Origin of the sequence: Paenibacillus psychroresistens (genome assembly GCF_009728935.1) — a bacterium.
GTDB lineage: Bacteria > Bacillota > Bacilli > Paenibacillales > NBRC-103111 > Paenibacillus_AC > Paenibacillus_AC psychroresistens.
In genome coordinates this window covers 7,137,643-7,195,313 of record NZ_CP034235.1, presented here as the reverse complement: position 1 = coordinate 7,195,313, position 57,671 = coordinate 7,137,643, and the positions used below count along the sequence as shown (strand labels likewise).

General features: G+C 40.9%; 45 protein-coding genes and 1 pseudogene (2 of these 46 only partly in view). 42 read left to right on the top strand and 4 right to left on the bottom strand.

Features of this window, described 5'->3' with window-relative positions; translation table 11 throughout:
* The 9 genes from ppc to EHS13_RS32315 form a co-directional block, all read left to right on the top strand.
* Positions 1 to 2,604, top strand: partial view of a phosphoenolpyruvate carboxylase gene (gene ppc, locus EHS13_RS32355; protein ID WP_155704322.1) — the 3' portion only. It extends 189 nt beyond the left edge of the window; only the last 2,604 of its 2,793 coding nucleotides appear in the window; its start codon lies beyond the left edge, outside the window; its stop codon occupies positions 2,602 to 2,604.
* A 96-nt stretch (positions 2,605 to 2,700) separates the two neighbouring features.
* Positions 2,701 to 3,582, top strand: a complete 882-nt coding sequence (locus EHS13_RS32350; protein ID WP_155704321.1) for a DMT family transporter — start codon at positions 2,701 to 2,703, stop codon at positions 3,580 to 3,582.
* Positions 3,583 to 3,652: 70 nt separating this feature from the next.
* Complete coding sequence (gene sigW / locus EHS13_RS32345; RefSeq protein WP_155704320.1) at positions 3,653 to 4,231, top strand: RNA polymerase sigma factor SigW; 579 nt, start codon at positions 3,653 to 3,655, stop codon at positions 4,229 to 4,231.
* 93 nt (positions 4,232 to 4,324) lie between these two features.
* On the top strand, positions 4,325 to 4,933 hold the full coding sequence (locus tag EHS13_RS32340) for a zf-HC2 domain-containing protein (RefSeq protein ID WP_155704319.1): 609 nt from the start codon (positions 4,325 to 4,327) through the stop codon (positions 4,931 to 4,933).
* Positions 4,934 to 5,059: 126 nt separating this feature from the next.
* Positions 5,060 to 5,902: a diadenylate cyclase CdaA gene (cdaA, locus tag EHS13_RS32335; protein ID WP_155704318.1), complete on the top strand. Its 843-nt coding sequence runs from the start codon at positions 5,060 to 5,062 to the stop codon at positions 5,900 to 5,902.
* Positions 5,895 to 7,277: a CdaR family protein gene (locus tag EHS13_RS32330; protein WP_155704317.1), complete on the top strand. Its 1,383-nt coding sequence runs from the start codon at positions 5,895 to 5,897 to the stop codon at positions 7,275 to 7,277. The genes cdaA and EHS13_RS32330 overlap by 8 nt, the downstream gene beginning before the upstream one ends.
* A 39-nt stretch (positions 7,278 to 7,316) precedes the next feature.
* Positions 7,317 to 8,657: a phosphoglucosamine mutase gene (gene glmM / locus EHS13_RS32325; RefSeq protein WP_155704316.1), complete on the top strand. Its 1,341-nt coding sequence runs from the start codon at positions 7,317 to 7,319 to the stop codon at positions 8,655 to 8,657.
* Positions 8,658 to 9,091: 434 nt separating this feature from the next.
* On the top strand, positions 9,092 to 10,921 hold the full coding sequence (gene glmS / locus EHS13_RS32320) for a glutamine--fructose-6-phosphate transaminase (isomerizing) (RefSeq protein WP_155704315.1): 1,830 nt from the start codon (positions 9,092 to 9,094) through the stop codon (positions 10,919 to 10,921).
* A gap of 139 nt (positions 10,922 to 11,060) precedes the next feature.
* Positions 11,061 to 12,386, top strand: a complete 1,326-nt coding sequence (locus EHS13_RS32315) for an extracellular solute-binding protein (RefSeq protein ID WP_155704314.1) — start codon at positions 11,061 to 11,063, stop codon at positions 12,384 to 12,386.
* 160 nt (positions 12,387 to 12,546) lie between these two features.
* Here EHS13_RS32315 and EHS13_RS32310 read toward each other — a convergent pair whose 3' ends face one another.
* Positions 12,547 to 13,311, bottom strand: coding sequence for an SDR family oxidoreductase (locus EHS13_RS32310; protein ID WP_155704313.1), 765 nt, complete (start codon positions 13,309 to 13,311; stop codon positions 12,547 to 12,549).
* Between the two features lie 215 nt (positions 13,312 to 13,526).
* Positions 13,527 to 14,519, bottom strand: a complete 993-nt coding sequence (locus EHS13_RS32305; protein WP_155704312.1) for an AraC family transcriptional regulator — start codon at positions 14,517 to 14,519, stop codon at positions 13,527 to 13,529.
* Between the two features lie 157 nt (positions 14,520 to 14,676).
* Between EHS13_RS32305 and EHS13_RS32300 the strand changes: the two genes are divergently transcribed.
* From EHS13_RS32300 to EHS13_RS32265, 8 genes are all read left to right on the top strand, one after another.
* Positions 14,677 to 17,964 (top strand): alpha-L-rhamnosidase, encoded by a 3,288-nt coding sequence (locus EHS13_RS32300; protein ID WP_155704311.1) that lies wholly within the window; start codon positions 14,677 to 14,679, stop codon positions 17,962 to 17,964.
* 202 nt (positions 17,965 to 18,166) lie between these two features.
* Positions 18,167 to 19,969: a sensor histidine kinase gene (locus tag EHS13_RS32295; RefSeq protein WP_155704310.1), complete on the top strand. Its 1,803-nt coding sequence runs from the start codon at positions 18,167 to 18,169 to the stop codon at positions 19,967 to 19,969.
* Positions 19,950 to 21,524 (top strand): response regulator, encoded by a 1,575-nt coding sequence (locus EHS13_RS32290; RefSeq protein WP_155704309.1) that lies wholly within the window; start codon positions 19,950 to 19,952, stop codon positions 21,522 to 21,524. The genes EHS13_RS32295 and EHS13_RS32290 overlap by 20 nt, the downstream gene beginning before the upstream one ends.
* A gap of 222 nt (positions 21,525 to 21,746) precedes the next feature.
* On the top strand, positions 21,747 to 22,601 hold the full coding sequence (locus tag EHS13_RS32285) for an ABC transporter permease (protein WP_227014078.1): 855 nt from the start codon (positions 21,747 to 21,749) through the stop codon (positions 22,599 to 22,601).
* Between the two features lie 114 nt (positions 22,602 to 22,715).
* The gene (locus EHS13_RS32280; RefSeq protein ID WP_319633402.1) at positions 22,716 to 23,486 is read left to right on the top strand and encodes a carbohydrate ABC transporter permease; all 771 of its coding nucleotides are present in this window, start codon (positions 22,716 to 22,718) and stop codon (positions 23,484 to 23,486) included.
* Between the two features lie 35 nt (positions 23,487 to 23,521).
* Positions 23,522 to 25,177 (top strand): extracellular solute-binding protein, encoded by a 1,656-nt coding sequence (locus EHS13_RS32275; RefSeq protein WP_155704306.1) that lies wholly within the window; start codon positions 23,522 to 23,524, stop codon positions 25,175 to 25,177.
* A 223-nt stretch (positions 25,178 to 25,400) separates the two neighbouring features.
* Positions 25,401 to 28,394 (top strand): carbohydrate binding domain-containing protein, encoded by a 2,994-nt coding sequence (locus EHS13_RS32270; RefSeq protein ID WP_155704305.1) that lies wholly within the window; start codon positions 25,401 to 25,403, stop codon positions 28,392 to 28,394.
* 237 nt (positions 28,395 to 28,631) lie between these two features.
* On the top strand, positions 28,632 to 29,492 hold the full coding sequence (locus EHS13_RS32265; RefSeq protein WP_155704304.1) for an Rpn family recombination-promoting nuclease/putative transposase: 861 nt from the start codon (positions 28,632 to 28,634) through the stop codon (positions 29,490 to 29,492).
* 225 nt (positions 29,493 to 29,717) lie between these two features.
* Here EHS13_RS32265 and EHS13_RS32260 read toward each other — a convergent pair whose 3' ends face one another.
* Complete coding sequence (locus EHS13_RS32260) at positions 29,718 to 32,420, bottom strand: MGH1-like glycoside hydrolase domain-containing protein (RefSeq protein ID WP_155704303.1); 2,703 nt, start codon at positions 32,418 to 32,420, stop codon at positions 29,718 to 29,720.
* Positions 32,421 to 32,565: 145 nt separating this feature from the next.
* On the opposite strand from EHS13_RS32260, the gene EHS13_RS32255 reads away from it, so the two are divergent.
* The 17 genes from EHS13_RS32255 to EHS13_RS32175 all read left to right on the top strand — a co-directional run bounded on the left by EHS13_RS32255 (position 32,566) and on the right by EHS13_RS32175 (position 48,278).
* A complete protein-coding gene (locus tag EHS13_RS32255; RefSeq protein WP_162463358.1) occupies positions 32,566 to 33,459 on the top strand; it encodes a helix-turn-helix domain-containing protein in 894 nt (297 codons plus the stop codon).
* A 194-nt stretch (positions 33,460 to 33,653) separates the two neighbouring features.
* Positions 33,654 to 34,163, top strand: coding sequence for a hypothetical protein (locus EHS13_RS32250; RefSeq protein ID WP_155704301.1), 510 nt, complete (start codon positions 33,654 to 33,656; stop codon positions 34,161 to 34,163).
* A gap of 392 nt (positions 34,164 to 34,555) precedes the next feature.
* A complete protein-coding gene (locus tag EHS13_RS32245; protein WP_155704300.1) occupies positions 34,556 to 35,461 on the top strand; it encodes an LCP family protein in 906 nt (301 codons plus the stop codon).
* A gap of 149 nt (positions 35,462 to 35,610) precedes the next feature.
* The gene (locus tag EHS13_RS32240; protein ID WP_155704299.1) at positions 35,611 to 36,012 is read left to right on the top strand and encodes a DUF4830 domain-containing protein; all 402 of its coding nucleotides are present in this window, start codon (positions 35,611 to 35,613) and stop codon (positions 36,010 to 36,012) included.
* An 81-nt stretch (positions 36,013 to 36,093) separates the two neighbouring features.
* Positions 36,094 to 36,969 carry a 23S rRNA (adenine(2030)-N(6))-methyltransferase RlmJ gene (locus tag EHS13_RS32235; RefSeq protein WP_155704298.1) on the top strand — a complete coding sequence of 292 codons (876 nt, stop codon included), beginning with the start codon at positions 36,094 to 36,096 and terminating at the stop codon, positions 36,967 to 36,969.
* 198 nt (positions 36,970 to 37,167) lie between these two features.
* Positions 37,168 to 38,064 (top strand): phosphotransferase enzyme family protein, encoded by an 897-nt coding sequence (locus EHS13_RS32230; RefSeq protein WP_155704297.1) that lies wholly within the window; start codon positions 37,168 to 37,170, stop codon positions 38,062 to 38,064.
* A gap of 75 nt (positions 38,065 to 38,139) precedes the next feature.
* Positions 38,140 to 39,120, top strand: coding sequence for a phosphotransferase (locus EHS13_RS32225; RefSeq protein ID WP_155704296.1), 981 nt, complete (start codon positions 38,140 to 38,142; stop codon positions 39,118 to 39,120).
* A 25-nt stretch (positions 39,121 to 39,145) separates the two neighbouring features.
* Positions 39,146 to 39,520: a hypothetical protein gene (locus EHS13_RS32220; RefSeq protein ID WP_155704295.1), complete on the top strand. Its 375-nt coding sequence runs from the start codon at positions 39,146 to 39,148 to the stop codon at positions 39,518 to 39,520.
* A gap of 412 nt (positions 39,521 to 39,932) precedes the next feature.
* Positions 39,933 to 41,405 carry an amidase family protein gene (locus EHS13_RS32215; RefSeq protein WP_155704294.1) on the top strand — a complete coding sequence of 491 codons (1,473 nt, stop codon included), beginning with the start codon at positions 39,933 to 39,935 and terminating at the stop codon, positions 41,403 to 41,405.
* A gap of 212 nt (positions 41,406 to 41,617) precedes the next feature.
* Positions 41,618 to 42,256, top strand: coding sequence for a GNAT family N-acetyltransferase (locus EHS13_RS32210; protein WP_155704293.1), 639 nt, complete (start codon positions 41,618 to 41,620; stop codon positions 42,254 to 42,256).
* 180 nt (positions 42,257 to 42,436) lie between these two features.
* Entirely contained in the window at positions 42,437 to 43,363 is a 927-nt protein-coding gene (locus EHS13_RS32205) for a GNAT family N-acetyltransferase (protein WP_155704292.1), read from the top strand.
* A 442-nt stretch (positions 43,364 to 43,805) separates the two neighbouring features.
* Positions 43,806 to 44,255 (top strand): hypothetical protein, encoded by a 450-nt coding sequence (locus EHS13_RS32200; RefSeq protein ID WP_155704291.1) that lies wholly within the window; start codon positions 43,806 to 43,808, stop codon positions 44,253 to 44,255.
* A gap of 88 nt (positions 44,256 to 44,343) precedes the next feature.
* Entirely contained in the window at positions 44,344 to 44,589 is a 246-nt protein-coding gene (locus EHS13_RS32195) for a hypothetical protein (RefSeq protein WP_155704290.1), read from the top strand.
* A 275-nt stretch (positions 44,590 to 44,864) separates the two neighbouring features.
* Positions 44,865 to 45,632 carry a phosphotransferase family protein gene (locus tag EHS13_RS32190; protein ID WP_227013645.1) on the top strand — a complete coding sequence of 256 codons (768 nt, stop codon included), beginning with the start codon at positions 44,865 to 44,867 and terminating at the stop codon, positions 45,630 to 45,632.
* A 282-nt stretch (positions 45,633 to 45,914) separates the two neighbouring features.
* Entirely contained in the window at positions 45,915 to 46,637 is a 723-nt protein-coding gene (locus EHS13_RS32185) for a PEP-utilizing enzyme (RefSeq protein ID WP_162463357.1), read from the top strand.
* The gene (locus EHS13_RS32180; RefSeq protein WP_162463356.1) at positions 46,634 to 47,458 is read left to right on the top strand and encodes a PEP/pyruvate-binding domain-containing protein; all 825 of its coding nucleotides are present in this window, start codon (positions 46,634 to 46,636) and stop codon (positions 47,456 to 47,458) included. Before EHS13_RS32185 ends, EHS13_RS32180 begins: the two co-directional genes overlap by 4 nt.
* 310 nt (positions 47,459 to 47,768) lie before the next feature.
* Positions 47,769 to 48,278, top strand: a complete 510-nt coding sequence (locus EHS13_RS32175; RefSeq protein WP_155704287.1) for a DinB family protein — start codon at positions 47,769 to 47,771, stop codon at positions 48,276 to 48,278.
* 345 nt (positions 48,279 to 48,623) lie between these two features.
* Here the strand turns inward: EHS13_RS32175 and EHS13_RS32170 are convergent, their stop codons facing one another.
* A complete protein-coding gene (locus EHS13_RS32170; protein ID WP_155704286.1) occupies positions 48,624 to 49,172 on the bottom strand; it encodes a hypothetical protein in 549 nt (182 codons plus the stop codon).
* 139 nt (positions 49,173 to 49,311) lie between these two features.
* On the opposite strand from EHS13_RS32170, the pseudogene EHS13_RS32165 reads away from it, so the two are divergent.
* The 8 genes and pseudogenes from EHS13_RS32165 to EHS13_RS32135 form a co-directional block, all read left to right on the top strand.
* Positions 49,312 to 49,500 (top strand): annotated as a pseudogene (locus EHS13_RS32165) (chromosome condensation regulator); the annotation flags it as partial.
* Positions 49,501 to 49,621: 121 nt separating this feature from the next.
* Entirely contained in the window at positions 49,622 to 49,747 is a 126-nt protein-coding gene (locus tag EHS13_RS37310) for a hypothetical protein (RefSeq protein ID WP_264373562.1), read from the top strand.
* Between the two features lie 316 nt (positions 49,748 to 50,063).
* On the top strand, positions 50,064 to 51,131 hold the full coding sequence (locus EHS13_RS32160; protein ID WP_162463355.1) for an alpha/beta hydrolase family protein: 1,068 nt from the start codon (positions 50,064 to 50,066) through the stop codon (positions 51,129 to 51,131).
* Between the two features lie 129 nt (positions 51,132 to 51,260).
* Complete coding sequence (locus tag EHS13_RS32155; protein WP_162463354.1) at positions 51,261 to 52,883, top strand: response regulator transcription factor; 1,623 nt, start codon at positions 51,261 to 51,263, stop codon at positions 52,881 to 52,883.
* Complete coding sequence (locus EHS13_RS32150; protein WP_155704282.1) at positions 52,864 to 54,678, top strand: cache domain-containing sensor histidine kinase; 1,815 nt, start codon at positions 52,864 to 52,866, stop codon at positions 54,676 to 54,678. The genes EHS13_RS32155 and EHS13_RS32150 overlap by 20 nt, the downstream gene beginning before the upstream one ends.
* Positions 54,679 to 54,837: 159 nt before the next feature.
* Positions 54,838 to 55,731 (top strand): ABC transporter permease, encoded by an 894-nt coding sequence (locus tag EHS13_RS32145; protein ID WP_227013643.1) that lies wholly within the window; start codon positions 54,838 to 54,840, stop codon positions 55,729 to 55,731.
* A gap of 22 nt (positions 55,732 to 55,753) precedes the next feature.
* Positions 55,754 to 56,629, top strand: coding sequence for a carbohydrate ABC transporter permease (locus EHS13_RS32140; protein WP_155704280.1), 876 nt, complete (start codon positions 55,754 to 55,756; stop codon positions 56,627 to 56,629).
* Between the two features lie 71 nt (positions 56,630 to 56,700).
* On the top strand, positions 56,701 to 57,671 hold the 5' portion of the coding sequence (locus tag EHS13_RS32135) for an extracellular solute-binding protein (RefSeq protein ID WP_155704279.1). It continues 826 nt past the right edge of the window; 971 of the gene's 1,797 nt are visible here — the first part of the coding sequence; its start codon is at positions 56,701 to 56,703; the stop codon falls past the right edge of the window.

Below are 57,671 nucleotides of genomic sequence, written 5' to 3'. Positions count from 1 at the left end.
TATAACGAGTTTAAAGAAACGATTAATACCTTAGACCCGGAAATTCGCCATCAGGTGATTCGGGCTTTTGCTATTTTCTTCCATTTGGTAAACATTGCGGAGCAGAATCATCGAATTCGCCGTAAACGTGATTATGAACGCACGGCAGGCGAATCCATTCAACCAGGCTCGATTGAAAGTGTAGTTAAGGATCTCAAGCTTAGAGGAACTAACTTAGCTGAAGTCCAAGAAATTCTCCAAGGCATTTCTTTGGAGCTTGTAATGACGGCACATCCGACAGAAGCTACGCGAAAGGCAGTGCTGGATATTCATCATCGCATTGCTGATGGTGTGATGGAGCTTGATAATCCGATGCTAACTTTTCGGGAGCGAGAGCAGCTGAATGAACGGCTGTCTGGCGAGGTTTTAACGCTATGGCAAACCGACGAACTGCGCGATCGCAAGCCAACGGTGCTGGATGAAGTGCGTAATGGGATGTACTATTTTGACGAGACGTTATTCGATGTGCTTCCAGATTTATATAGTGAGGTTGAGCGCTGCTTGACTAAATATTATCCAGATGAAGCTTGGCATGTACCGACTTTCCTGCGTTTTGGCTCATGGATTGGCGGCGATCGCGATGGCAACCCATCTGTTACAGCAAGTGTAACTTGGAAAACGCTCGAAATGCAGCGTTATATGGCGCTTAGTAAATATGTAGTGAGTTTGCGTGAGCTAACTGAGCATTTGAGCTTTAGTTCCAGTATCGTGGAGGTCACGCAAGAGCTATTGATTTCCATAGCTACGGATAAGGAACGTTTGCAAATTGTACAGGAAGAAATTTGGCGCAACGAGCAGGAGCCTTACCGGATCAAGCTTTCTTATATGCTGGAGAAAATGCACAATACGGGCAATGCGCAAATTGAAGCCAAGGCTAAGTATAATGTAGCTGAGGACTTTATGGCGGATTTACGAGTGCTTGATCGCAGCTTGCGCCATCACTATGCCAATTATGTGGCAGATACTTTTATCAAGAAACTAATACGTCAGGTGGAGCTGTTCGGTTTCCATACCGCTGCACTTGATGTGAGACAGCATAGTAAAGAGCACGAGAATGCGATGAGTGAGGTTCTGCTGAAGATGGGGATTTCTCCAAATTATGCAGAGCTTACCGAAGACGCCAAAATTAAATTGCTAACGGATGTCTTGAATGATCCTCGTCCGATCACGTCGCCATACTTGACCTATACGGAGATGACCAAGGAAGTTGTCGATGTCTATCACACGATAAAAGCGGCTCAGAAAGAATTTGGGCTTAAATGTATCACGACTTACTTAATTAGTATGACCCAAGGAACGAGTGATTTGCTTGAGGTTATGGTATTCAGTAAGGAAGCGGGTCTTTATAGACGGGAAAGCGATGGAACGATAACCTGTACCTTGCAGCCGGCGCCTTTGTTTGAAACGATTGATGATCTGCACGCAGCACCAGGCATCATCCATACGCTTTTTAAAATTCCTGCGTACAAAGACAGCTTAATCAGCTTGCAGAACATGCAAGAGATAATGCTGGGCTACTCGGACAGCAATAAAGATGGCGGAGTGGTAACAGCCAATTGGGAATTGCGCGTCGCCTTGAAAAGCATAACGGAGGCTGCTAACACCTATGGTGTGAAGCTGAAGTTTTTTCATGGCCGTGGGGGTGCGCTTGGTCGCGGCGGAATGCCGCTCAACCGGAGTATTCTGGCACAGCCCGCAGACACCTTGGGTGGCGGGATTAAGATTACGGAGCAAGGTGAAGTGCTGTCTCAGCGCTATGCGATCAAGGGTATTGCTTATCGCAGCCTGGAGCAGGCGATATGGGCTTTGATTACCGCGGCGATGAATGCTAAGCATCCGCAAAGCGATATCTCAGAGAAGAATTGGGAAGATATCATGATTGATATCTCGGAGAAGGCTCAGACTAAATACCAGGATTTGATTTTCCGCGATCCTGATTTCCTTACTTTCTTCCGCGAATCCACGCCATTACCGGAAATTGGCGAGCTGAATATCGGATCACGTCCATCGAAACGTAAGAACAGCGATCGTTTTGAGGATCTAAGAGCAATTCCATGGGTGTTTGCTTGGACGCAAAGTCGTTATTTACTACCTGCCTGGTATGCCGCTGGCAGTGGATTACAAAGCTTTTACCAAGGCAAAAAAGAAAATATGCGCGAGCTGCAAAAAATGTATGCGAAATGGTCGTTTTTCCGCTCGATGATCGATAATCTCCAAATGGCGCTTGCAAAAGCTGATCTATTAATCGCCAAAGAATATGGCAACTTGATTAAAGATGCTGCAATGGGCGAGCGTATCTATAACATCATTAAAGAGGAATATGAATTAACATCAAACTTAATTCTCCAAATCACAGGGCAAAAAGAAATTCTCGACAACGTTTCTGTCCTGCAGGAATCCATTCGTTTACGTAATCCTTATGTGGATCCATTAAGCTACATGCAGGTGTCCTTGCTGACAGAGCTTCGCGCTTTGCAAGAAAATGATGAAGATGATGCTATCTTGATGAGAGAAGTGTTGTTGACGATTAATGGGATTGCAGCTGGATTAAGGAATACAGGTTGATAACAAACACATTAGGTTAAAATATAGAATATCGAAAAACCAGGTCGCCTGTTTTAACAGGTGGCTTTGTTTTTATAGAATTGAGGCAAGCTAGATATGAAAAACACACGCTGGATAGCCATGCTGCTTATCCTCGCAGGAGCGGCCTGCTATGGGTTATTATCTCCGATAATTAAGCTGGCATACGAAGCTGGCTGGAACGAAGGCGAAATTAGCGTCAGTCAAATGACTATGGGAATGGTTATTACATGGCTTCTTGTTCTGATGAGGCGGAAGTCGTGGAGCAATCCATTTAGTGGACCTTGGATTAGGCTATCCATAGTAGGTATATTTGGACTAGCTTTAACCACCATTCTTTATAACACAACTTTAACGGAGCTGGATGCTTCACTTTCGATCGTATTACTGTTTCAGTTTACATGGATGACAATTGTTCTGGATTCGATAGTTAATAAAAAGTGGCCGACACGCCTACAGATGGTGGCTGTACTAATTGTTGTGATTGGGACTTTGTTTGCTGTGAATATTTTTGCGGCGGACTGGAGTCAGATTAGCGTTAAGGGCATAATCTTAGGACTCGCCTCAGGCTTTAGCTATAGCTTATTTCTGTTCCTGACTGGACGGATACAGCATCCGATGGATTCCTTAATGAAGTCTGCCATTATGCTTACAGCTGCTATTATTCCGATCTATTTAATTTATCCACCTGATGGAATGCTTGGAGATGGTGTAGGCTCTTTGATCTTATGGGGATTACTGCTTGGAACATTAGGTCAAGTGGTGCCTACTGTATTTTTTAATATTGGAATTCCGCGTGTCGGCAGCTCTGTTGCTGCTTTATTGGGCTCACTAGAGCTGCCGGTTGGTTTATTAGGCGCCTTATTCATTGTGGGTGAATCGGTTTTATCCGTGCAGTGGCTGGGAATGGTGCTGATTCTTGGCGGAATTGGCGTGTCAGAGCTGAAATTTAAAAGCTAATCTAGACATTACATTATGATGGGGAATCGGTTACAATAGAAATGATTAAGCTGACGTTGGAGGCAATGCATTGAACTATGTAGAAACACGGCTGGCCAAGCTGTCGCGAGGCGGAGATCGTCGCGCATTTGCAGAATTGGTCGAGCTGTATAAAGATAAAATTTACCATCTAGGCTATCGCATGCTGAATCAGAAGCAGGAAGCCGAGGATGTGGTGCAGGAAACCTTTCTTAGGGTATATACGAATTTACATCGCTATGATGAGAATCAGAAGTTCTCAACCTGGATCTATCGGATAGCGACTAATTTGTGCATAGACCGTTTAAGAAAAAGAAAACCAAGCTACTCCATTGATGCCGAAATGACAGATGGCGAGGGAACAGATTGGCATTCCATGCTGGCCAGTGATGCTGCAGGTCCGGATGAAGAGCTTATTCTTTCCGAAACCCAGCAGAATATACGAGAAGCTATTCAAACCTTGCCTGATAAATATAAATCGGTTGTTATTCTGCGTTATTTGCACGATATGTCGCTGCAGGAAATTGGCGATGTGCTAGACATGCCTGTAACCACGGTGAAAACGCGTGTGCATCGAGGCCGAGAATTCTTACGCAAGAGGCTGGATTCGGAGTATGGAGATAAAAAATAGGCATTTTTTAAAAATGATTATGAAACGTTATCCGATTTCAATCGTATGGTATAGAACAGAAACGCAAAAGGAAGCGGAAAGAAGTGGCAGCCCATGAATTGTAATGAAGCCCTCCCTTGGATGCATGAATATTTAGACGGTGATTTAACGGGGACTCCCTTAACAGAATTGAAAAAACATCTGCTTTCCTGTCAGGCATGCAGTTTGCGTTATAGGAAGATGCAGAATACGGAAGCGATGGTGCGGTCTCTACCTCATCTAGCGGCGCCGGCAGATTTAACAGATCGGATTATGGCATCCTTACCTAAGCAACCTAAGCGCAGTAACGCTTGGCTCCAATGGATTAAACGACATCCAGCCATTTCAGTGGCTTCGATGTTTATCTTCGTGATGTTGAGCGCTTCGTTGTCCATGTGGAATTCAGATACGGAGCTCGTGGTTAAAGGTGCAAGCTTGGAGCAGGTCGTGATTAAAGGCGATACGGTTTATGTACCTGCTGGACATACGGTTAATGGAAACCTGATGGTGAAGAATGGCAAGATCCAGATCGATGGTCAAGTAAATGGTAATTTAGTAGTCATTGACGGGACCTATAATCTTGCATCAACCGCACATATTTCGGGTAAAATTAAACAAGTGGATCAAGCTCTGGATTGGTTATGGTTTGAAGTTAATGAATACGTTGGTTTATTCGCAAAATAAGTATAAACGGACACAAAACCTTTCCCAATTATATAAAGATGGGGGAGGTTTTTTTGTGGAAATATGGTATAGTTTAAAAAAAGAGAAAAGAGCGCCGCGTACAGGTACTTTGGGGGATCTAAAGATATGCAATACCTAAAAGACTTGCCATTTAGAGGTTACATAAAAGAAGTCATAGATATTCTAATTGTAAGTTATGTGATTTATAAGCTTATTATTTTGCTGCGGGGTACGAGGGCTATTCAATTACTGCAAGGTATTGTGGTAGTGGTAGTCACTTGGGCGCTCAGTCTTTGGTTTGAATTGAATACATTAAAATGGATGATGAACCAGATTTTTACCTTTGGGGTACTGGCTTTGGTCATCATTTTTCAGCCCGAGCTTAGACGAGCCCTGGAACAACTGGGACGCGGAAAGCTATTCAGTCGCTCTACAGCAGAAGAGGATCAGGCACTGCATAAAAGGATCGGCGAGCTTATGCGGACCGTTCAATATTTATCGCCGCGGCGAATTGGAGCTTTGATCGTGTTCGAGCGCGAAACGGGATTGACCGATTATGTGGAATCCGGAATTGCCATTGGCGGTCAGATCAGCTCTGAGCTGTTGATTAATATTTTTATCCCCAATACACCTTTGCATGATGGTGCTGTTATTCTGCGAGGCAATATGATTATGGCAGCGGGCTGTTACTTGCCTTTATCTGAGAATCCCTTCATCAGTAAAGAGCTGGGAACTCGGCATCGTGCAGCTATTGGAATGAGTGAAGTATCCGATGCGATTTCGGTAACGGTATCTGAGGAAACCGGTCAAATTTCACTAGCGATTAACGGCTTAATTGTCCGTGACATTAAAGAAGAATCGATGATTTCCAAGCTATATGAAGAATTAAAATCCTCTTCCAAGCCTAAAGTTAAACAAGCGGTTGAGAAGAGCTCCTTCTGGAAACGAAAGGGGGATTCCAATGGATAAGTGGCTGCGCAGCAATAATGTAGTTAAAGCAATAGCTCTGATGATTGGGATCTTACTCTGGTTCGTTGTCCATCTGGATGTCGATAAAACGACAGCTACAACTACACCTTTACCTATAGAACAAACGATTAATGCTGTTAAAATTATTCCCTTCAAGTTAGATGAAGCTCATTTCAGTATGCAGAAAATGGATCCGGAATACGCCAATATTACCTTGAAAGGCAAGCAATCCGTGCTTTCTAAATTGAATACGAATGCCATTCAGGTTCAGGTTGATTTAAGTAATGCCGCAGTGGGTACACATGCTTATCCACTTAAAGTGATTAATGTGCAGAATTCTTATGTCTCAACCTTAGTCCCGAATATGGTTATGATTACCTTAGAAGAATTGCAGAAGAAAGAATTCCCAGTGACCATTAATGTGGTAGGGATACCGTCTGCAGGTTATATTGTCGGTCAGCCTATTGTGAATCCAAATCGTGTACACGTCACACTGAAAACAAGTGATTTGAATATAGTGGATTCTGTGCGTGCTGAGGTTAGTGTGGATAAGGCGGCAGCAGTTATTACTAAACAGGTTAAACTTACGGCTTATGGCAAAGACGGCAAGCCTGTAGATGCTGTCATTACTCCGGCGGTTGTTGATGTAGAGATACCTATTACAGTTCCTTTTAAAGAGATGCCTTTGCAGGTCAAGGTGGTTGGGACTCCAGCCCAAGGCTATAGCATAGCTTCTATGACGCAATCTGTGAAAAGAGTGACCGTATTCAGCACGCAGGCAGCACTGGATCAAATGGAATTCTATGAAGGTCCTCAGGTGGATGTGACTGATCTCAAAGAAAATAAAAAAATTACATTGGACATTCCTCTGATGAATAAAGATATACGGGTAGATCCTGTGAAAGTAGAGATCACTCTGGAAATTGTTCCTTCCTCGACGGTGACAATTAGCAATATTCCATTGCGGATTAGTGGGGAGAACGACAGCTTTGTGACTAAGGTTATTTTACCGGAAACTCCAGTTATTCAAGCCGTCTTGGAAGGCGCGCCTGATCTGCTTGCGAAGCTTAATTTACAGGATATTCAAGCCATTGTAGATGTAAGTAATTTATCGCCTGGTAAACATGAGCTGGTGATTAATTTAAGCTTGCCGATGTTTATTAAATCAGCAGCAATCCAGCCACAAGAACTAAAGGCAACTGTTGAGATTATGGCCAAAGTCGATGCATTAGGCAGTGCTTCACCGACACCAACGCCATCGACATCACCATCATCCTCACAAACGCCAACACCATCTCCATCGGCAACGCCGGTAATCGCTATTGTTGAACCCACACCTTCAGTAACACCCGTAGTCTCAAGTATTCCAGAATAATAATCATTTAATGTAGGCATAAGAGGAGCGAAATAGATAATGGGCAAATATTTTGGAACGGATGGGGTTCGCGGCATTGCGAATCAGGAATTAACCCCAGAGCTAGCTTATCGAATAGGCCGCTGCGGCGGCTTCGTATTAACTGGGCAAGCTAAGCACCCCAAGGTTGTAATTGGGATGGATACACGGATATCGGGACCCATGTTGGAATCAGCGCTAGTAGCAGGTTTGCTTTCTATAGGTGCGAACGTAATTCGTTTGGGTGTAGTTTCGACACCGGCTGTGGCTTATCTTACACGTAAACTGGGAGCAGATGCAGGAGTAATGATCTCGGCTTCGCATAATCCAGTGGAGGATAACGGGATTAAATTTTTTGGAGCCGATGGTTTCAAGCTTACAGATGATACGGAATTTGAGATTGAGAAATTGATTGATGCGGTAGTTGATGCATTGCCACGCCCTATTGGCGGAGAGCTTGGGACCTTGTCGGAATATCTGCCTGGGAAATCCGATTATGTGAATTTTTTGAAAACGACCGTGAAAACGGATTTTGCTGGCATACGTATCGTACTGGATTGTGCGCATGGCGCGGCGTATGAGCTTGCCCCTCGTGTGTTTCGTGAGCTAGGTGCTGAAGTAATTACGATATTTGCCGAGCCTAACGGGCGCAATATCAATGATCACTGCGGATCAACTCATCCAGAATTCTTACGTGAAAAGGTGTTGGAGATGAAAGCGGATTTGGGGCTTTCTTTTGACGGAGATGCGGATCGCTTGATTGCTGTGGATGATACGGGTGCAGAGATTGATGGTGATTTCTTGCTGATGATTTGTGGAGATGCGATGAATCAAGCGGGGCAGTTGAATCATGGAACTGTAGTCACTACCGTTATGGCTAATCTGGGTTTTTTCCAAGGGGCTAAAAACTTAGGGCTTAAAACAGCAAAAACCGGTGTAGGCGATCGTTATGTGATGGAAGAGATGCGCAGAGGCGGCTTTAATTTAGGTGGCGAGCAGTCGGGGCATGTGATTTTTCTCGATCATAACACAACAGGTGATGGAATCCTCTCAGGCTTGCAGCTTGTCGATACGATAATCCAATCCGGTAAAAAGCTTAGTGAGTTAAAGCTCAAGATGCGCAAATTCCCTCAGGTGCTCGTTAATGTACGAGTTGGCGATAAGAGCAAGCTAAACGGCAATGAAATCGTGGAAGCAGCTATTCGTGAAGTTGAGGAAAAGCTAGCAGAGAACGGCCGTGTGCTGGTTCGTCCATCAGGTACGGAATCGCTGATACGCGTAATGGCAGAAGGTCCAGAGATTAAAGAATTAGAATTATATGTGAAGCAAATTGCAGATGTAATTGTCGAACAATTGGTATAATAATGGAAAATTATGCAGGTCGAGGATAAACAGCTATTGCATCCTCTTCCAATAATGCATAAGATAGGAATAGGATTTTTACTCTAGAAGGATAAGGTGGATAGGGGTTACTACTACACTGCTAGCATTTTGCAATAAAAGCAATTGCTACTAGTATCATAAGCGCCAGGGCTTGAGCGAGGAACAGTTGGTTTCGCTGGTAAGGAAATCGCTGACGTCAAGCTGACGAGGTGAAGGTGTTCGAAACATTCGGCGGGGACCTTCCGGCTAATTCATAGCCGTTAAGTTGGAGAGTAAATGGATGAAGTAATTCATCTTACAAGAATCCAACAAGAAAACACTGTATAGGTCATGACGGGTTTTGCATACCGTTTATTAAGGCTTGTATTGTTCATTGAAAATTGAGGGTTTATATATAATGGAGGTTATTTGGTATGTGCGGAATCGTTGGTTATATTGGCAGTCAGAATTCACAGGAAATTTTATTAGAAGGCTTAAAGAAGCTAGAGTATCGCGGTTACGATTCAGCAGGTATTGCCGTATTCACCAGTCAGGGCTTGGAAATCAGCAAAGCCAAGGGGCGGATTGCCAATCTCGAAGCGCAGCTTAATGACGCACCTTTGCGTGGTTCTGCTGGAATCGGACATACGCGTTGGGCGACTCATGGCAGACCTTCTGATGTTAATTCTCATCCACACACAGATGATACGCAGAAATTCTCAGTCGTGCATAATGGAATCATTGAAAATTATATCGCACTTAAAGAAGAATTAATCGCGGCTGGTCACGTATTCGTTTCAGAAACAGATACGGAAGTCATCTCTCATCTGATCGCAGATTTATATGACGGTGATATTGTAGTCGCGGTGCAAAAAGCAGTGAAGCGTTTGACAGGTGCATTTGCATTGGGCGTTCTAACAGAATTTGAACCGGATAAACTAGTAGCTGTAAGGTTGGCAAGTCCGCTAATTATCGGCGTAGGCGAAGGTGAGAACTTCATTGGCTCCGACATTCCAGCGATTCTTGAGTATACCCGTGATGTGTATATTCTGCAGGATGGAGAAATGGCGATTCTGACACGTGAGGGTGTCGAATTAAGAACTTTAGAGGGGAATTATATTTCCCGGGAATTATTTCATGTCGATTGGGATATCGTAACGGCAGAAAAAGCTGGATATGCTCATTTCATGCTTAAAGAAATTCATGAACAACCAAAAGCTTACCGCGATACAATGGGCAGTCGAATTGATGCTGCCGGCGGGAAAATTATATTTAATGAGCTTAAGTTAACTCCAGAGCAGATTCACAAAATAGATCGTGTGCATATTGTTGCTTGTGGTACCGCGTATCATGCTGGCTTAATTGGTAAGAATGCCATTGAACGTTTAGCACGTATTCCCGTAGAGATCGATGTTGCCTCCGAATATCGCTATCGTTCGCCGATCATAACGCCGCAGACCTTAGTGATTGTCGTTAGTCAATCTGGTGAAACCGCAGATACTTTAGCTGCTTTACGAGAAGCTAAACGATGTGGCGCCACAGTTTTGGCAATTACTAATGTAGTTGGCAGTACAGTCGCTCGTGAAGCGGACGATTGCATCATTACTTGGGCTGGACCAGAAATTGCAGTTGCCTCAACGAAAGCTTATTCATCGCAGTTAATTGCATTTTACTTGTTTAGTTTATACTTGGCACAGGTTAAAAAGACGCAAAGCTCGGAATATATCACAGAAGTGATTACTGCTTTGCGTGCGTTGCCAGAGCAAGTGGAAACAATCTTGGGTCAATTCGAGCAGATTAAAAACTTTGCTGAAGAAATCTCGACACACAGTGACTTGTTCTTCATTGGCCGTGGAATGGATTATGCTGTTGCCCAAGAAGGTTCATTAAAGCTTAAAGAAATCTCCTATATCCACTCCGAGGCTTATGCAGCGGGTGAATTAAAGCATGGAACTCTAGCTTTGATCGAAGAGGGCGTTCCCGTAATTGCTTTGGCAACTCAGGAAGACCTGTTCGAGAAAACAGTTAGCAATATTAAAGAAGTGAAAGCTCGTGGGGCTAATGTTCTCGGGATTTCGGCTGAAGATGAGCATGAAATGATCAAGTCGGTGGATCAGCATTTTGCTATTCCTAAGACGCTGGGCTTACTAACGCCGGCTTTATCAGTTATCCCTCTGCAGCTGTTGGCTTACTATGCTTCGCTAGCTCTTGGGAATGATGTTGATAAGCCAAGGAACTTGGCTAAAAGTGTTACAGTTGAGTAAGACCCTTCGGGGTCTTTTTTTGTTTTGACTGATTACAATAAAGTGTTGTTCTGAACAATAAAGTTAAGTTTTATTGGAATCTGTTACAATTTAGTTATGTTTAAAAGTTGTATTGGGACTAAAAAGAAAGGATGATGTAATGAAAAAACCTCTAATAATTTTATTGTTTTTAATATTATCTGGTTGTTTTAATAATGGAAATAATTTAAAAGCTGTTGAAGTGAATAATGGAAATGAAATTAAAGACCATGTATGGCAGTTGAACTCAACTGTAAATAATGGTCAGAATATTACATTAAAGGTTGCTTTAATTAGTTCTAATTCATCGGATAGGTTCATGCAATTTTATGGAACTCCTTTTATGGAGAAGTATAAAAATATTTCTATTGAATTTGTTAACATCCCAGCTATTTTTAATGAAGACATGAAAAAAACGGCTGAATTCTTAGCAGAAAATGATGCGGATTTAATGGTATCTAGTTTAATGGAATATCAGAATTTAGCAAATAGCGAATTGCTTTTAGACATAACATCACTATCAAAAATCGGGTTTGACATGGATCAATTTGTGCCTATAGCAATAGATCAATTAATGGATAATAACACAAATTCATTGTTTGGATTAGCGCCAGGGTTCTCTAGTGTAGCACTGTATTATAATAAAGATCTATTTGATAAAAATCAGATTACTTATCCTCATGGAAACATGAGCTGGAACGAACTATTTCAATTAGCGGATCAATTTCCAAAGTCTGATAATACTTATGGCTTATTTCTCCCATCCTACGGAACTATAAGATCACTAGCAATGTTTATGGCTATTTCGAAAAACTTAGCATTTTTAGACAAAGAATTAAAAAAAGTTACTGTGGATAACTCAGAATGGGAGGATACTTATTCGTTAATAGTGGATGGAATTAAAGGTGGAATTCTTCCCGATTCTCGAAAACAAGGGGATAATTTATTTGTTGCAGGTAAAGCAGCGATGACAATTGATTATGTACAATTACTAAAGAATTTAACTAACTCCACATTTAAATGGGGAGTGTCTAAACAACCAGAAGGTTCCACCCAAATCTTCAGTGTAGGGTCCATATATTCTGTTCTTATTCATTCCAAGAAACAAGAAGCTGCATTAGAGTTGTTGAAGTACATCAATAGTGATGAAATAATGAAAGCTAATAATAGTAATGTTACAGGACTATCAATGTTACCTTCACGATTGTCTCTAATCTCCGAAAATGGAGTTGATCTAAGTGCATTCTATGATCCAAGCATTTTATCACATCTAAATTTTAATGGTTTTTCTCAGCTTCCTATGGATTTCTCAGTAAAATACGACAATATATTTGAAGAAGAGATGAATGATGCGATATTAGGAAAGAAACCCCTAAATGATGCATTAAGAATTATACAAAAAAAAGCACAAAAAGAGTTAGACAATTCATGGCAAAATCAAAGATAAACTAGTATCGCTAGTAGAGGATAGTTAGTTCATCATATGAGCTAATTTCCTCATTTTTTGTTTTAATAGAAATGGCAGATCAGAACTTGGAAAAAAGGTTCTAGACAGCCATTGTTTTTTGAACTACCATCATCCTCTCAAATCAGTTTTCTTGAGGCAATTACAAATGGGAGCCTCCACTGGCATCGATCAATTGACCTGTTATCCAACGGCTGTCAGGAGAGGCTAGAAATGCAGCTACATCTGCGACATCTTCTGGTTGCCCCCATCTTCCAAAGATAGAAAAATCAGCACCAAATTTATTTGAAGCAGGGTCTTGCAGCATTGCGGCATTCATATCCGTGGCGACGAACCCAGGTTGGATTGCATTGATCGTAATTCCACGTGGACCGAGTTGGTTGGACAAGGAGAGTGTTAGTGTATTGATTGCCCCCTTTGTCATGCTGTATGCAGGAATTGCAGGTAGGGAAATTCTTGTTATTGCGGACGACAAGTTAATAATTCGACCTTCGTCTCGTAATCGTGGCAATGCTTGTTGAGTCAGAAAAAATGGTATTTTCACATTTATTTCCATGATTTCATCGTACGCCTTTTCTGTAGTATCCTCAATGGGAGATCCTAGCGCGATCCCTGCGTTGTTCACTAGTATATCGAAGTGAGTATCACCCGTACGTTTCTTCAATGCTTCATCCAGTTCCGTGTAAAGAATCTGTATACTTTCCAGAGAACCAAGTTTTGTACCAATTGTGAATGCGTTCCCCCCGTTCCGCTCAATATCACGAACTACTGCGTCTGCTGCTTCCCGATTTGTGCCATAATGAACAGCTACTAATGCTCCCTCTAACGCTAAACGTGTTGCAATGGCACGTCCAATCCCCCTGCTTGCTCCTGTAACCAATGCAATCTTGCCTTTCAATTTGTTCATTTCTTCATCTCCTCATAATTTTAACTTGAACCCTTTTTGGTTCTAGTTAGTTATATCATAAGGACACATTTGTAATGTTGCTCTCTTATTCATGTAACTATCTCGTTAACTGAAAATCTACAAGGCAATGCAAGCAAATAAGAAGTAAATAGAAGAACATTTACAATTCATATAAGTCGGTGTCCAATCATCGGTTTATTGGGCATGAGCCGTCTTTATTTGCTGTTTTTTCTGAATTGATTAGGTGAAATGCCATAAACTTTTTTGAAGGTCCTAATAAAATGAGTGTTATTTTCAAAGCCAATAGATTCACTAATGTTTTGAACCTTTAAATCAGATGAGGTAAGTAGTTCAATTGCTTTATTTAATTTTATTGTTTTGATGATATCTAGAAAGGTTTGGCCAGAGGTAACTTTAATGAGCTTGCTTAAGTACGATTCGGTGAAATGAAATGTGCTTGATAATTCTCCTAAGGTTACTGTTTTATAATGATCCTGCATATAGGCTAAGATCGAAATCAACTTATCATTCTTGGGTAAACTTTTGGGTAATTCGACTTGACTTTCATATTCTCTCAGCAAATAGCTGAAAAATAACATTAGCAGGTTATACAGGATATTCGCGGTATATTTTTTGTTGTCATGATGTTCAATGAATAACTTGGAGAGAATTTCTTTCAGGTTGGGATCTCGATTTGTTCGAAAAATGATGTAATTATTGTATTTCTCTGTATACAGGATTTTCATAAAGAATGAGGAGAGAACGGTTTCATGTTTAAGCATTTCTAGAAATGTTTCTTTAAAAGTACTTCGCTTTATCAATACATTTAAGATAATGCTATCATCAAATACCTCAATTGTATGTTCCACCTTGGGTGGGATTATACATAAATCACATTCACGCAGCTGAATAACTTCTCCATTAATTTCCTGGACGCAATGACCTGCATATACGTAAATCAATTCGAAAAACTCATGTCGATGTTTGAAAACGGGTGTGAATCTTTTGTGTTTTAGAATGATAATGTCTGTACGATCGCTCGAAGAAAAATAGTCTGCTTCTGTGAGTTCCTTTATTAGATCCATGTCCAAGTTATCCATAGAAACTTGAAGGATTTTTCGATCCTTTTTCGCATCATAATTCTTACGATAAAGTAACTCTTCTTCCGAATACACCTTAAGCATTGCATCCAATTCAACTAGATTCATTGTATTTAGCCTCCAAGAAAAGCTTTCAAAAGAATAACTATACCATATAAAAAAGTGCATAAAATGTAAACTTTTGAAGGTGAATGATGTTAATGATTTTAATCATTTATTTCATTATCATTTAAATTAACTACATTAGATAAGGAGCAAATGAACTATGACTAGTTACAATATATCTGAAATTACTGTGATGAATGAAATTGAGCCTATGGGTCTGGATGAGAAGAAACCGGTATTTGCCTGGAAATTTATTTCAAATGAGAAGAACATGAAGCAAACTGAGGCAAGGATTACCGTAGGGGGGAAACCTGCGGGACTTGATATGTGGGACAGTGGTTGGATTAATACGGACTGTTCAATAGGTACTGCTTATGCAGGAAGGGCTTTGCAGCCATGTACGGAATATTATGTTACTGTGACAACGATGAACCAAACATTGGAAATAGCCGCTGCTTCAACCAAATTTGAAACTGGCTTGATGAATCCGAAATTAGATGCCTGGAACGGAGCGAAGTGGATCGGTGCACCGGAATATTATATCTGCAGTGATTCCATGGGAATTTTCTCTTTAAAAAGTACGATAACTTTATCCCCAGGCGGGACTAGAGCAGGGCTTGTTTTTGGTGCTAATGATGCCAGGCTGTTAAATAGGGAAAGAAATGAATCCTTCTTAGAAGGTGAAAACTATATCTCTTATGAAATCAATATAAGCAATCAGCCAGCAACTTTGGATATATATCGGGTAGGCTATCACAAAGAGGATAACAAGAATGTTCCTTTTGCTTCAGTACCCATCGTTAACTTTGAGGGTGAAGAGAAGGTTCAGTTGATAACGGAAGCCAATCAATACGATCCTCATGAAATCAAGATTGATGTTGTTGGTAATGGGGCTTACGCTTATGTAGATGGCGTACTCGTTGATGCCATGTTAAATCCTAACCCTATAGGAACGAAGGTAATTGCGAGACAATTAAACCCGCTCGGGAATAACGACATCACAACCTTTCCGCGGCTAAATGAAATTGGTTATTTGGTTGGAGGAGGAACAAGCGCGCACTTTGAAGGTATTCGGTTAAGCTTTTTGCGACACCCGTCTAATCAGTTCTATGAAATGGATACCGAATGCGGAGTTGACTTAATTGGAGCTGGAACTGATTTACGAGTTACCCATAGTCCGGATTGCCATGCGCTTCCCATGCTGCGAAGGGATTTCTCGGTAAAAAGACCGCTTAAGAAAGCGAGACTTTACGCTACGGCTAGAGGGATTTATGATTGCAGGATTAATGGCAGGGAGATTACCGATCAGTTTTTTGCACCAGGCTTCAGCCAATTTGACAAACACCTGATGTATCAGACTTATGATGTTACGGACTTTTTGTCTGAAGGTGATAATGGAATTGGTTTTACATTGTCTTCCGGCTGGTGGAACGGTTCTCAGACTTTCGTCCTGCAGAACTATAACTACTGGGGTGATAAAGAAAGCCTTCTGGCACAATTGGTGCTGACCTATGAAGATGGAACAGCGGATGTTTACGTAACCAATGAAGATGAATGGCAGTATTACGGGGAAGGTCCTTTCCGCTTCGCGGGCTTATTCCAAGGGGAACATTTCGATGCCAATTTAGCCTTCATTTATGATAATTATTCCAAAGCGGGATTTGCCATAGAAGGAATGAAAACACCTGAGATCGTAGAAGCTGTCCCTATCGGTGAATTTGATTCAAGGCCTGAACTTTTCTTGCCATGGCCAGCAGTTAATGAAAGCGAGCCAGAACTAATTGGTCATTATCAAGCACCGATCAGAAAAGTAGAAACATTTAGCGCTAAAAGCATGTCAGAGCCGTCTCCTGGATTATACATATATGATTTGGAGCAAGAGATAGCAGGAGTTCCAGTCCTTAAATTAAGAGGCGCAAAAGGAACTGAAGTACGCATTCGTTATGGAGAAATGCTCTATCCAAATCTCGATGTGTATGGGGAGCTCTATGGGAGAATGCTTCAGGTAAATTTAAGGGACGCTTCCAGTACCGATATTTATATTCTTCGCGGCGATGCAGCTGGAGAAACGTACATACCGAAATTTACCTTTCATGGCTACCGCTATATTGAAATCACTGGCCTAGATTACGCACCTGAATTAGAAGACGTGCAGAGCTACCTGCTTTCCAGTCTTTCGACGATGCGAGGTAAAGTGGAAGTAGATCATGAATTGGTAAATAGGCTAGTATCCAATGTGAAATACAGCCAGTTGGGTAACTTCATCAGTGTACCTACAGACTGCCCGCAGCGAAATGAAAGAATGGGCTGGATTGGTGACGCACATATATTCTTCCGTACCTCATCTTACCAAGGGGATGTTCGAACCTTTTATCTGCGCTATCTCGAAGCCATTCGAGATGTGCAATTACCAGACGGGAATATTCCCAATATTGCACCTGTAGGAGGCGGATTCGGTGGAATCACTTATGGCAGTGGTGTTCACTTGATCGTTTGGGACATGTACCAACAATATGGGGATAAGAGTGTTATCGCAGATAACTATGAGGTCATGAAACGCTATACAACTTATTTGGAGAATAAAGGGATGCCAGGCGATGCTTTTATGGGACCTATAGATGACTGGCTTGCTCCACAGAAAACGGATAGTAACCTGGTATGGAATGCTTTCTACGGTAGAGATGTTCATCTGATGTCTGTTTATGCTGAGCTATTAGGAGAACAGGACGACGTAGCCTACTATAGGCTGAAGGCAGATGAGGCAAAGCTTTACTGGAACCAGACTTTTGTAGATGCTGCATCAGGAAAAACCTTGCATTTAGACGGCACAGTGAATGATACGCAAGGCGGATATGCCATTGGCTTGAATTACCATATGTTTGACGAGACAGTTAAGCAGAAGGCTTACGATAATCTGGCAAGAAAAACGCAGGAAATGGGATGTACCGTATCCACTGGTTTTTTCGGGACGGGTCCGCTAAATCCAATGTTGAGTGAGGGCGGTTATTCGGAGCTAGCCCAAGCAATGATCACCCAAACAGCATATCCAAGCTGGCTTTATCCAGTAACTCAAGGAGCGACGACAATTTGGGAGCATTGGGATAGCTATACCGTTGAAAAGGGCTTTGGCAGACGTAATTCAATGAATAGCTTTAACCATTACTCACTAGGAGCTGTGGTAGGCTGGCTCTATGAGTATGTGCTTGGAATTCAAAGGGATGAGAGGCATCCAGGCTATGCTCATTTCACTCTGAAGCCTGATTTGACGGGCTTTAGGAAAGCAAATGGAGGATTTGATACCCCGTATGGCCGGATTGAAAGTAGCTATAACCTTGAAGAAGAAAAAGCCACATATCGTTGTACGGTACCCGCTAATACGACAGCTACAGTGGTTCTCCCTGGGGTCACAGAGGTAATAGGGAGTGGAAGTCATGAATTTTACCTATAACATCCGTGTTATCCATCTGAAAAGGCCAAGCTGATTACTCAGTTTGGTCTTTTCAGATGGAGCATAAAAAAGGACATGATTACGTAATTAAAACATTTATCATTGAAATCATGAACTAAATCGTATACAACTATGGAGGGAAGTTATTATCAGTCAATAGGACATCTGGTTGCCTATAACCAAGTGAAAGGAGCGCAAGTGAATGGGTATTTGGCAGGGACGGGCTACTTTTCATCTTAAGAAGAGCTTCAAAGGCAAGCTGATTTTGATCATGTCTGGGATCATTTTGCTATCGTTTACAGCGGCAGGATACTTTATTTATACAAGCAATCTGAAATTGTTCGAGGAGGAAATCAGCAAACAGTTTTCCAAAGCTAATGAACAGACCATCACCAAGCTGGAGCTAAAGATGGAAGAGGTTCATCGCATTTCTCAGTCAGTCGTATTCAATCCGCAAATTGAACGCATGATACAACACATTGACTCCAACAAGAATAGCGATTTATACAGTTTATATTTCGATAAAAAAAGCATCGAGGAACAAGTGTTTCAAGTTAAAATCGACGCACCCTATATTACTTCCATGTATATGTACGATATGTTAGGGAACCCCGCTTATTTGAGCTATACGACTCAGGCAATCAACGTTCTTGGACCTGAAATTTTCCACCTGATCGAACCCAAAATTTCTGACTCCTATGGCGATTCCATATGGATGCGAGTATCCCTTCCGAGCTCGATTGAACCAACTGGCAGCCGCGAGACAATCGTTGTAGCCAGGTGGATGAAGAACACGTTTCTGCAAACATACGGGATGTTAGTCATGACAGTGGATATGTCTTTTTTTTCTAATACATTATTGGAGCTGGTAGGAAGTAACCAGGGCTTGGTATATTTATATAATCCAACTCAAGATTTGCTGTACACGAATGATAAAGCTGGGTCAGATAGTCATACTAATTTGATCCACACTGACGAGCCATCACGAATTGAGGACAATTATTTGTTTGTCAGAAATGATTCAAGGGTCAGTGAATTTTTGCTTATCAGTGGCATCTCATTGGAGGAAATCAAGAAGAAAAACAGGGATATTTTCAGAATTGTTGTATTGGCGGGGCTCGTCACCTTATGTTTTACGAGTCTACTAATTATCATCGTCAGTACGCAGCTGCTCAGACCGTTGAAGGATATCCTGCAAGGTATTCGCAAGGTACGGGTAGGGGATTTTGAAACTAGGATTAAGGTGCGAACGCAGGATGAGCTTGGTTTTATAGCGGAAAGCTTCAATTCAATGACCGAGCAGGTCGGCCAACTAATTAAAGAAGTGTATTTAACAAAACTTAGTGAGCGCGATGCTGAGTTGAAAGCCATTCAAGCTCTGTTGAACCCGCATTTTCTGTACAATATTTTTAATGAGCTTTACTGGAAGCTGTATATGCAGAATGTGAAGGACTCAGCGCAAATCATCGCGGCAGTTTCAGATATGTTTAAGTATTCCCTGATGGCTTCTACCCGCAAAACGACGGTTCGTAAGGAAATCCAGCAGCTACGCAACTATTTGAGGATTCAAACGGAGCTGTTCGAAGCAGATTTGGAAATTATTATTCAAGCGGCAGATGAGGTGATGGACGCTTGTATCGAACGTACTCTTTTGCAGCCATTGGTGGAAAATGTATTCATTCATGCTTTTCGGGATAAAATCAATCATCAGGTGTTGATTGTCCGAGCTTATCAACAAAACGAGCAGCTGTTTATTGAAATAACTGATAACGGCAGCGGGATTGAAGCGCACACACTAAAATTACTGATGGAATCACACAATAACGCATCATCAACAGAAACCGCCTATGACCGGGAGCGTCAAAGTATGGGTGTACACAGTGTCAACAGGCGGATTGCGCTCTTATATGGAGAGCCATATCGAATGGAAATTGACAGTGTATTGAACAGTGGGACTACGATAAGATTAGTGCTCCCTTTACAGCATGAATTGGGGGATGAGTAACATGCAAGCAGGCAAAGTACTCGTCGTGGAGGATCAACCAAATTTCCGTCGCGGCATCAGGAAAATGATTGAAGATAACGGTCTTGGATGGATCGTTGTTGGTGAAGCAGGTAATGGCAGGGATGCCCTGGATCTATTGGAGAGTTGTCAGCCTGACCTTGTGTTAACCGATATTCGTATGCCTATTATGGATGGAATCGAGTTCGTAACTTGCTTGCGGAGCAAGTATCCAGAGATGCTGGTTATCATACTGACAGGCTACAAAAACTTTGAATACGCACAAGCAGCGGTCAGACATGGTGCTTTTGATCTGTTGGTGAAGCCGTGTACGGAGGAGATGGTTCATCTTGTGTTGTCCAAAGCATCCAAACATTTCTACGAGCAAAGTTTACATAGAGAGCGCGATCAGGCCAGACAACAAGTGGAAGAGGATCAGGCTATCCGCTCCGGCATTATGCAGCTGCCCTATTCTGAAGAAGTGGGGAAACGCCTGACTAATATCTTGGCCCTATCTGATCTTTGGCTGCTGCAGGTTTCTACGTATTTCCCAGCGGAGAAAAGCTATTACAAATCGAACATTCAACTGCTCCAGTTTGCGCTATCAAACATTGTGGAAGAGTTGCTTGCCCGCTATTCGATTAGAGGACGCTTTTTGCTTATTGAGTACGACCGGTTCCTGCTTCTGACGGATGGAAAGGAGCTGCCAGAGCTGCTGCAAAACGATATCGTAGAGGAATGCTTCAACTACTTGAAGATTTCAGTGACTCTGGCTGTTTTGGGACATTCTGCTACACCGCAACAATTATCCCTTCAATATGAGCAAGCCGTACAAGTCCTTGGCGGCAAACATCACGAAGGGTCACTTGAGCAGTCCATTGCCATGAGGCAGCAGAGCAGTATGCTGTCAATTAACCAGTCACGGGTGAAGCATGTGGAGTCTCTACTTATGGCTGTCATTCTTTCGGGAACACCGGAGAAAGTCAAGGGAATCATGGAGCAGATTATTAGCGATTTAATCGACAAGTCGATCGAGGAGAGCAGGATAGAGGCCATGTCGATCAGTATCGCGCTTCGTGAAGTGGTGCAAAAGCATTTGACCTTGGATGACGGGAGTCAATCGACCGTATCTATCCCTCTTGATAAGCTGTATGAAATTCATCTTGGAGAAGAGATAGAAGCATGGACGCAGGGTGAGGTGGACCGCTTTTTGTCACACTTCAACCAATGGCAGGCAAGTCGAAACGATAACCTGATCGAGAAAGCCACCCGTTATATTTCGGAGCATTATATGGAAGAATGCCGTATGACCGACGCCGCCACGCACATTTATCTCAACCCTAGTTACTTCAGTGTGCTGTTTAAGAAAGAAACCGGAGAAAGCTTCACCAACTATTTAACGAAAGTACGGATGGAGAAAGCGGCTTTATTACTGAAAAATACGGATATGAAAATATTCGAGGTGGCAGCGGCTATCGGCTTTGATGAACCGAATTATTTTACGAATGTATTTCGTCAGTTTTATCGAATGTCGCCCAAGGAATTCAGAAAACAATAAAGTGCCGAACAGTTAGAAACCAATGAGGTTATAGGTTTACCTATAATTATTCAAGGTTTCTTTGTTGTTCTATCTCTATAATTACCTATATAAGAGTGCTAGAAGGAGTGAAGCAATATGAAATTGGAACCGGATTCACAAATACGCCGCGATGCATCCGGCGCAGCATGGTCGACCCGAGCTTTCAGGAAAAGGCTGAAGCGAAACGTTCCATTGTATATCATGCTTCTACCTGTTCTTGCCTTTTACATCATTTTTAAGTACATTCCGATGGGCGGGCTGATCATTGCTTTCAAAAGCTACAATTTCTATGACGGCATTCTTCACAGCCCTTGGGTAGGCTTCAAGAATTTCCAGATGCTGTTCTCCAACGCTCAGACGCTTTCCATCATATGGAACACGTTCTGGCTGAGCCTGCTGAATCTCGTCGTCGGCTTCCCAATCCCTATCGTACTAGCTATCCTGCTGAATGAAGTGCGGACTACATGGTTTAAGAGATGGGTGCAGACGATTCTGTATTTGCCGCATTTCTTCTCCTGGGTCATTGTGTCTGGCATTGTCCTAACCTTGTTTGCAGCGGACTATGGCTCGGTGAACAAAGTGCTGATGCTGGTTTCAGTAGAACCGAAGTCATTCCTTTACGATCCACTGTCATGGACGCTCATCTTTCTTGGTTCAGGTGTGTGGAAGGAAATGGGCTTCAGCACAATCATTTACTTGGCGGCCTTAACGACGATTGATCCTGCACAATTTGAATCCGCCTCGATGGATGGGGCGAGCAAAGGTCGTCAAATCTGGCATATTACCATTCCTGGTATCCGCAATACGATCATTCTGTTGCTTATCCTGGCAATGGGGCGTGTTATGGAAGTAGGCTTCGACCACGTGTATAATCTGCAAAATGCCGCTGTTTCCGGGGTTTCAGAGGTCATCTCCACGTATATTTACAAAATTGGACTTCAACAGGCGCAGTTCAGCTTAACGACAGCAATGGGACTGTTTGAATCAGTTATTAGCTTCACATTGGTTCTTCTGGCCAATTGGCTGGCGCGCAAGTATGATTATGCATTATTTTAGGAGGGGTTTCAAATTAAGCCGTCGAAAGGGGATAAGCTGTTTTACACCATTAATTACGTGGTGCTTGGAGTATTAGCGTTAACTTGCGTGCTTCCTTTTCTTCATATTATTTCAGTGTCTTTAAGTGAGCGTTCATCCGTGGAATCGGGACATGTGTTTTTTTGGCCAGTCGGCTTCCAGCTGACTGCTTACGAATTCTTTTTTACCGCGACCCCGGCTATTAAATCCTTTATTAATTCTGTTGAAATTACAATATTTGGTGTCGTTATTTCCATGCTAGGCACTACCTTGGCAGCGTACCCGCTATCCCGCAAATATTTAATGGGCAGACGTTTTCTAACTTTGGCAATGGTGTTCACGATGCTGTTTGCCGGTGGCTTGATTCCGACCTACTTGATAGTCAAAAGCTTATCGTTAATCGATACCTATTGGGCTTTGTGGTTAACCGGCTTCATCAGCACATACAATATGCTCCTGATGCGCAGTTACTTCGAGAATATTCCACAAGAAATCGAGGAGGCAGCAGGTATCGATGGGTGCTCGGAATGGTCGCTGCTCGGACGGATTATTTTACCGCTATCCATGCCCATGTTGGCAACAATTGGGTTGTTCTATGGGGTTGGTTATTGGAATGCCTTCATGAGTGTACTTATGTATATTAACACAACAAGCATGCAGAATTTAACTGTTGTCGTCCAAGCCATGATGAGTAGTAACGATTTATTGACCAGTGCAACGACAGATGTGGTACAGCAGCAAATGATGGTAACAGAAATGATTAAGTCTGTAGCAATTACTGTAATGGTGATTCCTATGTTGGTGGTGTATCCGTTCTTGCAGAAATATTTTGTCAAAGGCGTTATGTTAGGATCGATCAAAGGCTAAGTCTTCTAAATTGGAAAAAAGAGAGGGATGAATGTATGAAATCAAACTCGAAAGTATGGATGGGCGTTACTTTAACAGCAATTTTAGTAGGTACAGTGGCCATTGCCGGCTGTTCCAGCAAATCGAAGGAGCCAGCAAGCAGCGCTACCGGGACTGAGGTTGCAGTCAAGAAGGGCAACATTACCTCATCGATGTACGACCGCGGTGGCGTTGCCGCTTCAGAGGGCTCTTATGAGGACAATCGGTGGACCAAGTGGATGAATCAAAACGGCCCGGCCAATGTGAAATTCGTCCCGGTATTGCGCGCCGAATCCACCAAGAAATTCAACGTGTTATTCGCATCCGGCTCTGCACCTGACATCATCAATGAATATGATACGAACTTCCGCAACTCTCTCTATGATCAAAAGCAGCTGCTCCCAATTGACGATTTGCTTAAAGATATGCCTGAATATCAAAAGCTGTTAAATGAAAACCCGCAGCTGAAGAATGCCGGTACAAAGCCGGATGGCAAGCTGTATGAAATAGGTAAAATGAACGAGGCGTATCCGCTGCAAAGCATCTTTATCCGCGCTGACTGGCTGAAGAAGCTGAAGTTGGAAGCACCCAAGACGACGGAAGACATGCTGAAGGTCGCTAAGGCGTTTACGGAGCTAGACCCTGATGGCAATGGGAATAAGGATACCTACGGATTGAATATGAGCTGGAACTCAGAACTTTTAGTGAAGGGATTTTTTGGTGATATGGACTGGGCAGTGAAGGACGGCAAAGTAATTCGTGCTTGGGATAACAAAGCCGCTTCCCTGGCGTTCAGAAAGAGCTTGTTCGATGCTGGTGTCCTTGATAAAGACTACATCAATGATAAGACTGGAGCAAAGGCTAAACAAGATTTCTTGAACGGTAAGGTCGGCATGTACATGCACCCGAATGTCAATTGGTTTGATTTTTTGGTGAATGACCTGGCTACTTTGAAGAAAAATGCACCTGAAGCGGAAGTGACACCTATCGCATTCCCGAAATCTAGCTTAGGCGAGTTTACGGCAGAGGTACAAAATCCGGTGCAGATGACAACGGTCATTAATGCCAAAACGAAAGATCCAGTGGCGGCAGCCAAGTTTATCGATTTCATGTTGAAACCGGACAATGCAAGCAAATTGATCTCTGGCGACGAAGGCACTCATTACACAAAAGGCCCGAACGGCTGTCCACAAGTCAGCGACGCTGCCAAATTGAAAAGCGAAGTGAGTTATGCGGGCGATTATGCAATGTTCATGACGAGAATTACCAACAAATGTAACTACGTACAAAATCAATTCAATCAGGATCTTCCTGACCAAAAATCGGCATTAGATTTGTTCAAGCTGGCGCAAACGGTGTACCTGGATCCGAGCAAGCAGTATCCAAGAATCGCGGTAGGTGAGCACATGCCGCCGTTCAGCAACGATTTGAATGTGATCAAAACGAACGTGGACAAGGAGATTCTTGACCTGGAAGTGAGGACAATCGTAGGTGGGGATAAATATTCGACCGAACAAGGGATGAAGGATATGAAGTCTGCTTGGGATAAAGCCGGCGGCAAGCAGCTGGAGGACTTTATGAACAGCTGGTACACGGACAATAAAGAAAAAGCGTTTCTGGCGAAGGATGTTTGGGATATCGTGAACAAGCAGAAGGATGAAGTTAACAAGTAAATCACGAACGAATACAGGTGAGGATCCTGTAGACTCCTTCGATTCATATAAGCCGTTGTTTAATCATCGGCTTATACTATTAACGGGTAACTTGTACCATTGTTACCCGTTAATAGTATATATGAAATTAAGTAAATAAAGGAATTGGAAAAGCGCTTAATCTGATTGGAGGACTACTGCTACTGTTTAATACAAAATAAATTTGCGAAAGGAAGATAATATTATGAATGAAAATGGTATTAATGTAAAAACGGGGGTCAGAAAATATACAGCAATAATCTTAATGGTTTCAATGTTTCTTAGTGTAATTGGTGTGGGGGTAGTAGGAGTAAGCCAACACGCATACGCGGCCACAACTACAGCAAGTGTTGCTGTAAACGCTAATGTTACGGGTAACAAAGTCTCGCAGCAGTTGATAGGTGGATTCACGGAAGACCTTCATAATGCAGTTGACGGGGGTCTTTATGCAGAGAAGGTTTTTAACCGCTCATTTGAATTTAATTCCGGTGACGGAGGGATATATAATCATCCTTTAGCAGGATGGACTAAGGTTTATCGTGATGGCGGAGCAGGAACAATTACAGTGGAAAACGCCAGCCCTCTCAACCTTGTAAATACGCATTATGTGCATTTAAATGTTACTGCAACAGGAAATGGAGTCGGATTATCCAATGCAGGGTGGTATGGAGTCAGTGTGAAATCCGGAACTACCTATAATTATTCGCTTTATGCAAAAAGAGGAGCAAATTTTAACTCATCCATAACGATAGGAATCGCTAATCAATCCGGATTAGATTATGGAACCGCTACCATTAATGCTATAACGACGGATTGGGTTAAATATACAGGTACCATTACGGCCAATACCACGGATGCAAATGCAAAATGGGTCGTATTGGCTAAAGGAACAGGCGATGTATATCTGGACTTTATATCGGTATTTCCTAGTGTAACCTATAATAACCGTCCAAATGGAGTTAGATTAGACATGGGAACTGCGCTTGAGGAAATGCATCTTGGTTTTATGCGCTTTCCAGGTGGGTGCATCATACATGATTCTCATTACCGATATAATTGGAAGGATCAAGTAGGTCCTATTGAAGGGCGTAAGGAGTATAACAACTCACATTGGAATATGTATGAGACGACAGACCATATATCAAATGGTATGGGCATGTTTGAGTGGCTGCAGTTAAGTGAAGATATGGGAATGGTTGCCGTACCCGTCCTTCCAGTTGGTGCCACCCACATCTCCGGTGCTCTAGACCCTAATAGTCCGGAAATGGCTCAGCTTACACAAGACACGCTGGATTTTGTAGAGTTTGCCAACGGCAGCGCCACTTCAACATGGGGGGCAAAACGTGCCGCTATGGGACATCCAGCACCTTTTAATATCGAGTACCTCGGTCTAGGAAATGAGGAGTATGACAGCACGAATGCAAGAGCAGATATTACGAAAATATATAATGCTGTTCACACTGCGTATCCTGCACTCAAACTGATTGTAACCGCAGGAGACTCTCATTCGCTTTACAACTTTAGCGCTGATTTAGGTGCGTACGGAGTGGATGCCCACTATTATTTTGGCCGAGGTAGTCTTGGATGGATCGAGTTCATTAATAGATATGACCGCTCTAAACCACAGGTAATGATAGGAGAATATGGCTCCATTGCAAGGGATGGAAAATTAATAGATGCTCTTGATGCAGCTATAAATAAAGCCGTATTCGAGAAAAATGGGGATATTCTAAACATGTCCGCCTTTACACTGTTAAGAAAAGTAATCGATTTTGATAATGCGAATGTGTTTAAAACGAATTATTACCACACAGAGAAGATGTGGGCAGATAATTTGGCAGATAATAATGTTAGCTTTAGACAATCAGGAGATTCAAAGCTTGTCGTTGTAGCGGGCAAAGATACAGAAACTGGTGATTTAATTCTAAAGCTTATTAATAATAGCGCCAATGTTATCAATAGTACTGTTGCAATCAATGGCATGACCAATATTTCCCCTACAGCAAATGTGACTTACTTAAAACCAATAATTGCAGGAAATAAGGATGCCAGAGATAGTTGGTACCTAAACGGTATTGACTATGGGCTGAGTACAGACTTAAATGAAGTTAATCAAGGAACAACCACTACAAGTGTAAGTGGTAATCAAATCAATTATTCATCTGAAGCTTATTCCATCGCAATTATTAGAGTTCATGGGACTATTTCTTCTGACGGCGATGCAATTTATGAAACAGAAAACTTTAACGATGGGGCTGGTATAACTGCAGGTCGTACATTAGCATCTATATCCGAGCTCGCTGGCCCAAGTAATGACCACTGGAGTAGTGCTGAATTACAAGGTGTAAATGAATATGTTCAATATAATAACGTTAACATTGCCACTGCGGGTACCTATACTATTAAGATTGGCGTCAAAAAAGGCACTAACCGAGGCATTTCCAAATTAGCAATTGATGGGATCAACAAAGGTTCACTTATTGATGCGTATGACTCTACACTGGTCTATCGAGAGGTTGATCTAGGTACAACGACTTTAAGTGCTGGCATGCATAGCTTTAGGTTTACAGTAACGGGTAAGAATTCAGCTTCTACGGGTTATGGGACAGCTGTCGACTATTTCAAGCTTGATAAAGTTAGTGCTCAATATGTCGATGATGAATTTAACAGCACGACCACAGGCAATCCGCCTTCGGGGTGGGTGTTAGACACAAGTGTAGGTACAGTATCTGTACAGAATATTCCGGATTCTTCGGATAAGAGTGTTTTGATAAGTAAATCTAACACTACCCTAGGAAATAAGACGTCCATGTATAAGACGTTTGGTCCCGTAAGTGGTACTGTTTCAGTAGAAGCAAGAGTTAGAAGAGATTCTACCCAAAATTGGTGGTGTATGCCTTATATCTCTAGCAGTAATGGAACTGGGGCAGAAACGCTTGCATTTGATAATGGCAATATTAAGGTAAACATTAATGGAACATGGCAAACTGTACAAGCATTTACAGCAGGTACGTGGTATGATCTGAAATTAGTCATAAATACGGATACAGATAAGCTTGACTTGTATATAAATGGTGTTCAGAAGCTTAGTCAGGTTGCACTTAGATTCGCTGTAACAGATATAAGCAAAATAGAATTCTATGCAGCAGATGCTAACACAGGTAGTACAAATGTAGATAATGTAAAGATTTATAAGTAGTATAGGTTATTCAAATCTCTGTCTCTAATATATTTGATTTGATGGCTATGATTGGAAATCTGGTGACAATAGATTTGCTTGAAGCAAATCGACAGAGCGTATATACTAATATTAACGGAAGCACCGCCAAACGTATTATTACGTGTTGGTTGGTGCCTTTTTTTGTTCTTTTATAAAGAGCAGCGGCTTAACAAACTAGGGTTATTTTGCTATACTAGGAGAAGGGTTGCGATAGAAATGACAAGAAGTTTAAAGCCTAAGAATGATTTAATATTTCAATTATTATTTGGTAACGAAAAGGGTAAAGAAAGTCTGATATCACTGCTAAATGCAGTACTCCGTTTAGTGGGAGATGCTCGAATAGTTGATTTGTCAGTGAAAGCTAATATCGGGTTGAACAAAGAATGGATAAAAGACAAAACGGGTAGACTGGATGTTCGTGCTGAATCGAAAGACAATCAACAATTCAATATCGAAATGCAGTTGACTGATAATAAGAATATGAAAAGAAGGACCTTGTTTTATTTGAGCAAATTATATGTAGGCTCAATAAAATCAGGTGGTAAATACGAGGATCTGAAACGGACTGTGACGATTAATATTGTGGATTTTAACTTATTCGACATTTCACGATTTCATACTACCTTTCATTTCTATGAGGATCATGAAGAATCATTAATGCTGACAGATGCTATGGAAGTTCACTTTATTGAGCATTATAAGTTTCTTAAGGCTGATTATGATCTTAATGATCCATTGCATCGGTGGTTGCTTTTTTTAGATGAAAAATTATCTGATTCTATTCTAAGGGAGTTGATAGATATGGATCCAGTAATAAAGAAAACGGAAGAACGGCTCGAATGGCTTTGTAGCGATGAAGAAACACAGCGACTTTATGAAGCTCGTGAACATTCTATTATTGAACGCAACAGTTTAATTTCAGATGGGGAAGTCAAGGGAAAGATTGAAGGAAAGATTGAAGGAAAGATTGAAGTGGTATTAAAAATGCTTATTAAAGGGTTAGAACCTTCGTTAATTAATGAACTCACAGGGTTTTCAATTGAAGAGATTAAACGTCTGAAGATTACTCAGGAATGATAGGGGGAAGCGCCGTCAAACGTATTATTACGTATTGGCTGGTGCTTTTTTTGTTTTTTATAAAAAACATAAATAATCACAAAATTAATTTTAATAAATACATTTTATTAAGCAAAATTTAGAGTGTTATTATTATTTACATGAAAAATCTCAACCAGGGAGGATAGGTAAAATAGCACAAACAGAATTCGCCGAAGATAGCGGGTTCTGTTGCGTAATAATCATTTAACACGCACGGATCCGGACAGCGGCTTGTGGCATGCAATCAGTAATGCACATTTCTACACCACCACAGCTGTTAATCGTCCAGTGCACCGTACACCATGTTCCCTCAACTTCATAGTGCACGCCGTCTGCCATATTGACCACGATGCTGAAGGCTTGTTCGGCTTCACTGGCATAGCGAAATTCCGCCTGATACGCCGTATAGCTTTCGTTAAAGGATTGCTGTAGCATCCAAACATTAAAACCAGTGGAAACTTTGCCAAGCTGGTAATAAGCAGCAAACCAATTGATGACCGGAGCCGACAAACCGCCGAATTGATGCCATCCTGCGCCTCGACCTGTTTGCACGATAAAGTGCTCATAACAGTTGTAGGTGGCTTCGGTCTCACGCTTCCATAAGTCTAAAGCCGTATTCGCGATGCGGAAAGCAAGATCGGAGTAACCTAAATCGAGCATGGTTTTCCAGAAAAACCATTGATGCGGCATCCAAACCGCACCATTCCAATAGCCATCCGCCTGATAATAAGGCGCGCTTTGGTCAACGGTGGACAGGCCGATTGGCGTCCATAATCGTTTTTCATCGAAGAGAGCGGCAACAAGGCGATCAGCACGTGATTTGGTACAAATGCCAGCTACTAGCGGGTAAAGCCCATCCATCCCCATGTTGTAATTGGTCCCGGAGCTGTGCCGTAGAAGGCCTTCTGGCTCACCTTGCTCGCTATGCACTACATAGCCGTAATAACCGGCTTCTTCATCCCACGCATGCTTCTCCAAAGCATGACTCCATCGTTCTATATCTTGCTCGTATTCCCTTATGTCTTCCTGCCAATTCTCCGACATTGCGGCAGCCATTTTCAGAATTTTAGCAATACGAATGGCCTGGCTCGTTGTCACAATAGGGGCAACTGTTGCTTCCAGCGTTTGCGCATGCACATATTTTTGCGGCGGATAGTCGTCCCACCCCCCGGAATTATAGAAGTAATCCCATGTCTTAAGTAGCCCGGAGCGCAGTATGCCAGTAGTAGAACCGTTAATTTTCCCGGCTAGGAACAAGTAATATTGACGTAATCGCGGATAAAAATGATTCAAGAAGGCGAGAGACTGCCCTTGGTTCCACAGCTCAAGAAACACATAATGCTGCACAGGCACCGGGCTGCCATGATGAATAAAGGCAGTCTGGCGGTCACCAGGTTCTGTCATATACGCGTTCAAGCAATCTATTGAGCGCGCTGCATCCAAATCGGAGAACCCGAGTGCGATAAACCCTGAATCCCATGTATATAGGGAATCCCACCAGCGCCCTGGCGTATTGTGGCGAATATAACTGCGTTTGGTGTAGACAGGGAAGACTGTATTGGTTAGCAGCGTAGCTCTCATTAGCTGCTGGCTAAACGCATAGGTGCCACCGGCAGCATAGGAGGGAGGCGGAATTAACTTCGCACTTTCAGCTTTATAAATGTCTTCACATTTGTCGTAGTCTAGCGAAACCGCTGTTAGGGATGCAAGCACTTCTTCGTACGTCCCAGAGCAGACCATGCCATGAAGGATCTTCGATGAAGCGGGTACGACATGAATGGGACGCATGAACACATTAGTAAAGTGCCCCTTACCATTACCCTGCAAGACGGCATCAACGTGATTATGCACCGTATGACGGGCATACCGATCCAGTTCGTCGTTTTTATATTGTCGTATCTCTACATCGGGGTAGTTCCACAAAAGACCGTAATGATACGGGCAATCTATATATCGGAGGATTAGGCTGCCAGGAACAGGCCCTTCCAGTAATTCAGGCTCGATATGCCAGGGCCGGTCAACAAAGACAACCTCCTCGCAAGCGTTGTGCTCGAGTAGGGTAAAGCCGTCCAGCACCAAGGGGCCGGAGCCGCAAGCAGATAAGATGAGCGTGAAGTCTCCTGCTGCAAGCGTCCCGATCGGTAGACGGGCAACCCTCAGGGAGTTGGAAGCCTCTACATCGAATCGGTATGTCTGATGTCCAATTTGCAGCTCCAGCTCCCCGCTTTTCTCCGTTTGGTAGCGTAGCAAAAACACGCCGTTTTTCAAAGGCTCTGCGAGGTTTATCTCATAACGCAGCAAGTCCTCTAGGTCGGCACCGAAGTTGCATCCTATTGCGGCCCCCCCGGTAAAATGCTGGCCTCGAATTTCACCCCTAAGAAAACCGTCATAGACCAAGCCGTCCGACGGTCGTGGGTATGCGAAATTTAATTCGCTATAATCTAGCGCATCAACCCAAACAGCGCCCTCGGGCAGCTGCGCATCCGCACATATCTGTACGTCACCGTGCCCGAGAAGGCGAGGCGGCTGAAGCGAAGCCATCCAGTGCAGTACCAAGTTTTGCGGATGCTCGGATTGGTTCACGAAGGATACTCGAATCAGTCGGCACTGATCGTCGATACGGCTAAAGGAAATGTCGGTATAGACTCGATCTTTCCATTCAAGCTCATGGCGGTGGGAGAAGAAGCTGAAATCCGCCGTTGCCTCCCATGGGTGATAGCCAGATTCCCACAGCACGCTGGGAATATCCATTTTTCTCCTGTAGAAGCCAGGCATTAAACTAAGATCAAAACGCAAGCCTCGCGCTTGATCGCTGATATGGGAGATACCCATGTATTGTTTGGTATAAGGTCCCCAAGCAGGTAGTCTAAGATCATGGTCATCAGGGAGTGTCTCGATCTCATGCATTGTATAGTGCTCCTTCGAAATGTAGGTTCTTCTCTTTATTTTAAATGAGTACATACAAAAATGCCTCTTGATATAAGCTACAATTATCTTGAAAACGGACATTCATGATATGATGGAAATAACAATTAATTGCAGGAGGATCCCCATGCCAGTGAATCTGACAGCTTACGATAAAGAACATGTGGATTATGCAGATCCAAATTTTCGGATTAAAATATGGACCCTACATCATCCTAAGCAAACATCCGATCAATATGGGCCTTGGCACTATCATGAAGAGGTGGAGTTGATCGCTGTGCTGCAAGGTACCCTGACGATGGAAACAACACATCTCAGCTATAATCTTCAAGCTGGTAATGTGGTGATGTTAGGCTCCAATGAACTGCACAGATCCCATAAAAATGGGGATGACGATCTGCTGTATATCGTCTGCCATGTTGATATGGCAGCTTTTATGGATCCATCATTGCTTCCGTATCTCGCCGCATTTACCGGCCGCTCGGCTAATTTAACGCAACTCAATGAAACGCTGCGTAAATATCCGACAAGCATACAAGTCATTCACCAGCTTATCCAACAGATGCTGCTCGATATGACGATACAACAGCGGGGCTACGAGCTTTCTATAAATGCTAGCTTGAAACAGCTCATGTACACGTTAATTCAGATTGATGATGCTCGCATCATCAAACCGATGGATCCACAGCTAGCGAAGAAATTGCGTCCTGCACTTGTCTATATTGAACAAAATTTGGAAATTTATTTCCAAATAGCGGATATAAGCAATAAGCTGAACTATAATAGCAGCTATTTTGCCAAGCTGTTCAAAAAAGGAATGGGTATGACGTTTACTTCCTATGTCCAGATGCGCCGAATGAAACGAGCAGAGCAGCTCTTGCTAACAGAAGCATGGTCTGTAACTGAAATTAGCGGTAAAGTAGGGTTTACCAGTCCGGCCCAGTTTTATCAATTATTCAAAAGGCATTTCGGCTGCTCGCCGAGGCAGTTTGTTGAGAAACAGACCCTCCCTAAACTTTAAAGAGCCTCATCCGAACATCATCAGGCACAATGCAAAGCTACGAAGCTATTTCCTAACCCTAAAAGAAGTATGTATTTACGGGCAGATTAAAGTAGTATCAATCTCTAATTATAAAATTTTTTGCGCAGAAAAAAGCCTACTTTGTGTGAGGGTAATATGGTAAAATAAGTCTTATTTTAGAAGGAGCTTGCTTAATGACTCAAGAATTTATTGGATATAATGGTTCTGTGATAGTAGACACTGTAAAAGTTGCTTTAAAATTTAAGAAATCTAGCGGAAAAGCTGATAAAGAGATCTATTTACAAAGCATATCATCCATTGAGCTCAAAAAACCAACTCTTCTAAATAGAGGCGGATATATAAAGATCTTATTTCAAGGCAGCCAAGATAATAATAATATGAAAAGATTTAGAGATATTCTTTCTAATGAAAATGCTGTCTTTTTCATAGGTAAAAGCCAATATGAGGCAATGATACAGGCTAAGCAATTAATAGATAAATATATATCTGAGTATCATCAACAGGGAAGTCGTAATATAGCCGAAATTTCTTATGAAGAGTATGAAAAAAAAGCTGAGGTTAAACAAATGCAATTTTTCCCCAAAAAAGTGGAATGTGCAGGTTGTGGTTCAAGTAGCACATTAGAGCCGATGGAAACTAAATTTTGTTCCTACTGTGGCGCTAGACTAGTGTATCCTTCATAAACAGTTTTTAAAAAGACAAAGATTTAATGGATTATGCCTTATAGAAATTTTCAAAGGACTAGAATGTAATTGCGATGAGCTTCAGACTATAAGAGGGCGCTAAACTAACGAGTATTTTAGCTCAACAAATCAAGGAGCAGTTTGCCGCGGCAACTGCTCCTTCTGTCGTATGACTTGTTCAGTGCATTCTTGTTTTATTATCATGCCAAATAACCCTCCATCATTGATTACATGGAAGGTTTTTCTTCATTTAGCATGATATGCTCCAAACAGATGAACCAATTTTTCGGCTGTGACAATATATGGATGAATGGCCATTCGGGAAGGAGAAGCTACTTGGATATTGATGAGTTTATCGAGCTCGTAAAGCTGCACGTGATACCTATGTAAAGATTCCTGGCTTTGGACAGCAACGGATTAATGCTGCATTAGCCTTGGGTGGTCCGGATTTGACAATGAAAACGGTAGGGGATCTACTGAATATTCGCATCCAATACTATGTTTATATGGGCTTTAAAGGATTTATTGGTGTTGTTGATGCACTCAGTGGCGTGACCATAGATGTAGAGAAGGAGATGAATTGGGTAGATTCAGAGGATGATCATGTTTATGATATTCACCTTAAAAAGGGTATGCAGAAGTTGGACGGCAACACAGCTCTGCAATATGTTCGCTTTCGCAATGATGCTATGTCAGATTTCACTCGTTCCGAGAGACAGCGCAAATTTTTGACAGCTATCTCGGAGCAATTACAGAGTGCCAACGGCATAATTAAATTGCCTAAGATTCTTAGTGCCGTCGATCCATATATTGAAACCAATATTAACTTTTCCGATATGCTTAAGCTTGCAAACCTGGGCTATGATGCAAAAGCATCCGGTTTTGTAGGCATCCAAGTTCCACCGTCTCATTTATTAGTTGAGCGAACTATTAACGGTGCTAAAGTGCTTACGACCGATCCAAAGCTATTGCAATCCTATATTCAAGATAAATTTGTGGAATCCTTAACTGGAGTGATGCAGCCCTTGACCCATATGCAGTCAACAGCGACTCAAAGACCAACAACAAAGCCAACGACAAGACCAACGACAAGACCAACACGTACTCCAACTTCATCTGGTGTGCCCATTATTCCAACGGAGTCCGATCCTGTTGCTTCAGTTGATCCAGTTCATTCTGTTTCACCAACCGAGACGCCAATACCATCAACAGGTGGAAGTATATCACCATCACCATTTTCAACCGAAACACCTAAAGCAACTGCTACTCCTAACCCAGTTATTCAATCGAATGGCTGATGTCACTGGAATACGCTGTTAGAAGATAAAAGTATTAGACTGAATAGTAAAGTGCTAGACTAGATAATAAAGTGTAGGGCTCGAACTCATGCCTCGTTCGGCACGGGAAATACGTAATATACCGCAAAGCCGGAGATCGGGGGGACATTATGGTTAAGAAGATAATTGTTTATCTTGCATTATGTAGTTTTGTTTTTCTGATTGGTTGTAGTAAAGGGCCACCCGAGCAGATTTACGATAACCATTTTGAGTACCTTGAGTCATTTGGCTGGCATATTGAGGACAAAATTAGCGAAAGAACTCAGGAGACAAAGAAGCCTATATTAGATGCACAAATAGTAGGTATTGATTTGAAGCCGTATAAAGAAATTGAAATTACAACCTATATGCTAAAAGAACTACAAAAAACAGGAAAGAAAATATACGCCTCCATTTATGAATATAATGGGCATATAATTGGAGGAAACGGACAATTAGAGGAATGGTTGCCTGGAGTTTTTTCTTTGAAGGATAAAGAAAGGTTAATCAACGAAGGAACAATAAATAAATAGCTTGTTCTCCTTCAGAATTATTATTTACAATCTATTTAACTTGATTGATAATTAAGAAATTATAAAAAAGGAGGAGTTCTTATGTCATATAGTCATTATGGTGAAATTGGTGACTTATGGAAGCATATACCATTATGTTCCTTTTTATCAGTAGAGTATGTAACAAAGTATATTGAATCAAATGCCGCTTTTCCATTATATCGATTAAACCATACAGCAGAAAGAAATTATGGTATTTTTACACTTCTTGCTAAAAGTGATTTGATCGAGTTCAAAGAATTAAAGGACACTCCTTACCTTAATACATTAATACCTATTCAGGAAAGCATTCATAAATTAACTCATTATTTAGGTTCATCAGGCTTAGCAATGAAACTATTGGGAACAGATGTCTCCTATGTTTTTTGCGATATTGAAAGCAAAGCATTAGAAGAAACTAAGAAATATGCTGATCTTCATAACACTTTGTCAGTCGAAACAATACAAGGTGATTCTATTGATAATTTATGGGATTTTATTGAAAAAGAAAATCAAAGTACCTTTTTACATATTGATCCCTATAGGATATTTGATCTAAACGAAAGTGGGAGATCTTATTTTGATATCTTTGTTAAATCAATGACTCATGGAGTAAAAACGATGTTGTGGTATGGTTATGAGACAAAACTAGAGCAAAAAGAAATATATGAAAAAATGGTTCAAGTATTTGAACAAAACAAAGTTAATTTACAAGAACATCGATTAAATGGTATTGAAATAGAAATAGAGTCAATTGGAGAAGCAATTACGACAGTTAACCCTGGTGTTCCAGGATGCGGGGTACTTATCGCCAATTTGTCAATCGAATCGATTGTTGCTTTGCAACAAACCAGTGATATTTTAGTTAGTGCTTACAAAAATGTGAATTATCTAAGTTCGTCAGGAAGCTTAAACAAACGTGTTACATTTAAAAATTAGTAGTGTTGCATCAATTTAATCATTGTCATTTTTTGTTAAACTAATGGGTTACTATAACGTAGGAGCTTGCTATGCAGCAGCTCCTCTTTTCTATTGAAGTAACTGGCAGGATAAAATGAGTTAAACGATATTTTACCTAGTAGCTAGCCTTCATGTTTGTTACATTGTTAAGAGTGCGTTCAACAAAGGGGGGTTATTATGAACAACGGCTTTCGAATCGATACCGAAATAAATCGGCTTCATACGCTGAAGCAAACGAAACAAGCGGCGCTTAACGCCTTACAGGAATATGATGCAGAATGGAATTCCATCCACTTCATACAAGTATCTGAGCATGTCACCTTCCGCATAGAGAGCGGCGAGGGAGAGAAGTTCTTGCTCCGCATTCACCCGGAGAGCAAATCGCAGGAGGAGACACTCTCCGAACTGGAATGGTTGGTTGCTCTTAGGCGAAAGGGTCTTGTCGTGCCCGAAGCTGTACTGAACCGGGAAGGAGTTTTCGTCACGGATACTGCGACAAGCGGTGGGCATCGATATTATGCGACCTTGCTGAAATGGGTCGAAGGTGAGCGCTTGGATAAGAAGGCACTTACGGAGATGAGCATCCGAAAAATGGGGACACTGTTAGCGAACCTTCACGAGGCAAGTGCCGATTTTTGCCCGAATATCGGCTTCATGCGCCCTTCTTGGGGAAGTGTAAGCTTTCAACGTGATTGGGAACATTTACAACGGTTTCACTGTCATTTCATTTCAGATGAAGCCTTTGAGTTGTACACCATGGCCGTAGCTAAAGTGGCAAATCATCTCGACACGTTCGAACCCAATGAAGCGAATTATGGGATAATCCATGCAGACTTACACAATGGCAACATCGTTTTTCGCGACGATGAACCGTATGCGATCGATTTCGGCAGGTGTGGTTTCGGCTATCATCTCTACGACATGGCTCAGTCGATAATGGGGTTACTCCCTCTTCAGAGAGCGCTTTTTATAGGTGGGTATGAGCAGGTTAGAAAAATGGAGGACGATGCCATCCCAATATTGGAGTCCTTTTTCAGACATGATTGGAGAGCCGTTTATGTTCCAACCACTTGATGAGGTTATCTTAAGCTAACGATTCAAACAAGTGATATAGCAATTGATAAAAAAAGTCAAAAGGATGGTGTAGTTTTGAGTTTATTTCCTGTTGCATACTCACTCTTGTCTAAGCAAGCATTATTATCGCATATTAAAGACAATTATGATGTTCATGAACCCCTTACTTTAAAATACTTCCTTAGAGGCATGAACGATACATATATTTTAGAGACTGGGTCATGTAAATATATGTTTAGAGTTTATCGTGCAGATAGACGGAATAAATCGGAGATTGCTTTTGAGTTAGATTTATTGAATTATCTGAATCAGAATGATGTATGCGTATCAATACCGATTACAAAAATAGATGGCACTCTCATAAATGAGTTTTTTGTCACTGAGGGTGTGAAGTATGGGGTTATGTTTAGTTATGCTGAAGGTAATGAAAGGCCTATTCGTACCGTAGAGGATAGTTTTTTGTTTGGAAAATCCGTTGCACTAATTCATAAAGTTACAGATAATTTTAGTAGTAAACACGTAAGAGGTAATCTTAACTTCGACCATCTAATTGAGAACCCGCTTAACATTATTAAATTACATATGGATCATCGTCAAGAGGATTTTAATTGTATTTATGAGATTATCATAAAATTAAAAGAACAGTTAGTGATGAAGATTGAAGAAGGCTTAGATTGGGGCGTTTGTCATGGTGACTTGCATGGTAATACAAATGTAGCATTTACTGACAATGGAAAATTGACACATTATGATTTCGATATTTCCGGTTATGGGTGGAGATCTTATGATATTGCAGAGTTTAGATTAGCTAGAGAAATTCACAGCCGTCATAACAAGGACGAAGTTGAAAGGCTCTGGGAAGCTTTTCTAAACGGGTACAGGGAGGTAAGAGATCTTAGTGAAAATGATGTTCAGGTAGTTTCTATATTCGTTGCACTTAGACAACTGTGGCTCTTCGGCTTATGTTTTAGTGAATCAGAGCTAATCGGGGGAGCTGACTTTGGTGATAGATTTATTGACAGCAAGATGGAGTATTTCAGGAAATTAATTTATTAAATCCCGCAAAGAGAGATGATATATTGTGTACGCTGTCGAATTTTTCTTTGAAAATAATTTAGAGCAATATGTCAAGGGTATTTGGCAAGGCTTGAGTGATGAAAATGTCTCATCAAATATGTATGAAATTTCTAAAATGCGACCTCATATTATTGTAGCTGTTTACAATGATATCCTTGACTTAGAGTCATATTTTAAACGATTCAGTACATTCTTTAATAATATTCTAGAACTTGATTTAAAGTTTGATGTTCTGGCTTCCTTTCCCGATTCAGGAACATTATTTATAGGTCCTACTGTTACAGAAAGCTTAATTCAGTTGCATAAACAATATCATCAAGAATTTTGTGAATTATTGGAGTTCGCAAAAAATTTATCCCTCATAGAAGCAAAATTATAGAAGTGGGTTTAGTAAAACTTGAATTAGATCCTACTGGCAAGTGTTACAGTAGTCCAACCATTTTCTTGAAAGTATTAAAAGCAAGTGACTAAGTTATTTATGCCATACTATCATTTCTAACAGCATTTTGGTTACAATAACAGTTTCAAAATCGGAGGAACTTGCTATGCTGCAGTTCCTTTTTTTTATTGAGCCGATGGAGAAGGAGAACTCAGTAATCTACACGGTGAGGTTGCTCTGGAGCAAACGGCTGCTTAATTGAGCTATCGGGCAGTTGAAGAATAAAATTAAACTATAATTAATATTTCCCAATGTAAAAATTTGAGATTATGATATGCTTCAAACAAGAATGTGATGAAATAATAACTTAAAATTTATCTTCAATGTTCAAAATTAGAAAGAAGGGCTAAACGTGGAACATATCTTTGACTTAAAAAAACTAAATAGCGAAGAAGCAACGATATTTGAAATACAGGATGCCATGGACAAGGGGGAAGTTACCTCAAGAGAACTTGTTATGTATTTCATGTATCGGATTGCAACCTATGATCAAAGTGGAACCAAGTTAAACTCTATTATGGAAATGAATCCAGATGCGATCTTTATCGCAGAGGCACTAGACCTTGAAAGAAAATTATCTGGTGTTAGGAGTCCCATGCATGGGATTCCAGTTCTACTGAAAGGAAATATTGAAACAAAAGATAAAATGCGTACCAGTGCGGGGGCATTGGCTTTGGAAAACCATGTAAGCGCGAAGGATGCTTTTCTTGTCCAGAAGCTTAGAGAAGCAGGTGCTGTTATTCTCGGAAAAACCAATCTGACTGAATGGGCCAATGCCATGTCTTCCTCCATGTGGGCTGGATACAGTTCTGTAGGTGGACAAACCAAAAATCCATATGGGGATTTTTTACCGGGTGGGTCCAGTACTGGTTCTGCAGTAGCCGTAGCTGCAAATTTTACAACTGTCGCAGTTGGCACGGAAACATCTGCCTCAATTTTAAGCCCTTCTTTTCAGAACGCAATCGTTGGGATCAAGCCAACAGTTGGGTTAATCAGCCGTTTCGGGATCATTCCATGGACGTATTCCCAAGATACCGCTGGACCCATGGCTAGGACTGTGACGGATGCAGCAATCTTACTTGGTGCGATGACAGGGAAGGACGATGGCGATCCCGCTACCTGGAGGAATGAACATTCTTCGATAAACTATACAGCATTTTTGGATAAAGATGGTCTAAAACAAGCAACCATAGGTATCTTCAGGAATATTCTGCCGGAACGATATCATGACATGAGTGAGTTTGATGAGGGATTATTTAATGATGCGGTAGGTAAGCTTAAAGATTCTGGTGCCATTGTTGTGGAAGATATCGAAATCCCTTCATTCTATCAAGACTGGAAATCTAACAAAATGAGCTTTGAATTTAAGCATGCTATTGAAAATTATCTGCAAAGCTTGCCATCTCATGCACCTGTCCATACTTTGAATGAATTGGTTGAATGGAACGATAAGCATGCGGAAAAAGCTTTGAAATATGGTCAAGATTCATTTCAACATCGGCTATCCTTCGAAAACACGTTGAAAAATCCGGAATATATATTAAAAACGATCACTGATTTATATTTTGCACAAAAAATGGGGATTGATTTTGCTATAGAAAAATATGGATTAGATGCCATCCTCTTTCCTGCATATGCCGGAGCCGATATTTGTGCAAGAGCGGGTTATCCATCCATCGCAGTACCTGCCGGATTTCAGGAAAATGGCAGAGCATTTGGAATTACATTTGCTGGTACAGCATTTAGTGAACCGATACTAATCCGTATAGCATTTGCGTTCGAACAAAAAACAAAACATAGAAAAATGCCGAATTTAAAGAATTAAAAGAATTAAAAGAAATAAAGCTTTCAACTAGCCGGGAACGATAACAGAGGAGCTTGCTATGCTACAGCTCCTCTTTCTATTGAAGTAACGGGCAGTAATCTTTAGTTAAGTAAGAACTTCACCTACTATTTTGTGTATAGATATTTTATACTTATTTGAACATTTATTCTGCAATAGATGAACGGTTTGAATGAATTTCCAACTATATTGGCATGGTAATCGATGGTAGTAATCCTGGTTGGATATTTGTAGATCAAATTGTGCTGCCAAATAGCGCTTTAGTATGGAGTAAGGGGATTCAAGGGTTTTACCTAATTGGTGACCACACCGATCAAACATTTATCAACACGCTGGATGTTTATATAACTAGTAACATTGTACCTAGGATGAGAGAACTTGGTCTGGACCATTTTGAAGTTTCAGGTCATCACAATAAATGGGATCTGAAATCAATATTTGCCTCTAGGAACCTTCACCAATTTGAACAAATGGTATTGAAGTTATTTCGTAAGCCTCCTGTGTCAAACGCTATGGGGTTTAAAACAATTAATTTAAGATTGCAGGAATGGGAGAGGCAAGAGCTAATTCATATAGAATTTGTGAAAGAAAATATTGATCTATTTTGGTCATCAAAAGATGATTTTTTGAGAAAAGGATACGGTTTTGCTGCAATAGATGGATTGGAGATAATTGGCTTGTCTTATTCAAGTTTTGTTACAGAGGATACGCATGCAATTGGAATTGAAACCCTTCCCCAGTATAAGAATAAGGGAGTGGGAACTCATTTAGCAACTCTATTAGCCGAAGATATACTTGCAATGGCTTTTCATTATAAACATCTAAAAAAGTGATTTATAGGATATTGAACTAACGGGTACTATAACGTAGGAGTTTGCTATACAGCAGTTCCTATTTTCTATTGAAGTAACTGGCAGATTAGTTGAATAAAAAAAGAAATTTTCTTTAAGTTGTTGAACTATAATGATTTTGCTAAGAGAACGATATTGAATAAAGTATGGGGGTAAAGTTCAGTGGGAAACTCGGACATAGATGCATCAATTCGAGTTCATATAGGGTCGGATACAGACAGGATTGTTACAATGATTAACCGCGACCCATATCACATGCTGAACGGTTTAACTGTGGCAGAGTTCGATCAGAATTTGGACGAACCATTAAGAAGAATCCGTGACAATACTTTCGTTGTTGAGATTAGGAAGACGATCGTCGGTTATTTTTCATTGTGCTTTGTTGAAGAAAATACTTTTATTGCTGTTGATTGTTTTGGGACAGTAGACATGGATTGGCGAAGACGTGGGATTGGTACTGCGATATTTAACTTCATATTTAACCGACTTGAAAGTATTGCACATCAAGAATTAAAGCTCATTCGCTTCAAGCACCGTGCACTTACGAGTATTCCTGCAGAAGTAACTATTGGGGTCAACTTAGGAATGCTGGAACAAAATACCTTAGAGATACTCTGTTTGAAAAACATGGTTGACCAGAAGGACATCAGTCAGCCGTTAGGATTCCATTTCAGAAACCCAACGCTTGAGGATGCAAATGATTGGGTCGATATATATAACGAGGCATTTGGCGTTAATAAAAGCTTAGAGAGCGTAATTTATGATTTCCAGGGAGATAGTTCTTATCCCAATCTATATCTCTTAATTACAAACGAATTTGGAGATACTATTGGTCTTATCTCTTCTATTCTTAGAGGAACTCATGCTCGAATACCAACAATTGCTGTAAGGCGAGAGTGGCAAAAACGAGGTATTGGGAGATTGTTGTTATCGGAAATCCTAAAACGATTAAAACAATCAGGAGCTGACGATGTGCGGCTAACCGTAGAAAGTACAAATTATGTGGCAAGGTCGTTATATAACAAATTTGGTTTTCAACAAGAATATAAGAGAATACACTATGTAACTACATTTTTGCCTAAGTTGTGAAGCAGACTCTATTGAACTAAAGGGAACCTATAACGTAGGAGATTGCTATGCAGCAGTTCCTCTTTTCTATTGAGGTAACTGGCAGATTAGTTGAATGTTAATAATATAACTGTCATAATAAGGTTATTGTAAGATTTTGGAAAGGGTTGAAAATGCAAATGTTGTCAAGTGCAATTGGACTTTATTTTATGCCAGTTATTGGTTTTATTTTTATGTATTGCTTTATCACAGTTGTAGCACAAAAGGAGCATAACCACTTATATAAAATCATCAGTTCTATATGTTTTGCAATAATTGCATGGACAATAACGAGCTTAATGATGATTTTGCATTAACTGAGCAGAAACGTTTGAAAGATGATTTATGAGTACATTGTCTTAAGAACGGTTACGATAGTGGAGGAGATGAGCAAGTAAATACAATTATTCAAAGGAGAGTTAATATGACAAAAATACTCCATATATTTGATGATGAAGTGCATGAAATCTCAATCCTCCTTTATTTAGACCCACAAGATCCAAATGCTCAAAAATTCAAACCAGAACAATTCGACTATTCAATTGAAAGTTTAAAATACATAGAAAAATATCTTCTGAAAAGTAGAAAAGAAAATTGGTTTAATGAAACATATAATAGAATTGTTTTGCGATGTGGATCTTATCTTGGTGAGGTAGTAAAGAAACATTCAAAAAGAGAGTATCATTGGTTTGATTATAAAACAGCAATGATTTTTGAACCATCTATTGGAAATTATGAAAACTCAATAGGAATTCACTTTGTTCTTTCAGATCAAGATAGAACAGTATTTCCGCTTACAAAAATTGAGAAGTTTATTAAAAATAATAAGGAAAACTCGTTAAGGAGCTTTGCTCAAGTACTAAGTGAAATTTGATAGATAAAGCTTCGAGGTCGATAGCATCAGCTAACAACATATTCACGATTTAAGTCATTCGATTATTAGGATACAGAGGGGGTGAAGCTTGAACAGGTTTGTAGTTTATATAATTGCTAGTATCGCATGTCTTATCATACCATTATTCGGTGTTTTATATGGAATTTGGGATAGTAACCAACCTAAAATAGGACCAGTAGGCGATGGGAATGCAAATCCTACTATATTTCAATTGATACCAATCTTTACGACTTTTCTGCTTGGAATCATAAATTTACCCATAGCTATATTCCGCTATAAGAAACATAAAAAATCAAAAAGTAGAGTAAATTGAAAAGCCTGATTAAGGGCAGTATAGTTGCAATCGGAAAGGAAACACGGGAGTTTCGTCGAATCAGTATCAGACTAATAATGTGGCCATGGAGTGATTCGATGTATACTTTACGTGGTTTAATCTTCTATAAATAACAAGGCTTTAATCCAGTTGATCTATTCTGGAATCAGAGACTGTCAGGCGAATATGTAGTTGGAATTCGTATGCAAAAGTCGCTCATCAGCATATGATATGGTTGCTTAAAATAAGGATTTGAAACGTATATCGAAACGACTATGAAATTAGTTTTGAAAGGCAGGGTGACAAAGTTGAAATTTGGGGAGATAATTGGTAAAGGCAATACGGCAACTGTATATGAATGGGAAGAAGGTACGGTGCTTAAGCTTTTTGATCAGGGCTATCCTTCAAATGCAGTAGAAAGAGAGTTTCAAAACGCAAAGGCAATCAATGATATGAACTTTGCAAAACCAAAGGCATATGAAATTATTTATTACGAAGAGCGAATAGGTATTATATATGACAAAGTGGAGGGCGAATCCCTGTTGGATTGGGTTTTGGAGACAGGTGATCTTAAGGGATGTGCGGAACATATGGCAAGGCTTCATAAGACAATCATTCAGAACAGAGTTAACAATGTACAGGATTACAAAGAGTTTTTAAAATCAAATTTATTAAACATATCATCTGCTAATCTATTGGAACAAGAAGGAGTACTAGAAATCCTTGATAAATTAAATGATGGAGATACACTTTGTCATGGTGATTTTCACCCTGGTAATATATTACTATCAAACGGGCAAACAATGGTTATAGATTTCATGAACGTATGCCGTGGAGATTTTTTATATGATGTTGCAAGAACTGTTTTTTTGGTGGAATATACGCCAGTTCCAGCAGATGTAGATGATAGGGAAACACTTCTGCGATTTAAGAAAACACTGGCAGACTTATATCTTATCGAAATGAATGTTACCCGAGAAATGATACTTGATTATCTATCTGTGATTATTACGGCTAGAGTAGGTGAATGCCCTAACGAATAGGTCATCACTAAATACATTATCTGGGTATTTACAAACATGATTTATTGTGTTATCTTTTCTAGGATTAGATAGCAATTATTGGAAAGGGTGATGGGAAATGACTAATAATAAGACGTTTTATACATCAAAAGAAAATAAAATTATTATGAGCACAAATTTCATTGCCCCCACTTATCTGAATATATAAGCAACGCTTAACTTTAAGCATCGCTATATAAAGGGCCATGGTGAAAGATGCCATGGCCTTTTTGTGTTCTCAATTTACTGAAAAGGAGCCAAGAGATGAATACAATAAGAAATTTTTATGCAAGTGAAATCGAGGAATTTAAGGTTGTATTACGTACCGTTTATAGAATAATTTATGAATATCAAGAAGATCGAACCCAAAAAAATGAAAATAAAATGCGTGAAGCCATTCAAACCACAATACCTTATCTTATGTTATTTAAGGAACATATTCCTGTGTATAAACAAAAGTATATCGAGTTGTTGGAAAATCAATACCAGCTGAAGCCTTATGATTTGATTATTTGTTTTGATCGTGCCATCTATGAACTCCACGCTCGCGTGAAGACAGAAAAATTTCATGAATTACCTTGGAGTAAAGAATTACGTGATCTATTGAACGAAAGACAGGAAATAAGCAATAGTGGCTTCACAGGTAGCAAAGTTGCCGTAGCATTTATCACTAGTGGAACAGGTGCATATCTAGGAATAGTGGAAGGGCCAGCTTGCGTCGTTCTTGACCGGGACGACTTGTTGAAGCTAAAGCAGGGGGATATCCTGGTTACACCAATGACAGATCCGGATTTTATTAGCGTGGCACACTTATTATCGGGCCTGATTACAGATCGTGGCGGTTTGCTCTGTCATGCAGCAATCTTAGCCAGGGAGTTAAACTTGCCATGTATTGTCGGGTGCAGGGATGCTACTCAACAAATTAAAGATGGGGAATGGATTCAAATGGACTCCCGCACGGGCATTGTTATGAGGTTGATGTCATGAGTGTCGTATTGTTAGACAAAGCAATTGAACTATCTTCCTTTGGGGGAAAAGCCTTTCAATTAGGCTCTGCCGTTCGGTCAGGGTTACCGGTGCCACATGGATATGCTATTTCATATGATTTGGTTAATCAGATTGTAAATGGCAATAAGAATGCCTTCAAAGAAATTGATCTTATTATTGGAAATCTAACTCTACCTTTTGCAGTCCGATCTTCGGCTATAGATGAAGATGGCTTAATGTCCAGCTATGCTGGGATATATAAAACCATCTTGGGTATTAACGATGCAACTGGTTTATTCAGTGCCATTAACGAGATAGCTTGCTCAGGTCAAGCTACTCAAGCGATCGCCTATCGTAAAAGATTAGGTTTAACCGCTCCTTCTCAAGTAGCAGTAATCATTCAACAAATGGTTTGTTCAGAGCTATCAGGCGTAATATTTACGAGAAATCCTTTGACTGGCATGGATGAGCGTATGATTGAGGCTTGCTGGGGCTTGGGGGAAAGCATCGTTTCTGGACGAATTACTCCAGATCGTTATACGGTTAACAGAGGGGCTACATCTATCGAAATATTTACGGGCAGACAGGAAACAGCAATTTACCCAGCTAAAGAAGGTGGCACGAAGGAAGTCAAACTTGATAGCCAGGGAATTAATAACGCATGTTTATTAGAAAATCATATAAGACAACTGGATCATCTTGCAACACGATGTGAACAAATTTTTGGAAAGGATCTTGATATAGAGTGGGCTTTCTCAGACAACCGGCTTTATTTATTACAATGTAGAAAGATAACGACGAGAGGGGGAATATCTCACTAGATAATCCATTTCTAGAATTGCCTAATCCAATACGATGATATATTAGAAAACCATTTATTAAACTAAAGGATACTATATTGGAGGAGCTGCATTGAGGCAGCTCCCTTAATAATATCATTGAAGTAACGGGCAGTAGAGCGTAGCGGCCAACCAACTAAGTGGTTGCTTACTCTCAATTGTTGGGAGGAAAATTCTATTCTTTCGCGAATTCATTAGACATGCCGAAGTTACGAATTTCGCAAAAAAATCGCGGTAGAGCATTGGAAAGAGCATTTTAGTTTTCTATATCTTCATAGAAAGGTGATTACGCATGAACCAAAGACCGTCAGAAGAAGAATACGCCGGGGACGCCGGCGAGTATATCCGGTTGGTGCCGGAAGGCAACATTATCGACATTCTGCTCGTCCAGGAAAAGCAAATGACCGAGCTGCTGGCATCGTTGACCGAAAGCCAGAGCGCCTATCGGTATGCGGAAGGAAAATGGACGCTGAAAGAAGTCGTGGGCCACATCGCAGACAGTGAACGCGTCATGACCTACCGCCTGCTCCGATTTGCAAGAGGGGATCAGACGCCTCTGCCCGGTTTCGACCAGGAATTGTTCATTCCTCCTTTCGGAAGCTGGACAACCGCGCAATTGGCCGAAGACTACCGGGCCGTACGGCAATCGACGATCACACTGCTGCGCGGGTTACCGACGGAGGCGTGGTCCCGCAAGGGCACAGCTAACAACGTAAGCATTACCGCGCGCGCCCTCGCTTACGGCATCGCAGGACACGAGCTTCATCACATGGAGGTCATCCGAAATCGTTACTTGAGTTAGTCGTCCTTACTTTATGGCACCTTTCCCGCCCCCTTCATAGACTGATATGAAGAGAGGACAAGACGGGTTGAAAAAAACAGCAGAGATTGGTTGCTGACTGGAGTATTGTATAAAAACGAATAGCAAATAATTATCTCAAACAAGAAAAAGTCATTCAACTAACGAATTACGATAGTTCAATAAAGTAGCGGCAGTCTAAGTCATTATTTTCTCATCCAAGACTGCCGCTGTTTCTATTATTAAGGTCAGTCTAATACTTATTTTACGAAGTCTGACGATTTTGTAATGCGGAAATCCGCGTATGATCAATACATCCAGTCTAGTGCTTTATTTTTCTTGAACACATTATGCCTTTTCCAATATATCACTGTACTGACTTTCGATCTCCCGCAGCTTTCCTTTCGCTTGCGCCTCTTCATTCCCAAGCTGTGATACCAAACGCCCAATCTCCTTTAATTTGTCCGTGACGCTCTCCAATGAATCGTTAATTCTGCCTTGAACCATCCAATCGGCAATAAGCCCATCAAAGAAAAAATCAGAAAACTTCAACAATCCGCTAATTTCCAAATCAGACGAAATCAAAACCTGCACATCCTTCAATTCTTTTGCAAATTGACGCAAACGGTTTTGCGCGATACGAATGTGACCCTGCGCGTCGTCCATCCGTCCGTGCTTGATCGCTGTCGATATCATGCCTCCACCCAGCATATCGTAGGTGCCCCAGTTTCTCGCCGATCTCAGACAATCTTCGGCTTGGTCCAATGATTTCTGCACAAGCTCACCGGCACAAACAGCTTCTTGCAGCTCCTTACATACGATGGCTAAATTTGTCTTCTGCTCGGACAAGATCAATAGTTTGCCGCTCGTCTCCGGGTAATTATTGGCACGAATCAATTAAAGCCAATTGATTATCTTGAAGACTTAACGATTACCTTTGACATAAACAAAAAATGATTTTTGTGAGGGTGTTATACAAAACATGATTAACTGCGTAGTTCAGTCCAGCAAGGTATGGGCAATTCCCAGTGATACCATAGCTGCGGGATATCGTTATACCGTCGGGCTTAAATCGGACGGTACGGTGGCGGCTGTGGGTTGGAATAAGCATGGCCAATGCGATGTAAGTGGCTGGCGCGATATTGTAGCGGTTGCTGTGGGTAATAATGAATATGGCCAATGCGATGTAAGTAATTGGCGTGGCATCCAACTGCCCGGCAATTAGTTTCCATATATAAAGCGTAGTTCTATGTTCAGTGACATTTTAGAATAGTTTAGTTATATTCTTTCTGACCCTAATGATTCGTGGCATGATGTGAAAAAGTGGGTTTTTAGGAGGAATTTACATGTATAATTATATTTGGTCAGGTTTGAAGGTCAGATTACGAGCTATTCTTACCACCGATTGGGAGCAGTTTCATAATAACGATTTTGATTCCGACGGTGCTAGGCTTTGCGATGTAATACATTAATTATAAATTGATTATTCAATTGTCTATGTGTAAGAAGTTGGAAGTTTGTATTAACAACGTAAACTGAGAATGTGGCTGTACCAAAAGTCTAGCGACTACCATTGATAACTAACAATATTAATGTATTTTTGAATATACAAACACTTTAACACTTATTTCAGGTACCGCTTCAAATTATTTTCGGTTGAATATACAAATAGTGGTCGAAAAAAAGTAGATGGTGGTATATTCGGATAAAAAAGAGGCTATACCGAACCTGGTGAGCATTGACTATAATCTGGAGATATACTATTATTCGAGGGGATTAGCGGACGCTATGTTAGAAGAAGAAATACGCGTTAAAGAGCCTTTGGAAAGTTCTGAGGCATATAGAGTTGTCCACTATAGGCAGCTCGAATCTTGGCTGAATCTAGAATTAGAGGCGGCTGAGTCAAAGCGAACCCGCTATTTTCAACCTGATTACAAAGATACTCAAACCTACATCCGTTCCCTTACTTCTTATCGTGATAAGCTTCTTGATACAGTCGGCTATCCACCTCTCTTGTTGCAATCCGCAAACATGCATGTTAGGGAGGAATTCATTGGGGAAGACCCGTATTGCCGCATGAGTAGATTATTTATACCGGTTGCGGATGGTATGGAGTGTTATGGGATCTTTATGACTCCGAAACAAGGAGTGGCTCCATTTCCTCTAATGATGGTTATTCATGGAGGAGGCGGAGCTCCCGAGTTAGTATGTAATCTCGAAAAAACTAGTAATTATGCGGAAGCAGGAAAAAAATTCATCCAAGAAGGGTATGCAGTATTTGCGCCTTTACTCATTTTTAAGACGGAGATTGAAAGTGAAATTCCGAATCGTGTTCATTACATTTTAGATCAAAAGGCAAAGTTAATCGGCACAAGCTTGGTTGCTATACAATTATGGAAGCTTCAGCAAGGTTTAAGTTATCTCCTTACCAAACCGGAGATTGATAAAAATAAGGTAGGAGTGGCTGGACTTTCTTATGGGGGCTTCTACTCATTGTTACTAGCAGCAATTGAGCCTCGTATCGGTTGGTGTATTTCCTCTTGTTATTTAAATCAACGGGAAGCTGTTAATCGGAATCGACCAGATGAATTTATGGATTGGAATTGGCAGGGTGCCCTCTTACTATTCAGCGATGTAGAAATCATAGGTCTAATATGTCCGAAAACTTGTATTATTGAAGTTGGATGCCAAGATGATCTGTTTCTAATTGATGGGGCTAGGATAGTTGCTGAACAAGCTAGTAAACATTATGAACGATTACAATTGGAAGATCAATTTCACTATATTGAATTTGAAGGCGGGCACGAGTTTAATTTGAAACAAGCAATTGAAATTATGAGAGATGAATGGAAGTAATGAGTAATATTCTATCCATCTGTAAACTTACGTCTTCTTTAGCTATAAAGCTGAATGATGACGTTTTTGTTTAATATTCAACATTTTAGTTACAATAGGTTTAAGAGGATTGACTGGAGGAGCTTTGCCATGTATAAGGTGCTGATTGCTGAAGATGAAATGCTCGTACGCCTGGGATTAAAGCATTCAGTAGCTTGGGATCAATATGGGATGCAAGTTGTGGCTGACGCCGAGAATGGGCAGGAGGCTTGGGAGCATTATGAGAACCTCCAACCCGATATCTTGATCACAGATTTAAAGATGCCACTGTTGCATGGGATGGATTTGATCGTTAGAATTCGAGAACAAGATAAAAAGCTTAAAATCATTATCCTATCATGTTTGGATGAATTCGATATGGTTAGAAAAGCATTGTCTCATGGAGTTTCTGATTACATACTTAAATTGACCATGACTGAAGCAGAGATTGGTAAAGTGCTGAGTAAAATAAAGCATGAGCTGGATGAACAAGCGGGTAGCCGTTCATCTTTTCCCGCATTAAAACGTGAGGATTTAGTTGAGCGCATTGTGAAAGACTACTTATTCCGTAATTTATATAAGAATGAAGAATTTACAGATATATTGAAAAAATTTAATATTCAGACTGATTCTCCACTTCTTTTGTGCATGATGGATCTCGATCAATATGATCTACTGCAAACTCGGTTTCAAGACGAACGCGGTCAATTAATCCGTATGTCTTTGTTAAATGTGTTGGAAGAAGTAATCGCAGGCAGAGGGTTGGCTATTCATGATGAAGGCCAACGTTATTTGCTTATATTCAACTTCCCGCAACAAGATGGTAAAGAGTCTATCATGCGATCCTTGGATGAACTTCTAGAGGAAATACGCAAAGTATTTCAATCTTATTTCAATGTGACCGTAACTGTTGCTGTCAGCAGTATCCATGAAGGCTATTCAGGTATGCGAAGCCAGTATAACGAATGTGAAATGCTCATGAAACGAAAATTCCTGAGGGATTCTGCCGCTTTGCTATTACTCGAGGAGAATGCTGATTTTGAAAAAGGCCAGCACCATTTGCAGGTTGAAATAGAGGCGATCCGCAAGGAAGCAGAAGCCATTGGGCAGCTGCTTCCTCAAGAACTGAATAAGCTGATCAATACGATACTTGATGAATCATTTACTTCGATTAATCCAATAAAACGATTGTTTATTCAGTGGATGCATTTCTCGTTGCTGCTTTTAGGATTAACGCCGGATGGGTGGCCGAGGTTTGTAAACGAGTATTCCGATCAAATCGAACATTGTATGACATTCAAGGAAATCCTTCGCGTCTTCAGGGAATATCTGCATAGCTTATTGCAGTATCAGCAAAATCGCAAACAAATGAGCTATGAAGTTGTGGCTGTCATTTCCTATATTGAAGCCAATTATCATCGGGAGTTGAGCTTGAGTGAAGCAGCAGAAGCCGTGATGCTCAGTCCGAATTATTTAACTTCGTTGTTTAAGAAGGAAACGGAGCTTAATTTTCTTGAATATCTAATTAATTTCCGAGTGGAGAAGGCTAAGGAGCTGCTACTTGGAACCTATCTCAAGTCTTATGAAATTTCGGAGAAAGTTGGTTTCGAGGACCATAGCCACTTTAGCCGAACCTTCAAGAAATGGACAGGCCTATCACCACGTGATTTCCGTCGAAGATGGGTGAATGATTGGGTCGAGGAGGTAGGATCAGATGCAAACGAGAAAGCTTAGAACGCAGTTGATTGTCTCATTCATGCTGACTAATATCGTTATTCTGTTCGTCAGTTCCTTAGTCATTTATGACCGGATGATGACAGCCCTGCAATCCCAGAATGAGAGTGCTACTATTCAGACCTTTCGGCAAGCGGAATATAGTATCCAGACCTTTCGCAAGGAGGTCGATAAAATTTCCAAATTGTTAATTGTAGAGCCAATAACGATGGAATATTTAGAGAATCCAGCGACTACCGAAGCCTCGATTATCACCCAGACAGTGGGTTTATTCAATAAAATTACTGAAACCATGCAGAATTATGAGTACATTCAATCGATTTACATCTATACGGAAGATGGCAGAATAATAGGCATGGATGACAACAAGAGTAGAGTGTTCACGGACCTGTCTCGAAAATCACCCTTTTATACTTCAGTAGCCTATCAAGTCGGACAGAGATCGTTCCCGAAATTAGCCTGGGTTGGAGGATATACCTCAGCCGATTATAACTTATCGGGTAGAACAGATTTACCGGCAAATTTAATTTCGGCAGTAAGAGGCATAAAAACGCCTTATCAGAAGCAACAAAGTGCCACCCTTATCATTAATGTACGGCAGAGCATGCTTACCTCTATCTATCATACCGCTTTACCAAGCTCGATTAATACCGAATTATATATGATCGACGAAAGAAATCTTATTATCTCCCATGAGAATGAGAGCTTGCTCCTGAAGCCGAGTTTAGTTACCAAGCCAGATAATCAAATGACTTTCGGCAGCTTTACAAACAAGAAGGACAAGGAGGTTAAACAAGTCGTTTATTATACAATGGAAAACACGGGGTGGACCCTAATTAAAGAAATTCCAATCTCCGAGTTTCTCAGAGAAATTTCCATTTTGCGAATATTCGTTATAGTAACCTTTCTTTTAAGCATAGGAATTGCTCTATTTTTATCTTCCTTCTGGCTTAGACGTATTCTCTCGCCACTTCTAGAGCTGGTTGAAGGCATGAAGCTATTGGAGCGGGGAAAGATTGGCCTTCGAATTAGGGAATCGTCACGAAATGAATTAGGTATATTGGCTCGTCATTTCAATAGAATGTCGTCTAGTATCCTTGAGCTCATTGATCAGAACAAAAAAACGGAATCAGAGAAAAGACGTACGGAAATTCGATTGCTGCAGTCTCAAATTAATCCGCATTTCCTTTATAACACTTTGAACACGATTAAATGGATGGCAATTGTGGCTAAAGCCCCAAATGTCGTAGCCAGCATTACCTCATTAGGCAGAATTCTATATCCCATTTATAAAAACCCCTCGCTATATACGACCGTACAGGATGAGAAAGAGTTTACCGAAAGCTATATATCCATCATGAACAACCGATTTGGTGAGAAGATCATTACCGTATTTACGGTAGAGTCCGGATTAGAGAATAATCCGATTCTGAGGTTTATTCTGCAGCCCCTCTTGGAAAATTCGATTCAGCATGGATTAGAGCCCCATAACCATCGTGGTAAAATTGATGTGCATATTTATAAAGAATCCGAAAAATCGCTTATTTGCAGTGTCTCCGATAACGGTATCGGAATCCTGCCAGAAAATTTGTTGTTGATTCGTGATCGAATGTACAATATTGCGGATGAGGAAGAAAGAGATGGCAAAGGATTTGGGATCTACAACGTACAAAGAAGGATTATCCTCCACTATGGAATGATAGGATACGGATTGACTATCAACAGCGAACCTGGAGAAGGAACAGTTGTGCAAATTCGTTTGCCGCTCGATCCTGAACCTGAGCAGAAATCGTAAGATTCATCATCTTTTATGTTAATAGTTTCAAATTAGGGTTTGAAATCAGTCCTATGACTTCAAAAAGTCGTAAGATTGTTTATTTCATTCCCTTTTTAATTTCACTACAATGAAGCCTATAGACAACATAAACAGACAACAAGGTATGGTGAGATGGGAATGAGAAATACTAGATTGTACTTATTGTTACTTGCACTTCCGTTTATTGGTTTGGTATTTATCTTCAATTATGTTCCTTTGTTTGGTTGGATTTATGCTTTCTTTGATTACAAGCCGGGAATACCTTTATCGAATAGTCCATTTGTAGGGTTTAAATATTTCGAGCTGGCGTTTCATGAAGGTAGTGATTTGTGGAAGGTCATGCGTAACACACTAGTGTTGAGCTTGCTGACAGTTGTAACAACACCATTACCCGTAATCTTTGCGATATTCTTAAATGAAATTCGCAGCCCGCGTTTCCGCAAGCTGGTCCAAACGATGACGACCATTCCTAACTTTATTAGTTGGATTCTGGTATTCTCGATTTTCTTCACTTTTTTCTCAGTCGATGGAGGTGTCGTGAATAGCTTGTTATTGAAATGGGGATGGATTCAAGAACCGACGAATCTTCTCGCCAATGATAAATGGGCATGGATATTCCAAACGATTATCACGGTATGGAAAACAGTTGGTTTTAGCGCCATCATCTACATAGCAGCCATGGCAGGGATCGATCCTGAGCTTTATCAAGCAGCCAAGGTAGATGGAGCGGGTAGATTTAGTATTATCTGGAATGTGACCGTACCCGGATTGCTCCCGACTTTTTTCGTCATGCTGATGCTTGCAATTAGCAATATGTTATCGAACGGATTTGAACAATATTATGTTTTCTATAACTCTTTGGTTTCGGATCGACTGCAAGTGTTAGATTATTACGTGTATAAAATTGGTTTATTGAACAATGATTATTCCTTTTCAACGGCGCTTGGTGTTTTCAAAACCGTTATCAGTATTCTCCTACTATTCATAGTGAATGGACTATCCAAGAGACTCCGAGGTCAATCGATTATATAAAAATCAAGGTGGTGAGAGCGACATGAAACAAAACGACATAGGCTTCCAAACCATCAATTATCTGGTCTTCATTCTGATTATGATAGTGTGCATATACCCATTCTACTATCTGTTTATTTATTCAATCAGTGATCCTGTACAAGCTGCCAAAGGGATCTATCTTTGGCCCAAGAGCATTACGTTTGAAACGTACATTCAGATGTTTAAGCTTGAGAAAATATCTATCTCTTTTGGAGTTTCTGCGGCACGAGCCATTATTGGCACTATTGTTACTGTTTTCTGTACCACACTTTTCGGCTATTTATTAACCAAACGGGAGATGTATCTTCGCAAAACCGTTTATCGGTTTGTGGTCATTACACTATATCTCAATTCGGGTTTAATCCCTTGGTATATCACAATGAAAGAGCTTGGCCTCAAGAATAACTTCCTGCTCTATATTCTTCCGACAGCAGTTATTGGCTTCTACCTGATCCTCGTAAAAACATATATCGAGAGTCTTCCTCCTGCACTCGAGGAATCGGCCATGATAGATGGAGCAGGCTACTTGACTATTTTCATGAAAATTATTTTCCCAGTATCTGTTCCAATTATTGCGGCAATTGCAGTATTCAGTGCTGTGAACCAGTGGAACTCTTGGACAGACAACTATTTCTTAGTTAGCGATAAACATCTGCAAACCTTGCAGCTAACCTTGTTGAATTACTTGAAGGAATCGGAGTCATTAGCTAGTGCTTCATCAATGGAGCTGACAAGGCAAGGCGCCAAAATTAGGCTAACACCTATGACAGTGCGCGTCACCATTTCCATGATTGTTTCTATACCGATTCTGCTGGTTTATCCGTTTCTACAACGTTATTTTGTCAAAGGAATCATGCTTGGAGCAATCAAAGGTTAGTTGCAAGTCGGTTCGATCAGCCCAGAAGCTGTTGAATATATAGTTTTATACTAAGGGAGCGATGGACACAAATGAAAAAGAAAAGCATTTTAGAAAAGAAAAGAACTATGAGTACAATTATGGGATTAGTTTTAGTTGCTTCGATTTCATTGGGAGTTGCAGGTTGCGGCAATAAAAATGAGGCGGACAACACACCGCAAGCAAGCTCAAGCAGCGACAGCAGTGCGAGTCCTGAAGCCACAACCAAAGTTCCAACCCCGGTAACCTTGAAAATTTCAGGTCCGACTGGCTCTTTCGCTAAAGACTATCCGAGTGGTGTTCAGAATGATGAAGTTGCTATCGAAATTGCAAAGCAAACTGGCGTTAGCTTGGACTTCGAAACTCATCCCGACGATCAGAAGTTTAATATTATGCTTGCTAGTGGGGATCTTCCTGATATTATCGTAACGGAAAAGAAGTATATAAAGCAGTTAATTGAAGGAAATAATATTATCCCTATGGATGACTTGCTTCTCTCAAATGGCAAAGATATTGTTGCCGAAAGTCAGAATAAACTGGACTTCAGCAAAAAGTATCTTAGCAATGAAACCAATAAAGTCTATTTCATCCAAGGCTTCGACGGCCCTCCTGCTAAGCCTGATAACTATAGTTCTGTAGCACCTGTTATCCGCTGGGATCTTTATAAGGAATTAGGTTATCCGGCAGTGAACACTACAGATGATTTATTAAACGTGCTTAAACAGATGCAGGACAAGCACCCTACGAATGAAGAAGGCAAGAAAGTCTATGGCTTATCCCCTTGGATTGGAGATCAAGCTTGGAAGCTTTGGAACGTTGTCACCTATTTTGGTTATAACGTGAAAGGAACTAATGAGGGTTCAGCTAATCATTTATTTGATATTGATCCCCAATATAATGCAAAGAGCTTAATCACTGAGAATGACAGCAGCTTGTGGACCGGTTTAAGGTTCTATAACAAAGCTAATCGCATGGGCATTCTAGATCCGGACAGCTTTACACAGAAGTTTGATAATGCAGGGGA

Bases quoted from the DNA above. Each gene is read 5' to 3' on its own strand.
- EHS13_RS32350 (WP_155704321.1), top strand. From the start codon at position 2,701: ATGAAAAACACACGCTGGATAGCCATGCTGCTTATCCTCGCAGGAGCG.
- EHS13_RS32340 (WP_155704319.1), top strand. From the start codon at position 4,325: ATGAATTGTAATGAAGCCCTCCCTTGGATGCATGAATATTTAGACGGT.
- cdaA (WP_155704318.1), top strand. From the start codon at position 5,060: ATGCAATACCTAAAAGACTTGCCATTTAGAGGTTACATAAAAGAAGTC.
- EHS13_RS32330 (WP_155704317.1), top strand. From the start codon at position 5,895: ATGGATAAGTGGCTGCGCAGCAATAATGTAGTTAAAGCAATAGCTCTG.
- glmM (WP_155704316.1), top strand. From the start codon at position 7,317: ATGGGCAAATATTTTGGAACGGATGGGGTTCGCGGCATTGCGAATCAG.
- glmS (WP_155704315.1), top strand. From the start codon at position 9,092: ATGTGCGGAATCGTTGGTTATATTGGCAGTCAGAATTCACAGGAAATT.
- EHS13_RS32315 (WP_155704314.1), top strand. From the start codon at position 11,061: ATGAAAAAACCTCTAATAATTTTATTGTTTTTAATATTATCTGGTTGT.
- EHS13_RS32310 (WP_155704313.1), bottom strand. From the start codon at position 13,311: ATGAACAAATTGAAAGGCAAGATTGCATTGGTTACAGGAGCAAGCAGG.
- EHS13_RS32305 (WP_155704312.1), bottom strand. From the start codon at position 14,519: ATGAATCTAGTTGAATTGGATGCAATGCTTAAGGTGTATTCGGAAGAA.
- EHS13_RS32300 (WP_155704311.1), top strand. From the start codon at position 14,677: ATGACTAGTTACAATATATCTGAAATTACTGTGATGAATGAAATTGAG.
- EHS13_RS32295 (WP_155704310.1), top strand. From the start codon at position 18,167: ATGGGTATTTGGCAGGGACGGGCTACTTTTCATCTTAAGAAGAGCTTC.
- EHS13_RS32290 (WP_155704309.1), top strand. From the start codon at position 19,950: ATGAATTGGGGGATGAGTAACATGCAAGCAGGCAAAGTACTCGTCGTG.
- EHS13_RS32285 (WP_227014078.1), top strand. From the start codon at position 21,747: ATGCTTCTACCTGTTCTTGCCTTTTACATCATTTTTAAGTACATTCCG.
- EHS13_RS32275 (WP_155704306.1), top strand. From the start codon at position 23,522: ATGAAATCAAACTCGAAAGTATGGATGGGCGTTACTTTAACAGCAATT.
- EHS13_RS32270 (WP_155704305.1), top strand. From the start codon at position 25,401: ATGAATGAAAATGGTATTAATGTAAAAACGGGGGTCAGAAAATATACA.
- EHS13_RS32265 (WP_155704304.1), top strand. From the start codon at position 28,632: ATGACAAGAAGTTTAAAGCCTAAGAATGATTTAATATTTCAATTATTA.
- EHS13_RS32260 (WP_155704303.1), bottom strand. From the start codon at position 32,420: ATGCATGAGATCGAGACACTCCCTGATGACCATGATCTTAGACTACCT.
- EHS13_RS32255 (WP_162463358.1), top strand. From the start codon at position 32,566: ATGCCAGTGAATCTGACAGCTTACGATAAAGAACATGTGGATTATGCA.
- EHS13_RS32250 (WP_155704301.1), top strand. From the start codon at position 33,654: ATGACTCAAGAATTTATTGGATATAATGGTTCTGTGATAGTAGACACT.
- EHS13_RS32240 (WP_155704299.1), top strand. From the start codon at position 35,611: ATGGTTAAGAAGATAATTGTTTATCTTGCATTATGTAGTTTTGTTTTT.
- EHS13_RS32235 (WP_155704298.1), top strand. From the start codon at position 36,094: ATGTCATATAGTCATTATGGTGAAATTGGTGACTTATGGAAGCATATA.
- EHS13_RS32230 (WP_155704297.1), top strand. From the start codon at position 37,168: ATGAACAACGGCTTTCGAATCGATACCGAAATAAATCGGCTTCATACG.
- EHS13_RS32210 (WP_155704293.1), top strand. From the start codon at position 41,618: ATGGTAATCGATGGTAGTAATCCTGGTTGGATATTTGTAGATCAAATT.
- EHS13_RS32200 (WP_155704291.1), top strand. From the start codon at position 43,806: ATGACAAAAATACTCCATATATTTGATGATGAAGTGCATGAAATCTCA.
- EHS13_RS32190 (WP_227013645.1), top strand. From the start codon at position 44,865: ATGAAATTAGTTTTGAAAGGCAGGGTGACAAAGTTGAAATTTGGGGAG.
- EHS13_RS32185 (WP_162463357.1), top strand. From the start codon at position 45,915: ATGAATACAATAAGAAATTTTTATGCAAGTGAAATCGAGGAATTTAAG.
- EHS13_RS32180 (WP_162463356.1), top strand. From the start codon at position 46,634: ATGAGTGTCGTATTGTTAGACAAAGCAATTGAACTATCTTCCTTTGGG.
- EHS13_RS32175 (WP_155704287.1), top strand. From the start codon at position 47,769: ATGAACCAAAGACCGTCAGAAGAAGAATACGCCGGGGACGCCGGCGAG.
- EHS13_RS37310 (WP_264373562.1), top strand. From the start codon at position 49,622: ATGTATAATTATATTTGGTCAGGTTTGAAGGTCAGATTACGAGCTATT.
- EHS13_RS32160 (WP_162463355.1), top strand. From the start codon at position 50,064: ATGTTAGAAGAAGAAATACGCGTTAAAGAGCCTTTGGAAAGTTCTGAG.
- EHS13_RS32155 (WP_162463354.1), top strand. From the start codon at position 51,261: ATGTATAAGGTGCTGATTGCTGAAGATGAAATGCTCGTACGCCTGGGA.
- EHS13_RS32150 (WP_155704282.1), top strand. From the start codon at position 52,864: ATGCAAACGAGAAAGCTTAGAACGCAGTTGATTGTCTCATTCATGCTG.
- EHS13_RS32145 (WP_227013643.1), top strand. From the start codon at position 54,838: ATGAGAAATACTAGATTGTACTTATTGTTACTTGCACTTCCGTTTATT.
- EHS13_RS32140 (WP_155704280.1), top strand. From the start codon at position 55,754: ATGAAACAAAACGACATAGGCTTCCAAACCATCAATTATCTGGTCTTC.